The organism is Streptomyces misionensis (assembly GCF_007896895.1).
In the GTDB taxonomy this organism is placed as follows: Bacteria; Actinomycetota; Actinomycetes; order Streptomycetales; family Streptomycetaceae; genus Streptomyces; species Streptomyces misionensis_A.
The window spans coordinates 8,386-66,056 of sequence record NZ_VOGW01000160.1 but is presented as its reverse complement, the minus strand read 5'-3'; the positions used below and the strand labels follow the sequence as shown (position 1 = coordinate 66,056).

Genomic DNA, 57,671 nt, shown 5'->3' with positions numbered 1-57,671 from the left:
GGAGCTGTGCCGCTACTTCGAGATCCCGCACCGGCGCCTGGACCAGGCCGCGAAGGACCCGGCCTCGGCCGACCCGGCACTGCTCTACGCGCAGGCCGACTTCGGCGCCCTGGTCGGCAACCACGGCGAACGCTTCGCGCGGTTCACCGGGTTCATGGAGCGCAACGGGCTGCGGAACACCTTCGCCCACGGCGACGGCGGCGCGGCCTTCGAGAAGCGGATGCGCTCGTTGTCGTTCCCCCCGGGCGTGCGCCCCTGGAACGACACCGACCCGGCCTCGCTCAGCGGCCGTTTCTCCTGGCTGCACAGCCAGGTCAGCGAACTGAGCCAGGACAACGCCGAGTTGCGCAAGGAGCTGGCGCGGGCGAAGAAGGCGCAGAGCGCGGCGCCCGCCCCGTCGGTCTACCGGCGCGCCCGCCGGGCGGTGGGCCGGCCCCTGAAGCGCGCGCTCCAGTCGGGCCGGCAGCAGTAGGAGCGGGGGCGGGCGGCCCTCAGGCCGCCGCCTTGAAGTTCCGCGCGCGCAGGGTGCGGCGGACCTTGCGGACCGCCCGGCGCAGGAAGGTGTTGGCGGCGGCCGCGCGGTAGCCGGGGACGGCGCGGGCCTCGCGGGGCTCGGCGAGGTAGATGTCGTCGGGGATGCCGGCCGCCTTGGACCTGAAGTGCGGGTAGGCCAGGTAGACCTGGGTGCCGCGCTTCTCCAGCCGCGCCTCGGGCTCCTTCTTCGCCTTCATGAACTCCAGGACGTCCAGCAGGAGTTCGGGCCGCTGCCGGGCCACCAGGTGCAGCCGCAGCCGTTCGTGGACCCGCAGCCGCCGGGCCACTCCGGCCGTCCAGTGGGCGTCCATCAGCGGCTTGGCCAGCTCCAGCTTGTGGCGCCGCACCTCCTCGCTGTCCTTGAGGAACCTCGGCCCGAACTGCGGCAGCAGGGTGATCAGGAAGGGCCGGACCATGAGGACGTCGCGCTTGTCGCCGGCCGGCACCATCTCCTCGATCAGCGCCATCAGGGCGCGCGCGGAGTCGAAGCGCAGGGTGTAGCTGCCGGTCTTGGTGACGTGCTTGCCGTCGTCGCGGCCGACCAGGTAGTAGCAGGTGTAGTCGGCGAGCACCGAGACGCCGTCCGCGCGCAGGTACGCCTCCAGCGTGAACAGGGCGTCCTCGCCGGTGAACAGCGACTCGTCGAACCGCATGCCGTGCCGCTCCAGCAGCGAGCGGCGGAACAGCTTCTGCGCGCTGAGCGTGAACTTGATGTTGGAGGAGAAGACGTCGGTCCGCGGCAGCGTCTTGCCCCACATGGACTTCGGCGGGGTGCGGTTGATGCCCTCCACCCGGCCGAGCACGACGTCGGTGCCGTTCTCGTCGGCCATGGCGACCATGCGCTCCAGGGCCTCGGGGCCGAGCCGGTCGTCGGCGTCGAGGAAGAAGACGTAGCGCCCGGCCGCCTTGCCGAGGCCGACGTTGCGCGGGCCGCTGGGGCCGCCGGAGTTCTCCTGGCGGATCACGGTGACCGGCATGGGCACGCGGGCGGCGAACTCCTCCAGGCAGTCCCCGGTGCCGTCGGTGGAGCCGTCGTCGACGGCGATGACCTCCAGGCGCGCCGGGTCGATGGTCTGCGCCTCGACGGATGCCAGGCACTCGACCAGATACGGCATCGCTTCGTACGCCCCGATGATCACCGTCACATCAGGCTGCGTCCCGACGGTCACACTTCCCCCTTGCAAAAGGAACATACCCCCGCGTTTCGCCGCAATGGCACCTTGTTAGACGATCACCCGGGGGACGCGGTTGCCCTCTGCCCGACCATGAGTGGCGCACGTCACACCGGGCCCGGCGGGCGGGGCCGCCTCGGGGTGGCACGGCCCGAGAGTACGGAGGATCGGTAAGAGCCGTTCACCGTCGGCCGGCCGACCGGGTAAGAGACGGCGCGAGAAACCCGAACGGCGGGCAAGAGCCGGGGAAACCCGCGGCAAGGGCACGGAAAAGGGCCGGCCCCGGGATCGTCGTCCCGGGGCCGGCCCTTCGGTCGGCGGGCGTCAGCCGGCGTTCACGCCGTCGGTGTCGTCGGCGGCCGCGGTGCGCGGTCCGGGCACCGCCCCGGCCAGTGCGCCGTCCTCGCCGCTCAGCCGCGCCTGCTGACCGACGTTGCGGGCCTCCGCCTTGACCGCGAGATCGGTCACCGCGGTGTTGAACTGGACGATGGACGCGGGCTCGTCCGGGCCCAGCAGGTAGCGCTTGAGCTCCACCCGGTCCCCGGCCAGCGGGTCGCTCGCCGGGTCGCGCACGGCGGCCAGCAGCTCGCCCAGCTCGGCCGCGCTGTTGGTCAGGATGGTCGCCGCGCGCACCGCGGTGTTCTGCCGCTTGAACTCCTCGGCGCCCAGCTCGCCGGAGTCGGTGACCGCGTACGGCTTGCCGCTCGCGATGAAGTCGGAGACCACCGAGGAGATGTCGGAGACCATCGCGTCGGAGACGTTGAAGCAGTCGTACAGGCGCGGCTCGGCGCCGGTGATCACCCGGTGCTCGTACGACGGGAAGGAGCGCCAGTAGGCGTCGTTCCACTCGGCGCGCAGCCGGGCGACCTCCTGGTGCCTGGCCACGTCCACGACGCCGTCCCGGGTGGCCTCGGCCTCGTCACCGCGCTCGCCGGCCGGCCCGGCCAGCTCGGCGAGCCGGGCCTCGATACGGGCCAGCTCGGCCTTGGCCTGCGCCATCGCCTTGGCGTCGGCGGTGAAGCGGGAGTCCCCGGCCCGCTGGGCCGCGGCCTTCTCCACCAGCGCGGTGATCCGCTGGTGGGCGGCGCCGGCCTGCTTGGAGACCGTGCCGGTGAACGGGTGCGGCTTGTACAGCACGCGGACCGGCGGGTCGGCCGCGATCAGCTTCCGCACGATGTTCTCGCCGGCCAGCACGATCGAGGTGTTGCCCGGGTTGCCGTCCCAGCCCTCCCAGGTGGGCGCGTACAGCACGGTCGGGATGCGGCCCGCGGGCACGCCCTGCCGGCTCTGGATGGGGGCGAGCTGCGGACGGCCCACCTCCACGATGTCGTCGTCGCGGACCCCGACGTCGGCCAGGGCGTAGCGGTCGCGGCCCGCCCGGCCCGCGGTCCACACCTCGTCGTAGACCTTGCTGAACGGGTTGACGCTGGCGAGCTTGTCGCTGTCGCCGTGGCCGATGAAGACGTGCTTCATGGTGGGCACGCGCAGCAGGTGGATGTTCTTGCCGACGTTGGCGGCGTACAGGGCGACGCGCACGGTCGACAGGTCCATGTTCATCAGGTGCACCCCTCCGGGCACGCAGATGACGGGGACCGTGGTGGGCGCCAGGTTGTTCAGGATGGCCCGCTCGCGCAGCAGGATCAGCGGCCGGGACTCCAGCTGCTCCATCGTCTCCAGCCACATGTTGACCTGGTACGCGGAGTCCTTGGAGCCGGAGAAGTACAGCACGGTCTCCGGCTTGTAGCCCGCGAGCCAGTCGTCGACGGCGGCGAGGACGACCTCGGCCTTCGGCGGGATCTTGCGGCCGCGGACGTACGGCGTGAGCACCAGGACGTACAGCAGGCCCAGGCCGATGGTCAGGCACATGCCGGCGAAGCCCGCGGCGGAGGCGCCCAGATGGGCGGAGACGAGGATGCCGACGACCGCGAACAGGTCGAGGTGCAGCATCTTCTCCGCGCTGCGGTGCAGCAGGAACTGGGGCGGGGCGTCCGGGATGCGGATGCGGGACTTCAGGTCCACGTTGCGGGTCGCGACCGGCATCTTGCGGCGGTTGCGGATGAGGGTGACCAGCGCTCCGTGCGGGGCCTGGAGGCCGTAGAAGGCGATGAAGCAGGCGACCGCGCGGTAGAAGATCAGGTCGTCCGCGTGGGACAGCCGGGCCAGCAGGAGGATCAGCAGCAGCTGCCGGATCAGGAAGCGGATCGACAGACCGGCGCGGACCTTGCTGAGGCGGTTGATCAGATAACTGCCCTTGCGGTGCAGATAGTGGTCCGCCAGGTACGTCACGGCGGCCGCGGCCCCGAAGGCGGGGAGGCTCGGGACGAGCGCGGCCAGCATGAGCGCCGGGTAGCCCAGGATCATGAGCGCCGCCGCGGCCAGCTCGGCCGCGCTGCCCACCCGGGCGACGCGAATAGCGGTGGATATCACGGAGAAACCTGCTCTGGGAGGGGGAGTGCCGGTTTTGTCGGTACTGCCGCAAATGCCGGTGATACACAGGGTGTAGGGGTATTCGCGGTGTACGGATTCAGGCCCCTGTGAACGCCCGGTGAATAAGCGATCGCAGAGGCCTGAATTCCTAAAATCTATTGTCGAATTATTACATGCCGTCCTGACGGTCCAACACGGAGGCCAGCGCCTGCTCGAAACCGGAGGCCGTGGCGGCACCCGCGGTCGGGTCCTGCTGACGGACGTCGATGACATGACCGGTCAGCTCGGAGAGCAGCACGTCCAGCGAGGTACGGGCCACCGCCTCGGAGGACAGCAGGGAGCCGGCCGGCTCCTGACCGAAGGCCTTGGTGCGCATCGGGGTGGCCGTGCGCTCCGGGTTGACGCAGTTGACACGGATGCCGTCGCCCGCCCACTCGTCGGACAGCGCCTGGGTGAGGTTCACCATGGCGGCCTTGGTGGACGAGTAGAGGCTGTACTCGGCGCGGCCCCGGGTGTAGCTGCTGGAGGTGTACAGCAGCAGCTGGCCCTGGGTCTCCGCCAGGTACTTGTAGGACGAGCGCGCGATCTGCACCGGGGCCAGGTAGTTGACCTTCAGCGCCTCCTCGATGGTGGCGTTGTCGGTCTCGGCGAGCCTGCCGATGCGCAGCACACCCGCGGTGTTGACGACGTAGTCGATCCGGCCGGTCTCCGCGTACGCCTTGGACAGCGCGTCGTCGACCTCCTCCGGATTCTCCACGTGGGTGCCGGTGGTGGAGCGGCCCAGCGCGTAGACCCGCGCGCCGTAGGACTCCGCCAGTTCGGCGATGTCCTTGCCGATGCCGTAGGAGCCGCCGAAGATGACCACCGTCTTGCCGGTGAGCAGCTCGCGGTAGACGTCCTCGCCCTTCTGCTCGGGCGCGGCGGTGGAGGCGAGCTGGAACAGCTTGTCGGCGATGAAGACGTCGACCGGCTGCGTCACCTTCATGTTGTACTCGTCGCCCGCCACCACGTGGATCGGCACGTCCGGCAGATACTTGAGGACCACCGAACAGTCGTCCGTCGCCTGGAAGTTGGGGTCACCGGAGGCGACCTCGTAGGCACGCCGGATGGTGGACAGCTTGAAGGCCTGCGGAGTCTGGCCGCGGCGCAGCCGGGAGCGGTCCGGGATCTCGGTGATGAACTCGCCGTCCTCGCCGTGCGTGCGCGTGACGATGATGGTGTCCGCGGACGGGATGGCGACGTCCACGGCCTGGTAGCGCTCCAGCGCCGCCACGCAGTCGTCGATGACGCGCCGCGAGAGCAGGGGGCGCACGGCGTCGTGGAAGAGGACGTTGAGGTCCTCGCCCTCGGCCAGGCCCTCGCCGAGGGCCTCGATGGCGCGCTCGGTGGTCTCGTTCCGCGTGGAGCCGCCCTCGATGACCTTCTTCACCTTCGTGAATCCGGCCTTGGCCACGATCTTCTCGATGTCCGGCACATAACCCGGCGCCATCAGCACGATGACGTCGTCGATCGAATCCGCCTTCTCGAAGGTGGTCAGCGTGTGCTCGATGACTGCCTTGCCGGCGATCTTCAGCAGCTGCTTGGGGATCGACAGACCCACCCGCTGACCGGTACCCCCGGCCAGGATCACTGCGGTGGTACGGGGCTTGGCTATGTGCTGTGACACAGGTGACCTACCTTGGGGCGACAGGGAACCGTGAAATGGTCCCACTTTAGGTAAGCGCAGTGCAAGGTGAGGGTCATCCCGTGCATAGGAGATCGCAACCTGTCATTTACCTTGCACACCCGGTGATTCCAGCGTGCCCGTTGTGAACTTCCGTGAATTTGCTGTGAGTAAGTCCACAGCTCCGTTTCATCAAGAATCCGCGGCAATTCGGTATCGGCCCGGACACGAGTGCCGGGCGCCCCAAGAGGCGCCCGGCACTCGTGCGTTACCGCGGTCTCACTCGAAGGGGTCGAAGTCGCCGAACTCGCGCAGCGCCTCGTCCCGCTCCGCCTCCTTGTCCCGGCGGCGCTGGGTCGCGGGCCGGGGCGCGTCGAAGCGGTGGTCCTCGCCGCGGCGGCCGAGCATCTCGGCGCCCGCCATGACCGAGGGCTCCCAGTCGAAGACGACCGCGTTCTCCTCGGGACCGATGGCCACGCCGTCGCCGCTGCGGGCGCCCGCCTTCATCAACTGCTCTTCCACACCGAGGCGGTTGAGCCGGTCGGCGAGGTAGCCGACGGCCTCGTCGTTGTTGAAGTCGGTCTGGCGCACCCAGCGTTCGGGCTTCTCGCCGCGCACCCGGAACAGCGGCTCGCCGCCGATCTCCTCGCGGGTGACGGTGAAGCCGGCGTCGTCCACGGCCTTGGGCCGGATGACGATGCGGGTCGCCTCCTCCTTGGGCTTGGCCGCGCGCGCCGTGCCGACCAGGTCACCGAGGGCGAAGGACAGCTCGCGCAGCCCGATGTGGGCGACCGCCGACACCTCGAAGACGCGGTAGCCGCGGGCCTCCAGGTCGGGGCGGACCATCTCGGCCAGGTCCTTGCCGTCGGGCACGTCCACCTTGTTCAGGACGACGATCCGGGGCCGGTTGTCCAGACCGCCGTACTGCCGCAGTTCCTCCTCGATGATGTCGAGGTCGGAGACCGGGTCGCGGTCGGACTCCAGGGTGGCGGTGTCCAGGACGTGCACCAGCACGCTGCACCGCTCCACGTGCCGCAGGAACTCCAGGCCGAGGCCCTTGCCCTGGCTGGCGCCCGGGATCAGACCCGGCACGTCGGCGATGGTGTAGACGGTCGAACCGGCGGTCACCACACCGAGGTTGGGCACCAGGGTGGTGAACGGGTAGTCCGCGATCTTCGGCTTGGCCGCGCTCAGCACCGAGATCAGCGAGGACTTGCCGGCGCTCGGGTAGCCGACCAGCGCCACGTCGGCGACGGTCTTCAGCTCCAGGACCACGTCCTGGACGTCGCCGGGCACGCCGAGCAGCGCGAAGCCGGGCGCCTTGCGGCGGGCCGAGGCCAGCGCCGCGTTGCCGAGGCCGCCCCGGCCGCCCTGCGCGGCGACGTACGACGTGCCGTGCCCGACCAGGTCGGCGAGGACGTTGCCCGCCTTGTCCAGCACGACGGTGCCGTCCGGCACCGGCAGGACCAGGTCCTCGCCGTCCTTGCCGGAGCGGTTGCCGCCCTCGCCGGGCTTGCCGTTGGTGGCCTTGCGGTGCGGGGAGTGGTGGTAGTCGAGCAGCGTGGTGACCGACTGGTCCACCATGAGGATGACGTCACCGCCACGGCCGCCGTTGCCACCGTCCGGGCCGCCCAGCGGCTTGAACTTCTCACGGTGGACGGAGGCACAGCCGTGGCCTCCGTTACCCGCGGCGACGTGCAGTTCGACGCGGTCCACGAAGGTGGTCATGGTTCGGTGCCTCCAGAAAAGTACGGGTGTGTCTAGGTACTAACGCGCAAAGGCGGACCCGCCTTCCCGACCGGGAAGTGAGGTCCGCCTCGCGTGCGTTCGGTGCCGAATCAGCTGATTCAGGCGACCGGAACGATGTTCACGACCTTGCGGCCACGGTGGGTACCGAACTCCACCGCACCGGCCTGCAGGGCGAACAGCGTGTCGTCGCCGCCACGGCCGACGCCGGCGCCGGGGTGGAAGTGGGTGCCGCGCTGGCGGACCAGGATCTCACCAGCGTTCACGACCTGACCGCCGAAGCGCTTCACGCCGAGCCGCTGGGCGTTGGAGTCGCGACCGTTCCGGGTGGACGATGCGCCCTTCTTGTGTGCCATGTCTCCTCAGTCCCTTACTTCGCAGCCGTGGGGATCGACGTGACCTTGATCGCCGTGTACTGCTGGCGGTGGCCCTGCCGACGGCGGTAGCCGGTCTTGTTCTTGTAGCGCAGAATGTCGATCTTCTGGCCCTTGTGGTGGTCCACGACCTCGGCCTGGACCTTGATGCCGGCCAGCACCCACGGGTCGCTGGTCACGGAGTCGCCGTCGACGACGAGCAGGGTCGAGAGCTCGACCGTGTCGCCCACCTTGGCAGTGGAAATCTTGTCAACCTCAACGATGTCGCCGACAGCAACCTTGTGCTGGCGACCACCGCTGCGCACGATGGCGTACACGCGGATCTCTCTTTCGCTCGAAGAAACGGCACCCCCGCAGGCCAGCCGCCCGGGAACAGCACGGGCGACCTCTCCCGGTCGGCCGTGCGTCCGGGAGGAAGAGGTTTACGGGGATGTGGCGTGCTCAGTGACACGCCGACGGTCAAGAGTACGGGGCCACGACCGGCAAAATCAAACCGGGCCCCTCGGGTGTGCGGCCGGTCACGTGGACCGGCCGCACACCCCGGGCGTCAGCCCTCGTCGCCGGCGGAGACCGTGGTGGTCTTCTTCGCCGCCGACTTCTTCGCGGCGGCCGTCTTGGCGGTCTTGGCCGCCTTCTTGGCCGTCGTCTTCTTGGCGGCGGTCTTCTTGGCCGCCGTCTTCTTGGCGGCCGCCTTCTTCGCCGTGGCCTTCTTGGCCGTCTTGCGGGCGGTCTTCTTGGCCGGTGCCGGGGCCTCCTCGGCGGTGGCCTCCTCCGCGGGCGCCTCCGCCGCCTCCGGCGCGGCCGACGGGACGACCACGACGGCCGCCTCCTCGGACGCGGTCGGCGCGGCGGCCTGCCGCACGGCACGGCGGCGCGGACGGGCCGGGGCGGCGCTCTCGGCGGGCGCCGGCGCCTCCTCGGCGGGGGCCACCGGCTCCGGCTCCGGGGCCGCGGACGCGGACTCGGACGCGGACTCGGCGACGGTCACCACGGCGGCCTCGGCACCCGCGGGGGAACCGGCCGGTGCGGACACCTTCCGGGTCGCCCGACGGCGCGTGCGCCCCTTCGGCGCGGCCTCGTCGGCGGCCGGGGCCGCCTCGGCCTGCGGCGCCGGGACCACCTGGTCCTCGGCGGCCACCGGCTCGGCCAGGGCCTGCGTGGCGGGCTCGGGCCGCACCGGGCGCGCCGCCGCCTCCTCGGCGGTGACGTCCTGCGCGGTCGGCACCGCGGCCGGCTCGGCCTCGGCGGCCTTCTCGGCCCGCTCGGCCCTCCGGGGAGCCTTCTCCGCCTTCGGCGCGCCCGCCGGGGCCGACACGCGGCGGCTCGCCCGGCGGCGGCCACGGCCACGGGTGGCCGCCGCCTCCGCCTCGGCGACGCTGCTGTACAGCTCCTCGTCCGGCGCGAACTCGGGCGCGGGCAGGGCGACCGGCTCGGCGGCCTCGGCGGCCACCTCGGCGGCCGTCTCGATCTCCGGCTCGACGGCCTCGCCGCTCTCCACGACGACCGCGGCGGTCTCGTGCACATGCGGCTCGGGCGCCTCGCCGCCCCGGCCGCGCTTCTTGCGCTTGCCGCCGCCACCGCCGCCGGAGCTCGGCTGCTCCAGGTGGACGATGACACCGCGGCCGTTGCAGTGGACACAGGTCTCGGAGAAGGACTCCAGCAGGCCCTGGCCGACCCGCTTGCGGGTCATCTGGACCAGGCCCAGCGAGGTCACCTCGGCCACCTGGTGCTTGGTCCGGTCACGGCCCAGGCACTCCAGCAGGCGGCGCAGCACCAGGTCGCGGTTGGACTCCAGGACCATGTCGATGAAGTCGATCACGATGATGCCGCCGAGGTCGCGCAGCCGCAGCTGGCGCACGATCTCCTCGGCCGCCTCCAGGTTGTTCCTGGTGACCGTCTCCTCCAGGTTGCCGCCCTGGCCGGTGAACTTGCCGGTGTTGACGTCGATGACGACCATCGCCTCGGTCCGGTCGATCACCAGCGAACCGCCGCTGGGCAGCCAGACCTTGCGGTCCAGGGCCTTGGCGAGCTGCTCGTCGATCCGGTAGGTGGCGAAGACGTCGACCTCGGAGGTCCACCTGGACAGCCGGCCCGCCAGGTCCGGCGCGACGTGCGAGACGTACCCGTGGATCGTCTCCCAGGCCTCGTCACCGCTGACGATGACCTTGGAGAAGTCCTCGTTGAAGATGTCGCGCACGACCCGGACGGTCATGTCCGGCTCGCCGTACAGCAGCGTCGGCGCGTTGCCGCTCTTGGCCTTCTTCTGGATCTCCTCCCACTGCGCCTGGAGCCGCTCGACGTCCCGGCGCAGCTCGTCCTCGCTCGCGCCCTCGGCGGCGGTGCGCACGATGACGCCCGCGTCCTCGGGGACGATCTTCTTGAGGATGGACTTCAGCCGGGCCCGCTCGGTGTCGGGCAGCTTGCGGCTGATGCCGGTCATGGAGCCCTCGGGCACGTACACGAGGTAGCGGCCCGGCAGGGAGACCTGGCTGGTCAGACGCGCGCCCTTGTGACCGATCGGGTCCTTGGTGACCTGGACGAGCACGGACTGGCCGGACTTGAGGGCGGACTCGATGCGGCGGGGGCCGCCCGACATGCCCAGCGCCTCGAAGTTGACCTCGCCGGCGTACAGCACCGCGTTACGGCCCTTGCCGATGTCGATGAAGGCGGCCTCCATCGACGGCAGCACGTTCTGCACCTTGCCGAGGTAGACGTTGCCGACGTACGAGGTCGACTGCTCCTTGTTGACGTAGTGCTCCACGAGCACGTTGTCCTCGAGGACGCCGATCTGCGTGCGCTCGCCGTGCTGGCGGACGACCATCACCCGCTCGACGGCCTCGCGGCGGGCCAGGAACTCGGCCTCGGTGATGATCGGGACGCGGCGGCGGCCCTGCTCACGGCCTTCCCGGCGGCGCTGCTTCTTCGCCTCCAGACGGGTCGAGCCCTTGATGGACTGCACCTCGTCGGACGGCTCGCTCTGCTTGCGCGGCTCGCGGACCTTGACGACCGTACGCTCCGGGTCGTCGGCGGACGGCTCGGCGTCGGCGGCGGTGTCACCGGCGCGGCGGCGACGCCGGCGGCGACGGCGGCTGCCGGCGCTGGAGCCGCCGAAGTCCTCGCCGCGCGCCTCCTCGGCGTCCTCTTCCTCCTGCTCGGCGGTGTCCTCGGCGTCCTGCGCGGCCTGCTCGGCGGCCAGTTCCTCGCCCTCGCCCTCGGCGCCCTCGCCGTCGGCGGCGTCCCCGCGGCGGCGGCGACGGCCGCCCCGGCGGCGGCGGCGGCGCGAGGAGGACTCCTCGTAGCCCTCGGCGTCCTCGGCGTCCTCGCCCTCGGCGGCCTCCGCCTCCTCGGCGTCCTCCTCCTCGGCGGCGGCCTCGGCGACGGGGGCCTCCTCGGTGCGCTCGGCACGGCGGCGACGGCGACGGCGCGAACCGGCCTCCGCGCGCTCCTCCGGGTGCTCCTCGACGTGCTCGGCGTGCTCGGCCTGCTCCTCGGGCTCCTCCACCTCGGCGGCCTCGGCGGCGGCCTCGGCGGCGGCGCGCTCCGGGGTCTGGAAGCGCGGCTCGGCGAACACCGGCGGCTGGAAGACGGCGACGGCGGGCCGGGCGGGCCGGCGCGGGCCGTCCGCCTCGTTCTCGGCACCCTCCCGGGCCGGCGCGGAGAAGCCGGACGCGGGGCGCACGGCCCGGCGCCGGGCGCGGCGCGGGGCGGCGCTCTCGGCGGCCTGCGTCGCCTCGGCGGCGGCCGGGACGGCCTCGGTGGCCGCGGCGGGCTCGGTGGTGTGCGTGGTGACGGGGACCTCCGGGGTCTGCGCGGCCTCGGCAGCGGTGGTGCTCTCGGGCGCGGAGACCCGACGGGTGGCGCGGCGCCGGGTACGGCGCGGCGCGGCGTCCTCGGCGGGCACGTCCTCGGCGGGGGCCTCGGCGACGGCGGGAGCCTCGGTCACGGCGGGTGCCTCCGCGGCGGCCGGGGCCTCCACGGCGCCCTCGGCGGCCTTCGGCGCCCCGGTGGGGGCGGAGGCACGGCGGGTGGCACGACGGCGGGCACGGGGGGCGGGAGCCGCCTCCTCCGTCTCCGGGGCGGCCTGCTCCTCGGCGGACGCGTCCTCGACGGCCGGCACGACGGTCTCGACGGCCTCGGCCGCGGCGGGCGCCCCGGCGGGCGCGGAGGCACGGCGCGCGGTACGACGGCGCGGACGGGCGGCGGGCGCCTCGGCCCCCTCCGTCTCCGCAGCGGTCGCCTCGACGACGGCCGGCGCCGCCGTCTCGGCGGTCTCGGCGGTCTCGGTCACGGCGGGCGCCTCGGCGGCGCGGCGCGTGGCCCGGCGACGCGGACGGGCCGCGGGCGCCTCGGTCTCGGCGGGGGCCTCGGTCTCGGCGGGGGCCTCGGTCTCCGCTTCCCCGGCCGCGGCGGTGGGCGTGGCGACGCTGCGCGTGGCCCGGCGGCGGGTGCGGCGCGGTGCGGCCTCCTCGCCGACGACGACCTCGCCGCCCTCGGCGACGGCCGCGGGCGCGGCCGGCGCGACGGTCTCCGCGGCCTCTGCGGCCTCGGCGGACGCGGGCGCTCCGGCGGGCGCGGAGGCACGGCGGGTGGCGCGGCGGCGCGGTCGCGCGGCCGGTGCCTCCGTGGCCGGGGCGGCGGCTGTCTCCTCGGCCTCGGCCGGTTCGTCCGTCTCGGCGGCCTGTATGGCCGGGACGGTGACCTCCGCGGGCGCCTCCGCCGCGACGGGCGGACCCGCCGGGCGGGAGGCGGCACGCCGACGCCTGCGCGGCGGCAGGGTGTCGCTCGGAGTGTTCAGTTCGGAACCCTCGTTGGGTTCGGTCGGTTCGAGCATGCGGGCGTTTCTCCCGTCAGGCTCCCGGGCGCCGCACCCGGTACGGCGACGGCCTCAGTGGCCGTCCGCCGTTGACGTCCGCGGCCCGCGCGATGCGCGATGGCCGCCGTCCGGGGCGCGGGCGCCGCACGGGAGCACTCTGTGTCCTGTCTCGCCGGTTCCGTACGCCTTGTCGGTACGGCCTGGCGAAAGTCTTCTGGTCGGTGCGCTGCCCGACCCAGGTGGCTCCCGAGTACGAGGGCGGCGCTACGACGTCCGTCCTACGCGGGACCTTCCGGCACCGGCGCCGTCGCGGCGGCAGCCGGTGCGGCCGTCAGGGCCGTGGCTGCCTCGCGGTCGGGCGCGAGCGGGTCGGTCACCGTGCCGGTCTCTTCATCGAACAGCCCCTGCGCCAGCCTGGTCACCGCTGCGGGGACCGGCGGCGCCAGGTCGGCCACGGCGCGGAGACCGGACAGGACGTCGTCGGGTCGTACGGCAGGCGTCACGTGCCGAACAACCAGCCGCAGTATCGCACAGGGCTGGTCGGTCGGCCCATCAGCCGGTGCGCCGTGCGCCTGAAGGCTCACCACGGCCGGGCGGGCGTCGAAGGTGCGCACACCGTTCTTGGTCATGCGCTGCACCTCGACGGTCTCGGCTCCGTTGAAGGCCTCGACCGCGCGCTCGGCGTCGGCCGGATCGACTCCGGCCAGCGTGAGCTCCCAGACGGAGGCCGTCAGCCGGTCGGCGAGGCCCGAGGTGTGCGCCTCCACCGCGTCGACGACGTCGAGCCCGGTGGGCAGCGACTCGTCGAGGAGGACGCGCAGTTTCTCGGGATCGCGCGGCGCGGTGAGCGCGATTTCCAGGTACTCCGCCTCACTGCCCGTGCCGGTGGGTGCGGCATTGGCATACGACACCTTCGGGTGCGGCGTGAATCCGGCCGAGTACGCCATGGGCACCTCGGCGCGGCGCAGCGCACGCTCGAAGGCGCGCTGGAAGTCTCGGTGGCTGGTGAACCTCAGGCGGCCGCGCTTGGTGTAGCGCAGTCGGATGCGCTGCACCGCGGGTGCGGGCGGCGGGCCTTCGGGCTGTCGCTTGCCCAGTGTCCTAGTCCTTCGTGAGAGCGGTCGTACTCCTACCAAGAGTACGTGCCGTCGCGCCCGGAGGTTCCCGCGATGTGGACCAGGGGTGGGACGGGACGTCCGGTCACCCTTCGCGGCCACCCTTTTTACGGGCAATTCGCCCCTTGTGGGCGAGGGGGGCGAACGTGTCGGGCGACGCCGCCACGGGTACCGGGGCCGCGAACCTTTCCGCGGCCCCGAAGGAAGTCACATGCTTTCCGACCGGTCGCGCCCAGTCATAGCCGCGACGTTGCCGGTCGTCGCCGAGCACATCGGCGAGATCGCCCAGCGCTTCTACAAGCACCTGTTCACCGAGCACCCCGAGCTGATGGACGGTGTCTTCAACCGCGGCAACCAGGTCCACGGCCGGCAACAGCAGGCACTCGCCGGCTCGGTCGCCGCCTTCGCGACGACCCTGCTGGAGAGTCCCGAGCGGGTGCCGGAGCAGCTGCTGTGCCGGATCGCCCACAAGCACACCTCGCTCGGCATCCGCCCGGACCAGTACCGGATCGTCCACGACCACCTGATGTGGGCGATCGGCGACGTCCTGGGCGACGCGGTCACCCCGGAGGTCGCCGCGGCCTGGGACGAGGTGTACTGGCTCATGGCCAACGCCCTGATCAACCAGGAACGCGGCCTGTACAGCGCGCGCGGGGTCCGGCCGGAGACGGTGTGGCGGGACTGGCAGGTGGTGCGGAAGATCCCGGAGAGCGACGACGTGGTGACCTTCGTCGTCCGGCGCACCGACGACCGCCTGGTGAAGACCTCGCTGCCCGGCCAGTACGTCACCGTGCGGATGCGGATGCCCGACGGCACGCTCCAGCCCCGCCAGTACAGCCTGACCCGCGCCGACGACGGGGAACACCGCCAGTTCTCCGTCAAGCGGGTGCGCGGCGAGGGCGGCGACCCGGACGGCGAGATGTCGACGCTGCTGCACGACTCGGTGGGAGTGGGCGACACGGTGTCGCTGTCCCTGCCGTACGGCGACGTGGTGCTCGACGACGCCGGGCGCCCGGTGGTCTTCGCCGGCGCGGGCATCGGCGTCTCCCCCATGGCGGGCATGCTGTCCCACCTGGCGGCGGCCGAGTCCGGGCTGTCGATCACCGTGCTGCACGCCGATCTCGACGAGAGCCGGTTCCCGCTGCGCCGCCAGGTCGTCAACGACGTGCTGGCACTGCGCAACGCCCGGATGTACGTCTGGTACGAGAAGGGCGCCCACAGCATGGAACCGGTGGACGGGGTCTTCGAGGCACTGATGGACCCCACCGCCGTCGACCTGGCCGACGACGCCGTGTACCACCTGTGCGGCCCGCTCCCCTTCATGAAGGCGGTACGCGGCAGGCTGATCGAGCACGGGGTGGCCCCGCACGACATCCAGTACGAGGTCTTCGGCCCCGACCTGTGGCAGGCCGACCTGGACTGACCCCGAAGACCGCTGCGGGCGGGACCGAACGGCCCCGCCCGGACCCGCTCACCTCAGTGCGCGTGCCCGCTCGAAGCCGGTGCCGGGCCCGCGTTCTTGACCGTCAGGGGGAGCAGCTTCCTGCCCGTCGGGCCGATCTGGATGTGGGTGTCCATCTGCGGGCAGACGCCGCAGTCGAAGCAGGGGGTCCAGCGGCAGTCCTCGACCTCGGTCTCGTCGAGGGCGTCCTGCCAGTCCTCCCAGAGCCAGTCCTTGTCGAGGCCGGAGTCGAGGTGGTCCCAGGGCAGGACCTCCTCGTAGCCGCGCTCACGGGTGGTGTACCAGTCGACGTCCACACCGTGGCCGGCGAGGGCCTTGTCGGCGCAGGCCATCCAGCGGTCGTAGGAGAAGTGCTCGCGCCAGCCGTCGAAGCGGCCGCCGTCCTCGTAGACGGCGCGGATGACGTCGCCCACCCGGCGGTCGCCGCGGGACAGCAGGCCCTCGACGATGCCCGGCTTGCCGTCGTGGTACCGGAAGCCGATGGAGCGGCCGTACTTCTTGTCGCCGCGGATCTTGTCGCGCAGCTTCTCCAGGCGCGCGTCCGTCTCCTCCGCCGACAGCTGCGGGGCCCACTGGAACGGCGTGTGCGGCTTGGGCACGAAGCCGCCGATGGAGACCGTGCAGCGGATGTCGTTGGAGCCGGAGACCTCGCGGCCCTTCTGGATGACGTGGGTCGCCATGTCGGCGATCTGGAGGACGTCCTCGTCGGTCTCCGTGGGCAGGCCGCACATGAAGTACAGCTTCACCTGGCGCCATCCGTTGCCGTAGGCCGTCGCCACGGTCCGGATGAGGTCGTCCTCCGAGACCATCTTGTTGATGACCTTGCGCATGCGCTCGGAGCCGCCCTCGGGGGCGAAGGTCAGACCGGAGCGGCGGCCGTTGCGGGTCAGCTCGTTGGCCAGGTCGACGTTGAAGGCGTCCACGCGGGTGGAGGGCAGCGACAGGCCGATCTTGTCGTCCGTGTAGCGGTCCGCCAGGCCCTTGGCGATGTCGCCGATCTCCGAGTGGTCCGCGGAGGACAGCGAGAGCAGGCCGACCTCCTCGAAGCCGGTGGCCTTCAGGCCCTTGTCGACCATGTCGCCGATGCCGGTGATGGAGCGCTCGCGCACCGGGCGGGTGATCATGCCCGCCTGGCAGAAGCGGCAGCCGCGGGTGCAGCCGCGGAAGATCTCCACCGACATGCGCTCGTGGACCGTCTCGGCCAGCGGGACGAGCGGCTGCTTCGGGTACGGCCATTCGTCCAGGTCCATGACGGTGTGCTTGGACACCCGCCACGGCACGCCGGACTTGTTCGGCACGACACGGGCGATACGGCCGTCGGGCAGGTACTCGACGTCGTAGAACGCGGGGACGTAGACCCCGCCCGTCCTCGCCAGCCGGAAGAGGACCTCCTCGCGGCCGCCGGGGCGGCCCTCAGCCTTCCACTCGCGGATGATCCGGGTCATGTCCAGGACGGCCTGCTCGCCGTCGCCGATGACCGCCGCGTCGATGAAGTCGGCGATCGGCTCCGGGTTGAACGCGGCGTGGCCGCCGGCCAGGACGATCGGGTCCTCGTCGGTGCGGTCCCTGGACTCCAGCGGGATGCCGGCCAGGTCCAGCGCGGTGAGCATGTTGGTGTAGCCCAGCTCCGTGGAGAAGCTCAGCCCGAACACGTCGAAGGCCTTCACCGGGCGGTGGCTGTCGACCGTGAACTGCGGGACGCGATGCTCGCGCATCAGCGCCTCCAGGTCCGGCCAGACGCTGTAGGTGCGCTCGGCGAGCACGCCCTCCTGCTCGTTGAGGACCTCGTAGAGGATCATGACGCCCTGGTTGGGCAGACCGACCTCGTAGGCGTCCGGGTACATGAGCGCCCAGCGGACGTCGCACTCGTCCCAGTCCTTGACGGTGGAGTTGAGTTCTCCACCCACGTACTGGATGGGCTTCTGCACGTGCGGGAGCAGAGCTTCGAGCTGCGGGAAAACCGACTCGACAGGCATCTCGCGAACCTTCATGAGCTGACAGGGGTGACCATCCAGCGTAACCCGCCCGGAGGACTCCTCCGAACGGTCAGCGAAGGAAGCGGGCACCGGCCTCCCGCCAGCGGCCGGGCAGCTCGGCCTCCGCTGCCGCCGCCCGGGCCTCCTCCCTGCCGTGGAGCACCCCGTAGGGGAACGCGCTCTCCCCTGCCGCGTGGGCCACCGCGGCCAGCTCGCGCAGGGCCTTGCGGGCCATCACGCTGTCCTGGTGGTCGCCGAGCAGGGTGGTCAGGGACTTCATGGCGGCGGTGAGAGCGGCGGCCGGGGCGCCCAGGGCCGGGGTGGCGGCCTCGGCGGCGTAGCGGGCGCGCTTGGCCTTCTTGCGGGCCTCGTGCAGGGCGAGGTCGCGTTCCTCGCCCGGGGGCAGGCGCAGCGCCCGCTCGACGAGCGTGGTGAGTCGCGACAGGTCCTTGCGCACGGCCTTGCCGAGCACCTTGCGGGGTTTGCGCGCGGCGGCCTCGCGCAGCGGCGGGTCCGCGAGGAGGGCGTCGAGGGAGTTCAGCAGGGCGAGGTGGCGGGGGGAGTCGAGGACTCCGGTGAGGTGGCCGTGGGCGCCGCCCCGCCGGGCCCGCGCCCAGGCCGTGAGGCGGTCGGCCAGCACTTCCTGGTCGCGGTCGACGCCCAGTTCGCCCGCGAGCCATTTCAGCTCGGCGGCGACGGGGTCGGTGGCGGCGCGGTCCAGGACGGCGCGGAAGGTGCGCAGGGTGCCTCGGGCGCGGCGGGTGGCGACCCGCATCCGGTGCACGGTGTCGGGGGTGTCCAGGCGTACGGCGGGGTCGAGCGCGACCAAGGCGTCCCGCTGGGCGCGGAGGTAGGCGAGGACGTGGTCGCCCGCGGTGACCGGCTCGGCGGGCGCGGCAGGCCTTCGGCGGGTGCCGGTCGCGGCCAGCGCGCGGGCCAGTTTGGACGGCGCGGCGGAGGGCCGTACGCCCGCCTTGACCAGCCGTTTCTCCACCCGGTCGAGAAATGCCGGGTCTCCCCCGTCGGCCAGTTCCAGCTCGATCTCGGTCCATTTCTCGGTACGGCCCGGGGTGGTGAGCCGTTCGGCGGTCACGGCGTCGACGCTCGCCTCGGCCAGCAGGGCGCCGTCCGCGTCCACCAGGTGGCGGACGGAGCGGGCGGTGCGCAGCCGGACCAGCGGGACCAGTTCGGCGCCGCGGACCCGGGAGCGGACCAGGGCGGCGAGTTCGGTGGGGAGGGTGTCGCTCAGCGGGGCCCGGATCTCGTCGCGGACGTCCCGGGCGACCGGGAGCTTGAGGTGCCAGCCGGCGTCCGCGCCCCCGGTGCGGCGGCGCAGGGTGACCGAGGCGGCGGCGAGGCGCTGGTCGGCGGTGTCGTAGTAGGTGGCGTCCAGCTCCGTCAGGCCCCGGTCGAGGACGGCCGCCACCCCGCCGACACCGGTCAGGTCGGGCAGCCCGCTGTCATCGGCTTCGTACTTGCGCTCGATCTCGCGTTTCGTCTCCGCCATGAACCCGAATCTAGTGCTGCGACCGGAAAGGTTCACCGGCTCGCGACGCCCGGCACGGCACCAGTGGGCGCCGGCCCGGGGCGGCGGTTTTTCCCGGGCCGGTTTTCTCAGGCCGACATGGGCCGCTGCACCTTGATCGACTGGAGCAGCCCCACCGCTATCCAGACAGCGAACATCGAGGACCCGCCGTATGACACGAACGGCAGCGGCAGACCGGTGACCGGCATGATGCCGAGGGTCATGCCGATGTTCTCGAACGCCTGGAAGGCGAACCAGGCCACGATGCCCGCGGCGACGATCGTTCCGTACAGCTCCGTCGAGTCCCGGGCGATCCGGCAGGCCCGCCACAGGATGACGCCGATCAGGAAGATGATGAACCCGGCGCCGAGGAAGCCGAGTTCCTCGCCCGCGACCGTGAACACGAAGTCGGTCTGCTGCTCGGGCACGAACTGGCCGGTGGTCTGCGAGCCGTGGAAGAGCCCGGCTCCGGTCAGCCCGCCGGAGCCGATGGCGATCCGGGCCTGGTTGGTGTTGTAGCCGACACCGGCCGGGTCCAGGTCGGGGTTGGCGAAGGCCGCGAAGCGGTTGATCTGGTACTGGTCCAGGATGTGCAGTTGCCAGATGGCGACGCAGCCGATCACGCCCGTGGCGAGCAGACCGAAGATCCAGCGGTTGGAGGCGCCGGAGGCGAGCAGCACGCCCAGGATGATGGCCACCATCGCCAGCACCGAGCCGAGGTCCGGCATCAGCAGCAGGATCATGCACGGCACGGCCGCGAGGCCGAGGGCCTGTGCCACCGTGCGGTGGTCGGGGTAGGGCTTGTCGCCCGCGTCCACCCGCGCGGCCAGCAGCATCGCCATGCCGAGGATGATCGCGATCTTGAGGAACTCGGCGGGCTGCACGGAGAAGCCGCCGATCACGATCCAGTTGCGCTGGCCGTTGATGGTGGCGCCGAGCGGGGTGAGCACCACCAGGGCGAGCATGACGGAGGCGCCGTAGAGGATCGGCACCGCGTTGCGCAGGGCGCGGTGGCCCAGCCAGAGGGTGCCGATCATCAGGGCGGCCCCGATGCCCAGGTTCATCAGGTGGCGTTCCAGGAAGAAGTACGGGTCTCCCTGGTTGATCTCGGTGCGGTTGCGGGTGGCCGAGAACACCAGCAGCGAGCCCAGCAGCGACAGCGCGAGGGCGGCCAGCATCATGGGCCAGTCCAGGCGGCGGGTCACGGAGTCGCGGGCGAAGAACCTGGTCCAGCCGGCGCGCTCGGGGCCGTACCCGGAGACGGAGAAGCTGTTCACGCCGGTCATGAGGGCATCCTCCGGCTCCCCCGCTTCCGGCGTGGCCGCCTTCGGGTGTTGCGGTTGGTGTTGTCGGTCGGGGCGGTGCCGGCGGGCTGCTGGTCGCTGCCGTTGCTCGGGTTGTTCTTCTGGGCGGCCTCGGTGTCCTTCGCAGCGTCCTTGGGGACCTGTGGCGCGACGATGGTGCCGTCCGTGCGGACCTTCGGCAGGCTCGCCTGCGGCTGGGGCAGCAGCGCCCTCTTGTTGTCGATGGAGCCGTCGCCCTGGACGCCGTAGAGCGCGCTGTAGATGTTGCGCACGGCCTCACCGGAGGCGCCGGAACCGGTACCGGCCTGGGCGATCGTCATGATCACCGTGTAGTCCTTGGAGTAGGTGGCCATCCAGGAGGTGGTCTGCTTGCCGTAGACCTCCGCGGTACCGGTCTTGCCGTGCAGCGGGATCTTGTCCTGGGGCCAGCCGCTGAACTTCCAGGCCGCCGTACCCCGGGTGATGACGCCCGCGAAGGCGTCGTCCATGCCCTTGAGGGTGGCCTGGGTGACCGGCAGCTTGCGCTGCACCTGGGGCTTGATCTCCTGCACGGTCTTGCCGTCGGGGCTGATGATCGCCTTGCCGATGGTCGGGACGTACTCGGTGCCGCCGTTGGCGACGGCGCCGTAGATCATCGCCTCCTGGATCGGCGTGACGAGGGTGTCGCCCTGGCCGATGGAGTAGTTGATCTCGTCACCCTCGCGCATCTTGTTGCCTTCGAGGCAGTTCTCGTAGGCGATCTTCTCGACGTAACTGCCGTCCTTCTTGCCGGTCTTGCACCAGGAGTCCTTGTTGGCCTCCCAGTAGTCCTGCTTCCACTGGCGGTCGGGGACGCGGCCGCCGAGCTCGTTGGGCAGGTCGACGCCGGTCGGCTTGCCGAGACCGAACTGGTGGGCGGTCTTGAAGAAGTAGTCCTTCGGCCGGCCCTTCTTGGGGTTGATGCCGCCGTCCTTCTTCCACTCCCGGTCGGCGAGCCCGTAGAAGACGGTGTCGCAGGAGACCTCCAGGGCGCGGCCCAGCGAGATGTCGCCGAAGTTCTCGCCCTCGAAGTTCTTGAAGACCTGGTTGCCCACCCGGTAGTCGCTGGTGCACGGGTAGCCGCCGTCCCACGGGTAGCCCGCCTGGACCGCGGCGGCCGTGGAGATCACCTTGAAGGTCGAGCCGGGCGCGGCCTGACCCTGTATGGCCCGGTTGAGCAGCGGGTAGTCGGAGTCCTTGCCGGTGAGGGCCTTGTAGTCCTTGGCGGAGATGCCGCCCACCCAGACGTTCGGGTCGTAGGTGGGGGCCGAGGCCATGGCGACGATGCGGCCGGTCTTGGCCTCCATCACCACGACGGCACCGGAGTCGGCCTTGTAGTTCTCGCCGGTGATGGAGTCGTACTGCTGGCGGGCGGCCTTCATCGCCTTGTCCAGTTCGTACTCCGCGACGCGCTGGACGCGGGAGTCGATGCTGGTCACCAGGTTCGAACCGGGCTGGGCCGCGTCCGCCTTGGCCTTGCCGATGACCCGGCCGAGGTTGTCCACCTCGTAGCGCGTCACACCGGCCTTGCCGCGCAGTTCCTTGTCGTACTGCCGCTCCAGGCCGGAGCGGCCGACCATGTCCGAGCGCAGATAGGGCGAGCTGGTGTTCTTGGCCTTCTGGATCTCGTCGTCGGTGACCGGCGAGAGGTAGCCGAGGACCTGGGCGGTGTTGGACTTGCCGGGGGCCGGGTAGCGGCGCACGGCCTCGGGCTCGGCGGTGATGCCGGGGAAGTCCTCGGAGCGCTCGCGGATCTGGAGGGCCTGCCGGGGCGTGGCCTCGTCGGTGATCGGGATCGGCTGGTACGGCGAGCCGTTCCAGCACGGCTGGGGGGTCTTGGCGTCGCAGAGGCGGACCTTCTGCATGACGTCCTCGGTCTTCATGCCGAGGACCCCGGCCAGCTTGGTCAGGACCGCCTTGCCGTCGTCCTTCTGCTTGAGCAGGTCGGTGCGGGAGGCGGAGACCACCAGACGTGTCTCGTTGTCCGCGAGGGGGACGCCGCGGGCGTCCAGGATCTCGCCGCGGACGGCGGGCTGGACGACCTGCTGCACGTGGTTGCCGGAGGCCTCCTTCTGGTACTGGGCGCCCTCCCGGATCTGGAGGTACCACAGCCGGCCGCCGAGCGTGCCGAGGAGGGAGAGGACGAGGATCTGGATCACGACGAGCCGGATCTGGACCCGTGGGGTCCGACCGGTCTCGGGGATGTTGGTCACTGCGGCTGTCTCCCCCTCTCAGTGCGCGGACGTCTGGGTGCGCGGCGCGTGTGTGCGAACGGCCCGCGTGCGTACGAATGATGAACGATCAGCCTGTGAGCCCGCGTTCCGCGGAATCCGACCCGTTCGAGTGAATCGCCCCGGACCGCCGGGGGCCTGTCGTTCCCTCACAGGCGCTTGACCCCCTTGATGCGGCCGACCCGTGCGGAGCGGGTGCGGGCCTTGGCCTTCAGGGCGCCGAGGGCCCCGCGCTGGCTGCCGATGTGCAGGCCGGTGCCGGAGGACAGCCAGCCCGAGGAGATGTCGGCCGCCTTGCCGGTGGCGCCGGTCTCGGCCAGCGGGTCGTTGTCGCAGCGGCGGGCCAGCCACATCACCCCGGGGACCACGAACGGGGCGAGCAGCAGGTCGTACAGGGCGGCGGAGACCAGCAGGCCGGGCAGGCCCACATGGCGGGCGGCGGTGTCGCCGACCAGGGCGCCCACCCCGGCGTACAGCAGGGTGGAGCCGATCGCGGCGGCGACCACCACGGCCATCGGGCCGGTCACCGACCTCAGTTTGCCGCTCTCCGGTTTGATCAGCCCGGCGAAGTAGCCGGTCACACAGAGCACCAGGGCGTAGCGGCCGGCCGCGTGGTCGGCGGGCGGGGCGACGTCGGCCAGCAGGCCGGCGGCGAACCCGACGAGGGCGCCGCCGACATGGCCGTACACCATGGCGAGGCCGAGGACGGTGAGGAGCAGCAGGTCGGGGACGGCGCCCGGCAGATGGAGGCGGGCGAGGACGCTCACCTGGATCACCAGCGCGACCACGACCAGCGGTACGGAGAGCAGGATCCGGTTGACACGCATGGGGATTCAGCTCCTACGGCTGCTGGTCGTTGTGCGAAGTGTCGTTCTGTGACGAGTTCTGCGACGAGTCGTTCTGCGAGCGGTCGCCCGCGTTCGAGCCGGAGTTGCCGCCGTTCCCGTTCGCGTCCGCCGACGGGGTGACGGTGACGGTCACCGTCGGCGTCGGCACCGGCTTGGGCTTGGCCGGCAGTACCTCGTCGCGCGGGTCCTTCTTCGGGCCCTGGACGACCACGCCGACGACGTCCAGCTTGGTGAAGCCGACGTACGGGGTGACGTACAGGGTGCGGGTCAGACCGCCGCCGGAGGGATCGACGCGGGAGACCACGCCGACCGGCACGCCCGGCACGAACGGCTTGTCGGACTCGGAGCCGAAGGTGACCAGCCGGTCGCCCCTCTTCACCTCCGCCTTGCCGTTGAGGAGTTCCACGCGCAGCGGGCGGTCGCCCTGCCCGGAGGCGAAGCCGAGCTCGTCGCTGCCCTCCAGACGGGTGCCGACGGTGAAGTCCGGGTCGTTGGCGAGCAGCACGGTGGAGGTGTCGGGGCCGACCGTGGTGACCCGGCCGACCAGGCCGTCGCCGTTGAGGACGGTCATGTCCCGCTTGATGCCGTCGTTCGCGCCGACGTCGATGGTGATGGTCCAGGAGAAGCCCTGCGCGGACCCTATGGCGATGACCTGGGCGCCCTTGATGCCGTACTGGCCCTCGCCGGCGAGCTTCAGCATCCGGTCGAGCTGGCCGAGCCGGCTGCGGGTCCGGTCGTCGCTGCCGAGCTTCGCCTTGAGGGCCGCGTTCTCCTTCTCCAGCTCGGCGAGCCTGCTGTGCCGGTTGCCCGAGTCTCGGACCGCGGAGATGGCGTTGCCGACCGGGTCGACCGCCGAGGAAAGTCCGTCCTCCACCGGGCCGAAGACGGCGGCCGCGGCCTGCCGGGCGCCGTCGACCGGGGAGTTCCGGCCCCCTCGGATATCCACGGTGATCAACGCGAACGCGATGGCGATCAGCAGGACCAGGAGCAGCCGGCTCTCTTTGGTGTCCCTCACGTGCGGCGGCCGTGCCCTTCCTCAAGTAGGAATTCGTCGGGCCCTCGGAATTGGCGCCAATGCCAAGGCGCAAATCCAAGGGGCCCGTTGGGGGGGAGCTTATGCCTCTATATCAACGATCCGCCGCACGAGAGGAGAACGTCTCGTACGGCGGAATCGAAGTACCGCGTCATCGGCGCGGCTGGGCGTCCAGCACCTGCTGGAGCGCCTCGAACTCCTCGACGCACTTTCCCGATCCGAGCGCGACGCTGTCCAGCGGGTCCTCGGCGATATGGATCGGCATTCCGGTCTCCCGGCGCAGCCGCTCGTCCAGACCGCGCAGCAGGGCGCCGCCACCGGTCAGCACGATGCCCCGGTCCATGATGTCGCCGGACAGCTCCGGCGGGCACTTGTCGAGGGTCGTCTTGACCGCGTCCACGATCGCGTTGACCGGCTCCTCGATCGCCTTGCGGACCTCGGCGGCCGAGATGACGACGGTCTTGGGCAGCCCGGACACCAGGTCCCGGCCGCGGACTTCGGTGTGCTCGTCCTCTTCGAGTTCGTACGCCGAACCGATGGTGATCTTGATCTGTTCGGCGGTGCGCTCGCCCAGCAGAAGGCTGTACTCCTTCTTGATGTACTGGATGATCGCGTTGTCCAGCTCGTCACCCGCGACGCGGATGGACTGGGCGGTGACGATGCCGCCGAGGGAGATGACCGCGACCTCCGTGGTGCCGCCGCCGATGTCCACCACCATGTTGCCCGTGGCCTCGTGGACCGGCAGGCCGGAGCCGATGGCCGCGGCCATGGGCTCCTCGATGATGTGCACCTGGCGGGCGCCCGCCTGGGTGGAGGCCTCGATCACCGCGCGGCGCTCGACGCCGGTGATGCCCGAGGGCACACAGACGACGACCCGGGGACGCGCCAGATACCGCCGCTTGTGGATCTTCAGGATGAAGTAGCGGAGCATCCGCTCGGTGATCTCGAAGTCGGCGATCACGCCGTCCTTCAGCGGCCGGACGGCCACGATGTTCCCCGGCGTCCGGCCGATCATCTTCTTCGCTTCGGCGCCGACCGCCAGGATGCCACCGGTGTTGGTGTTGATCGCGACGACGGACGGCTCGTTCAGTACGATTCCGCGACCCCTGACGTACACCAGCGTGTTGGCGGTCCCGAGGTCGACAGCCATGTCACGGCCGATGAACGACATTGAGTTCCCCATCCGGATTCATCTGGCCTTCCCGAGCTTTTGAGGGCATGTCAGGCAGGCGAGGCGGGTGCTGTGACGTGAAGGCTTCTATCGTAAACGCGCCTGCACGAACACTGCGCGAGGGTCTCCGTCATTGTCACCAGATGGCGGGCCGCCTCGCTTGTGGAGACGGGCGTTCGGGGGCGCTCGTTCCCTCGATCGCCGGTATCAGGCGCGGCCGGGGAAGAAAATCTTCACCTCGCGCTCGGCGGACTCCTCGGAGTCCGAGGCGTGGATCAGGTTCTCGCGGACGATCACACCGAAGTCGCCGCGGATGGAGCCCGGCGCGGCGACGATCGGGTCGGTCGGGCCGGCGAGCGCGCGCACGCCCTCGATGACCCGCTCGCCCTCGACGATCATGGCGACGACCGGACCGGAGGCCATGAACGCCACCAGCGGCTCGTAGAAGGGCTTGCCCTTGTGCTCGCCGTAGTGCTGCTCCAGGGTCTCCTGGTCCAGGGTGCGCAGCTCCAGCGCGGTGATCTGCCAGCCGGCCTTGCGCTCGATACGGCTGATGATCTCGCCGGTCAGGCCGCGACGGACGGCGTCGGGCTTGAGGAGGACGAGGGTGCGCTGGCTCACGAGGGGACTCCTTACGCGTGAAACGTGTGTGCGGTGGGACGAGGTTACAGGGCGTGTCCGCGCCCCTGTCACACAGCGTCAGGCGTGGAGGAGTCGCTCTGCGCGGCGAACCGGGCCTTGGCCTCGTCGATCTTCCGGCCGAAGTGCACCGAGGCCCACCACAGGGCCGCGAACAGCGCGCCCATGAAGTACATGGTGGGCACGAAGACGCCGGAGGCGATCAGGGCGATCTGGAGGGCCCAGCCGAGGGCGACCCCGCCGGGCCGGGTCACCACGCCGCACAGCAGCACGCACAGCACCATGGCGATGCCGCTGACCAGCCAGACGGTCGACACCGACAGGCTCGGGTCCTTCATGGCGACCAGTCCGGCGAAGCCGATGACGAAGAACTCGCCGATCAGAGTGGATGAACACAGCGTACGCACGTCGGACTCCTCAGCCCTTGCCCAGCAGCAGCCGGGCCTCGCCGACCGTGATGACGGAACCGGTGACCAGCACCCCGCCGCCCGCGAACTCGCCCTCCTCCTCGGCCAGCGTGATCGCGGCCTCCAGGGCGTCGGGCAGCCGCGGCTCGACCTGGACCCGCTCGTCGCCGAAGACCTCGACGGCGATGGCGGCCAGTTCGTCCGCGTCCATGGCGCGGTGGCTGGAGTTCTGGGTGACGACGACCTCGGCGAAGATCGGCTCGAAGGCCTCCAGCAGCCCGCGCACGTTCTTGTCGCCGCTCGCGCCGACCACGCCGATCAGCCGGCTGAAGTCGAACGCCTCGCGCACCGCCTCGGCGGTCACCTCGGCGCCGGCCGGATTGTGCGCCGCGTCCAGCACCACGGTGGGGGAACGCCGTACGACCTCCATGCGGCCCGGGGAGGAGACGGCGGCGAACGCCTTGCGGACGGTGTCGATGTCCAGCGGCTCGGCACGCTGGGCGCCGACGCCGAAGAACGCCTCCACCGCCGCGAGCGCCACGGCCGCGTTGTGCGCCTGGTGGGCGCCGTGCAGCGGGAGGTAGACCTCGTGGTACTCGCCGCCGAGGCCGCGCAGGGTGAGCAGCTGTCCGCCGACGGCCACCTGGCGGGCGACGACGCCGAACTCCAGGCCCTCGCGGGCCACGGTGGCGTCGGCCTCCACGGCCTTCTTCAGCAGCACCTGGGCGGCGTCCACCGGCTGCTGGGCCAGGATGACGGTCGCGTCCTGCTTGATGATCCCGGCCTTCTCGCCGGCGATCTCCGCCGGGGTCTCGCCGAGGCGGTCGGTGTGGTCCAGGGAGATCGGGGTGACGACCGCGACATCGGCGTCGATCACGTTCGTCGCGTCCCAGGAGCCGCCCATGCCGACCTCGACGACGGCGACGTCGACCGGGGCGTCCGCGAAGGCCGCGTACGCCATGCCGGTGAGCACCTCGAAGAAGGACAGCCGGAACTCCTGGGCGGAGTCCACCATCTCGATGTACGGCTTGATGTCCTGGTACGTCTCGACGAACCGCTCGGCGCTCATCGGGGCGCCGTCCAGGCTGATCCGCTCGGTGATCGACTGGACGTGAGGGCTGGTGTAGCGGCCGGTGCGCAGTTCGAAGGCGCCGAGCAGGGCCTCGATCATGCGCGCGGTGGAGGTCTTGCCGTTGGTGCCCGTGATGTGGATCGAGGGGTACGAGCGCTGGGGCTCGCCCAGCAGGTCCATCAGCGCGGAGATCCTGCCGACCGAGGGCTCCAGCTTGGTCTCGCCCCAGCGGGTGGCCAGCTCGGCCTCGACCTCGCGCAGCGCCTTGTCGACCTCCGGGTCCTCGGGGCGCGCGGGTACGTCGGCCGTCGGCGCTCCCCCTTGCGTCCGGAGGGTGCGGCTGCCGGCCTCGATCACGGCGAGGTCGGGGTCGCGGGTGGTCTCGGCCTCGATGATCTCCTCGAAGGAGTCGAGGGGGTCGGGCCGGCCGTTGTCGTCGTGCGGGAGGTCGCTCACGGGTCCCAGTCTACGGAGGGCCGGGGACAGGAGTGGGCGAAGGCCCCGGTGCCTTGTCGGTACCGGGGCCTTCGGCGTCGTACGGAGCCGTACGGACGGCTACGCCTGCGGCAGCTTCTCCAGCTGGGCCTGGATGCGGGCGATGTCCTCCTCCGCCTTGGACAGGCGGGTGCGGATCTTGTCCACCACGTTCTCCGGGGCCTTGGCGAGGAAGGCCTCGTTGCCGAGCTTGGCCGTGGCCTGGGACTTCTCCTTCTCGGCGGCGGCGAGGTCCTTGGCCAGGCGCTTGCGCTCGGCGGCGACGTCGATCGTGCCGGAGAGGTCCAGCGCGACCTCCGCCCCGGCGATCGGCAGGGTGGCCGTCGCCGTGAAGGAGTCGCCCTCGGGCTGGAGGCGCAGCAGCTGGCGGATGGCCGCCTCGTGCGGGGCGAGCGCCGTGCCGTCCAGGGAGAGCCGGGCCGGGACCCGCTGGCCCGGCTGGAGGCCCTGGTCGGCGCGGAAGCGGCGGACCTCGGTGATGACCGACTGGAGCGCGGAGATCTCCTGCTCGGCGGCCGGGTCGCGGAAACCGCTGTCGGCCGGCCACTCGGCGATGACGATCGACTCGCCGCCCGTCAGCGTCGTCCACAGCGTCTCCGTGACGAACGGGACCACCGGGTGCAGCAGCTTCAGGGTGACGTCCAGGACCTCGCCCAGGACCCGCTTGGAGACCTCGGCCGGCTCGCCGCCCGCCTGGAAGACGGTCTTGGACAGCTCGACGTACCAGTCGAAGACCTCGTCCCACGCGAAGTGGAAGAGGGTGTCGGAGAGCTTCGCGAACTGGAAGTCCTCGTAGTACGCGTCGACTTCGGCGACCACCGAGTTGAGGCGGGACAGGATCCAGCGGTCGGTCGCCGACATCGCCGACGGCGCCGGCAGCGGGCCCTCGACCGTCGCGCCGTTCATCAGCGCGAAGCGCGTCGCGTTCCAGATCTTGTTGGCGAAGTTGCGCGAGCCCTGGACCCAGTCCTCGCCGATCGGCACGTCCACGCCCGGGTTGGCGCCGCGGGCGAGGGTGAAGCGCAGGGCGTCGCTGCCGTACTTGTCCATCCAGTCCAGCGGGTTGACCGCGTTGCCGAAGGACTTCGACATCTTCTTGCCGAACTGGTCGCGGACCATGCCGTGCAGGGCGATGGTGTGGAACGGCGGGGTGCCGTCCATCGCGTACAGGCCGAACATCATCATCCGGGCGACCCAGAAGAAGAGGATGTCGTAGCCGGTGACCAGCACGGAGTTCGGGTAGAACTTCGCGAGCGACTCGGTCTGCTCGGGCCAGCCCAGGGTGGAGAAGGGCCACAGGCCGGAGGAGAACCAGGTGTCGAGGACGTCGGTGTCCTGGTGCCAGCCCTCGCCGGTGGGCGGCTCCTCGCCGGGACCGACGCAGACGACTTCGCCGTCGGGGCCGTACCACACGGGAATCCGGTGGCCCCACCACAACTGCCGGGAGATGCACCAGTCGTGGAGGTTGTCGACCCAGTCGAAGTACCGCTTCTCCATCTCCTGCGGGTGGATCGTGACCCTGCCGTCGCGGACCGCGTCGCCCGCGGCCTTGGCGAGCGGGCCGACCTTGACCCACCACTGCATGGACAGGCGCGGCTCGATGGTGGTCTTGCAGCGCGAGCAGTGGCCGACGGAGTGGACGTAGGGCCGCTTCTCGGCGACGATCCGGCCCTCGGCGCGCAGCGCGGCGACGATGGCGGAGCGGGCCTCCAGGCGGTCCATGCCCTGGAACGGGCCGTGCACGGTGATGACGGCGTGCTCGTCCATCACGGTGATGGACGGCAGGTCGTGGCGCTGGCCGATCTCGAAGTCGTTCGGGTCGTGCGCCGGGGTCACCTTGACGGCGCCGGTGCCGAACTCGGGGTCGACGTGGGCGTCGGCGACGACCGGGATGGAGCGGTCGGTCAGCGGCAGCTTGATCAGCTTGCCGACCAGGTGCTGGTAGCGCTCGTCCTCGGGGTGGACGGCGACGGCGGTGTCACCGAGCATCGTCTCGGCGCGGGTGGTGGCGACGACGATGGTGTCGTCCCCGTCGCCGTACGTCATGGAGACGAGCTCGCCGTCGTCGTCCTGGTACTCGACCTCGATGTCCGAGATGGCCGTCAGACAGCGCGGGCACCAGTTGATGATGCGCTCGGCGCGGTAGATCAGCTCGTCGTCGTAGAGGCGCTTGAAGATGGTCTGGACGGCCTGGGAGAGGCCCTCGTCCATGGTGAAGCGCTCGCGGGACCAGGCGACGCCGTCGCCGAGGCGGCGCATCTGGCCGGAGATCTGGCCGCCGGACTCGCCCTTCCACTTCCAGACGCGCTCGACGAAGGCCTCGCGGCCCAGGTCGTGGCGGGACTTGCCCTCCTTGGCCAGCTCGCGCTCGACCACGTTCTGGGTGGCGATGCCGGCGTGGTCCATGCCGGGCTGCCACAGCGTCTCGTGACCCTGCATGCGCTTGCGGCGGGTCAGGGCGTCGATGAGGGTGTGCTCGAAGGCGTGGCCCAGGTGGAGCGAGCCGGTGACGTTGGGCGGCGGGATGACGACGGTGTAGGGCGGCTTGTCGCTCTTCGCGTCCGCCTCGAAATAGCCCCGCTCCACCCAGCGCTCGTACAGCGGCCCCTCTACATCGGCCGGCGCGTACTGGGTCGGCAGTTCGGTGTCGGGCGCGGGTGGCTGCTGCTGAGCGTTCTCGGTCACGGGGCTCAGTTTAGAGGGGTCACGGGCCGGTCCCGAAACGCGTTTGTTCTGTAACGGTGCGACCCCCGGTGCCCTGCGCCTTCGGTCGCTGGTCCAGGATGTCAGGAACATATAAACGTCCTAGGGGGATCCCAGAAATGAGCAGCAACCAGCCGGGCCCGTACGGCCAGCCACCCCAGCAGCCGGGCCCGTACGGCCAGCCGGGGCAGCCCGGTCCGTACGGCCAGCCGGGGCAGCCGGGTCCGTACGGCCAGCAGCCGCAGGCCGGCCCGTACGGTCAGCCGCCGGCCCCGCCGCAGCCCGGCTACGGCTACCCCCAGCAGGCCCCGCAGCAGCCGGGGTACGGCTACCCGCAGCAGCCCGGCGTCCCCCCGCAGCAGAACCCGTACGGCCAGCAGCCGAACCCCTATGGCCAGCAGCCCTACGGCATGCCCCAGACCCCCCAGCCGGGGGGCGGCAGGAAGAAGACGGGGCTGATCATCGGCGCGGTCGTGGTCGTGGCGGCGATCGTGGTCGGCGCGGTCGTCCTGCTCGGCGGCGGCAGCAGTGGCATGGCGGACGACGGCCCGCACAAGCTGACGACCCCGGCGACGGTGCTGACGGAGTACAAGCGCGGTTCGAGCAAGAGCGACACGATGACCTCGAGCGACCTCAAGGACGCCGAGAAGTGGGGCGTGCACAACCCGCAGGACGTCAGCGCCGAGTACAAGTCCGGGGACGCTTCCAACCCGCTGGGCCAGAAGATCATCGAGTTCGGCGGCGTCTACGGGACGATCGACGACCCCGAGAAGACCGTCGACGCGATGTTCGCCTACCTGAAGAGCGAGAGCTCCAAGGACAGCAGCACCGACAAGTACACCCTGGTCGGTGAGCCGAAGCAGTACAAGCCGGCCTCGCTCGACGGCGCGGTCCTCAAGTGCCAGCAGGCCAAGGGCGCGAACACCGACAGCACGGGCCCCAAGGAGATGTCGTTCGACTTCTGCATCTGGGGTGACCGCAGCACGCTCGGCATGGTCATGCCGATGGATGTCGCGATGCTCGCGGCGGGCCGGTCCGGCGACCCCGCGGCGGACGCCGAACTGGCGGCCAAGTTCCGCAACGAGGTGCGGGTGAAGGCCTGACCCCGTAAGCCCCAGGGCATGCGAAGGGGCCCCGGTCGGGTGACCGGGGCCCCTTCGGCGTGCGCGGAGCTTACGCCGTCTTCTGCTCCCCCGAGCCCCGGCCGCGCGCGTCGCGCGGGATCAGGGTGGGGTTGACGTTGGAGAGGACCACGTCGGCGGTGATGACGACGCGGGCCACGTCCTTGCGGGAGGGGACCTCGTACATGACGCCCTGGAGGACTTCCTCCATGATGGCGCGCAGGCCCCGGGCGCCGGTCTGGCGCAGGATGGCCTGGTCGGCGATGGCCTCCAGGGCCTCGCGCTCGAAGTCCAGCTCCACGCCGTCGAGTTCGAACAGGCGCTGGTACTGCTTGACGAGGGCGTTGCGCGGCTCCACCAGGATCTTCAGCAGCGCCTCGCGGTCCAGGTTGTGCACCGAGGTGATCACCGGCAGACGGCCGATGAACTCGGGGATCATGCCGAACTTGACCAGGTCCTCCGGCATGACGTCCTCGAAGACGTCCTTGGCCTCCAGCTCGCGCTTGGAGAGGATCGTGGCGCCGAAGCCGATGCCCTTGGCGCCCGCCCGGGCCTCGATGATCTTCTCCAGGCCGGCGAAGGCACCGCCCACGATGAACAGCACGTTCGTCGTGTCGATCTGGATGAACTCCTGGTGCGGGTGCTTGCGGCCGCCCTGCGGCGGCACCGAGGCCGTGGTGCCCTCAAGGATCTTCAGCAGGGCCTGCTGCACGCCCTCGCCGGAGACGTCGCGGGTGATCGACGGGTTCTCGCTCTTGCGGGCCACCTTGTCGATCTCGTCGATGTAGATGATCCCGGTCTCGGCCTTCTTGACGTCGTAGTCGGCGGCCTGGATCAGCTTCAGCAGGATGTTCTCGACGTCCTCGCCGACGTAGCCCGCCTCGGTCAGCGCCGTGGCGTCGGCGATGGCGAACGGGACGTTCAGCATGCGCGCCAGGGTCTGCGCGAGGAGGGTCTTGCCGGAGCCCGTGGGGCCCAGCAGGAGGATGTTGGACTTCGCCAGCTCGATGGCGTCGTCCCGGCCGCTCGCGCCGCCGTTCTCGCCCGCCTGGACCCGCTTGTAGTGGTTGTACACCGCGACCGACAGGGCCTTCTTGGCGGCCTCCTGGCCGACCACGTAGCCCTCGAGGAACTCGTAGATCTCGCGGGGCTTGGGCAGCTCCTCCCAGCGCACCTCGCTGGTCTCCGCGAGCTCTTCCTCGATGATCTCGTTGCAGAGATCGATGCACTCGTCGCAGATGTACACACCGGGCCCTGCGATGAGCTTCTTGACCTGCTTCTGGCTCTTGCCGCAGAACGAGCACTTGAGCAGATCGCCGCCGTCACCGATGCGTGCCACGGTGTGCTTCCCCTTCGCCTGGGAGCCACCTGGACACTGCGGTCCAGCGGCTCCTGGTGCTGCCTTATGTCCGACGGTACCTTGCCGGGCCCGATGTTCGGGCCCCCCTTGGCAGGGTTCACTTTGCCGTGAGCCCTGCCGAGGGGGGCTGAGAGCGTGCCGCTCCGCGTCAGCGGACTTCGGCGTTGTTCAGCTTGCGGGTGGAGATGATCTGGTCGACGAGGCCGTACTCCAGCGCCTCCTCGGCCGTGAGGATCTTGTCGCGCTCGATGTCCTCGCGGATCTTCTCCAGCGGCTGGTTCGAGTGCTTGGCCAGCATGTTCTCCAGCTGCTCGCGCATCCGGGTGAACTCCTTGGCGATGATCTCCAGGTCGGAGAGCTGGCCGCGGCCGGTGGAGCCGGCCGGCTGGTGGATCAGCACCCGGGAGTTGGGCAGCGCCATGCGCTTGCCGGGGGTGCCGGCGGCCAGCAGGACGGCCGCGGCGGAGGCCGCCTGGCCCATGCAGACCGTCTGGATGTCGGGCTTCACGAACTGCATCGTGTCGTAGATCGCCGTCAGGGCGGTCATGTCCCCGCCGGGGCTGTTGATGTAGATCGAGATGTCCCGGTCGGGGTCCATCGACTCCAGGCACAGCAGCTGCGCCATGACGTCGTTGGCGGAGGCGTCGTCGATCTGGACGCCCAGGAAGATCACGCGCTCCTCGAAGAGCTTCGCGTACGGGTCGTACTCGCGGATGCCCTGGGAGGTGCGCTCGACGAAGCGCGGGATGACGTAGCGGGCGTCGGGCCGGGGCCCTTCGTACATGCCGCTGGCGGTGCCGGGGAAGTTGCTCATGGGATGTTCACCGTCCTGGTGGCGTTCTGGGGGCGTGGGTGGTGGCGGTGCGTGGCGCGGCCGGGCCGGTCAGGCACCGGTGCCGCCGCCTCCCGGAACACCCGAGGCGTTCGTGATGATCTCGTCAATGAGACCGTACTCCTTGGCCTCTTCCGGGGTGAACCAACGGTCGCGGTCGGCGTCCCGGGTGATCGTCTCGAAGGTCTGGCCGGAGTGCCGCGCGGTCAGCTCCGCCATGCGGCGCTTGGTGCGCAGCAGGTACTCGGCCTGGATCTTGATGTCCGTGACCGAACCGCCGAGGCCCGCGGAGCCCTGGTGCATCATGATGTCCGCGTGCGGCAGGGCGAAGCGCTTGCCGGCGGCACCGCCGGTGAGCAGGAACTGGCCCATGGAGGCCGCCATGCCCATCGCGATGGTGACCACGTCGTTCGGGATGTACTGCATGGTGTCGTAGATCGCCATGCCGGCCGTCACCGAGCCGCCGGGGCTGTTGATGTAGAGGTAGATGTCCTTGTCCGGCTCGGCGGCAAGGAGCAGCATCTGCGCGGTGATCTTGTTGGCGATGTCATCGTCGACCTGCTGGCCGAGGAAGATGATCCGCTCGCCGAGCAGTCGGTTGTAGACCTGGTCGCCGAGGCCGCCACCGATGGAGGGCTCGCCGGCGGCGGAGGGCATCAGATTCGTCACGTATCCACCTGCTCGTCTCACGACGGCGCCGGGCCGTCTCACGTCGTCCTGCCGGAGGCTTGGGGTTTCAGAAGACTCCCCTGCCCCCGTACTCATGGACCCTAACGCTCGGGCCCGTTCGGGGAATCCCGGAGATAGGAGTGTTCGCCGGGGGCGTAGCGCCATCGGGACGCGGCACGTCCCCGGGTAGGCGAACGGGCCCCGGGGAACACGTCCCCAGGGCCCGTCCTGGCGTCCTTCACGGGCGCCGCGGGGCGGTTCAGCCCTCGGTGGTCTCCTCGGCGGCGGCCTCGGTCTCCCCGGCGCCGGCCTCGGTCTCCTCGTCCTCGTCGCTGAGGTCGACCGTCTCGCCGTTGGTGTCCTTCACCGTGGCGGCCTCGACCACGATGGCCAGGGCCTTGCCGCGGGCGACCTCGCCGACCAGGAGCGGCACCTGGCCACCCTCGACGACGGCCTGGGCGAACTGGTCGGGGGACATGCCGGAGGAGGCCGCACGCCGCATGAGGTGCTCGGTGAGCTCCTCCTGGTTGACGTTCAGGTTCTCCTTCTTCACCAGCTCGTCCAGGACGAACTGGGTCTTGATGCCCTTGACCGCGGCCTCGCGGGTCTCGGTCTCGAACTCCTCGGCGGTCTTGCCCTGGATCTCCAGGTACTTGTCGAGGGTCAGACCCATCTGCGCGAGCTGGTGGTGCTCCAGGTTGTGCTTGCGGGTGTTGATCTCGTCCTCGAGCAGCTTCTCGGGGACCGGGACCTCGACCAGCTCGAGGAGCTTCTCCAGGACGCGCTCCTGGGCCTGGGTGGCCTGGTCGAACTGCTTCATGTTCGCGAGGCGCTTGCGGCTGTCGGCCTTGAGCTCGTCCAGGGTGTCGAACTCGGAGGCGAGCTGCGCGAACTCGTCGTCCAGCTCGGGCAGTTCACGCTTGGCGACCTCGGTGACCTTGACGGTGACCTCGGCCTCCTTGCCCGCGGCGGAGCCGCCCTTCAGCTCGGAGGTGAAGGTGCCCTCCTCGCCGGCGGACAGGCCCTTGACGGCCTCGTCGATGCCGTCGAGCAGCTCACCGGAGCCGATGGTGTAGGAGACGCCGTTGGCGATGCCGTCCTCCAGCACCTCGCCGTCGACCTTGGCCTCCAGGTCGATGGTGACGACGTCGCCGTCCTCGGCCGCCCGCTCCACCGGGGAGGTGGAGGCGAAGCGCTCGCGCAGCTGCTCGACCGACTTCTCGACGTCCTCGTCGGTGACCTCGACGGCGTCGACCTCGACCTCGATGCCGGAGTAGTCCGGGATCTCCAGGGCCGGGCGGACGTCGACCTCGGCGGTGAAGTTCAGCGTCTCGCCGTCCTTCAGCTCGGTGATGTCCACCTCGGGCTGGCCGAGCACGTTCAGCTCGGCCTCGTTGACCGCCTCGGTGTAGAACTTCGGGAGCGCGTCGTTGACCGCCTCCTCCAGGACCGCACCGCGGCCGAACCGCTGGTCGATGACGCGGGCAGGGATCTTGCCCTTGCGGAAGCCCTTCACCGTGACCTGCTGGTTGATCTTCTTGTACGCCGCGTCGAGGCTGTCCTTGAGCTCCTCGAAGGGCACCTCGACAGTGAGCCGAACCCGGGTCGGGTTCAGGGTCTCCACGGCGCTCTTCACGGTTCGGTCTCCTTGTGGCTGACTGCTTGGGTTCTGCCGAGCCAGACAGGTCCGGCGGATTCGCCGCCCGGAGGATTACGTAGGCCGTGGGGGCCGGGGTCACACGGGCGCGCAGCTTGCATAGTAACCGCAGGCGGTCGGCGCCCCAAAAGGCGACCATCACGACGCGCGGGCCGCTGGTCGGCTGGTGGTCGGGGTGGCGGGATTTGAACCCACGGCCTTCCGCTCCCAAAGCGGACGCGCTACCAAGCTGCGCCACACCCCGTCTGGTGCGACACGTAGGGTACATGGCGGAACGGCCCGCGTCGGCCGCATTCTTCGAGGCGGGGCGCGTGGTGTTCGTGATCCGAACCTGTTGGCCCAATGGACGGGCGACCCGCTACGATGCCTTCGTGCCGCGGTCACCGACCTGCGGCGCAGCGCTGCGGGCGTAGCTCAATGGTAGAGCCCTAGTCTTCCAAACTAGCTACGCGGGTTCGATTCCCGTCGCCCGCTCTGGATGCCGAAGGCCCAGGTGAGAGGTTGTTCTCCTCTCCCTGGGCCTTCGTTTGTCCCGGAGGCTGATCAGACCTCCGCATCCCCCACGTGCCCCTTCGGCCGGCGTACTGGCTGACGTGCTCATCACCGCCCAAGCCCAGCAAGGCCGGGACCGCGAGCGAGCGCGAGAGCTGATGGCGATGACGTACCAGGGCGCCGTCATGGTGTTGAACAAGGTCGGCGAAACGGATCTTGCATGGATCGCGGCCGACCGCGGGTTGTCCGCCGCTCAGCAGTCGGACAACATGGCTGTGACCGGTTCGCTCTTCCGTTCCGTGGCTCACTGCCTTCTGTCCAACGGTCGGTTCGAGGCCGCCGTGCAGTTGGTCGGTGACGCTGCCGACTACCTGCGACCAGCGCTCAGGAATGCCGACGCCGAGTTCCTGTCGATCTACGGGACTCTTCCTCGCAGGCTCGCGGCAATGGGCTCCTTGAGAACCAACCTGCCTGTGGCAGTCCAGACTGTATCCATGGCCAAGAGCGAGCATCGTGCAACCTTCAAAGAGATCACGGACTCTCTAGATCCCGGGAGCACACATGAGGTCTGGCTCTCCGCCGTGAATACCGGCGTGATCGACGGTTGGGCTGGGGGCACCTGGCACCTGACCGGAAAGAAGTTGGACGTACGAGTCGCCCGACGACTCGCGATCAGCGCCGACCTGATGGTGTTGGGACGCGGAGGCAGCACTCAGCTGGAGGATGTGCCAGCCGAGCAGCGCGCCGCCGTCTGGGAGAAGGCCAGTCGACGCTATGAGGGTCCTGGCGGCAAGGTCGAAGGTCCCGAATGGCCGGAGGAACCGCTGTACTGCGCCTTCAAGTTCGTCTCGGAGGATGGACGAAATTTGCTGCTGCTTGACGAGTCCTGCTGAAGGCGCAGCGTCGAGAGAAGCCCGGCCACTGGTCAAGACCGCGTGCGGCGGCTGACACCAGCGGCTGACACCAACAAGCGCGAACACCAGCGGTCGGGGCCGGACCTCCGTGGACGATCGGCCGAGACGTGGGACCGGTCGATCGACGTCGGCGTCATCCACACCCGCCCGCTCTGGATGCCGAAGGCCCAGGTGAGAGGTTGTTCTCCTCTCCCTGGGCCTTCGTTCGTACCGGGCCCGCCTCTTGCCGTACGACCATGAGGCTCTTACGATCCGTACCGGTACGGAACATAACTCGGGCGCGGGCCGTGCGGCTCGACCGGTGCAAGGGGGAGACACGATGCGGGTCAAGGACTTCGATCACCTGGTGCTCAACGTCGCGGACGTCGAGCGGGCACTGGGGTTCTACACCGGGCCGCTGGGGCTCGCGGGCGAGCGGGTCGAGCAGTGGCGGGCCGGGAAGGTGCCGTTCCCCTCGGTGCGGGTCAGCGCGACTACCGTCATCGACCTGGTCGAGCGGCCGCGCGGCGAGTCCAATGTCGACCACATCTGCCTGGTGGTGGATCCGCTGGACTGGCAGGAGGTCGTCGCCTCCGGCACCTTCGACGTCGTCGAGGGGCCCGTGCCCCGCTGGGGTGCCCGGGGGGCGGCGGAGTCCGTCTATGTGCGCGACCCGGACGGCAACACCGTGGAGCTGCGCTGGTACCCCCAGGACGCCGCCGCATGAGCCCGGCGGCCGGCGGCCGGCCCCGGGATCCGGCGATCGACGCCGCGGTGCTGGCGGCCACCGTACGGCTGCTGGGAGAGGACGGCTACGGCGGCTTCGCGCTGGAGAAGGTGGCGGCGCTCGCGGGTACCAGCAAGGCCGCCATCCGCCGCCGCTGGCCCCGGCGGCAGCGGCTGGTGATCGACGCGCTCGCCTCGGTCCTCGTCGTGCCGCCCGCCCCGGACAACGGCTGCACCCGCTGCGATCTGCACCAGAGCGTGCGACTCCTCGCCGAGGTGCTGCACGAGCGGCTGCCGGCCGGGGTGCTCGCGCCGCTGATCGCCGACTGCGCCGACGACCCCGAGCTGCACGAGCACCTGCTGCACAGCCTCGTGCGGCCGGGCCGGGCGGCCGCCGCGGTCGCGGTGCGGCGGGCCGTCGAGCGGGGGGACCTGCTGCCGGACGTGGACCCCGAGCTCTTCGTCGACCTGCTCGCCTCGGTGGTGTACCGGCGGGCGCTGTTCGGCGAGGCCCCGGTCGACGCGTCGTCGGCGCGCGCGCTGGTGGACCTGCTGCTGCGCGGGGTGGCCGTCGACTTCGACCGGCTGGTGTTCATCAGCCGGCAGCCGGCCGAGCAGCGGCACCTCTACCACTAGCCACCACTAGCGGCGCACCAGGAGCGGCGCGCCACGAGCGGTGGTGCCGGGGCACCGGCCCCGGCGGGGTCCCGGCCGGTCAGAACTTGATCGCGGAGCCGGTCAGAACTTGATCGCGGAGATCGAGTCCGCTATCGAGTTCAGGAACCGGTTGATGGACGGCGCCATGCCGCTGGAGGCCAGGAAGAAGCCGAAGAGCATCGCCACGACGGCCGGTCCGGGCTTGAGGTTCTTCCCCCTTATGAGCACCACCAGGATGACCGCCAACAGCAGCACCACAGACAGTGAAATGGCCACAACTGATCACACCCTCGGTCGGTCCCTCTCCCGGCCCGGGGGCACGGCCCGCACCCCCGCCAGAACCATCGTGCCACCAACAGGCCTGGTCCATGCGGCTCCTGACATGATGTCGGACACGCCGTCCCGGCCCGGGCGACGCCCCGCACAGCAATTCGACAGGCGCCCGCCCGGGACTCCGGCGGGAATTACGCGACTTCGTTTCCGGCTCCACACAACTTGCGCGCAGGTAATTCAAATTGATCGCACAGAGACGCCGTATGCCCCACTTGATGGGGATGAATCCAGACATCATGGGTGAACGACGGGCTTTTGTGTGGGCACCGTCACGCGGTCGCGGACGGCAAGTCCGTTAAATTCGCGGGCAGTCGCAGGTAATAACCGGAAATGACTGCACGGGGTTTTACGGAATCCCGCAGACGACGCTAGGGTGCCTGAGATGTTTGACGCCGCCTCCTCCCTCGGCCAGACCCCGCAGCCGCTCCCCCCGGCCCAGCCGCCGGCGCCGGGAGTGCCCGGACCGCGCACCCCGGTGGGTACGCAGGAACGGCCGCAGCAGGCGGCGAGACCCGGCGGCAAACAGCGCGACGCGTTCTTCGACAACGCCAAGTACCTGGCGATCGTGCTCGTCGCGATGGGTCACTCGTGGGAGCCGCTGAAGGGCGACAGCCGCATCCTGGAGGGCCTGTACACGGTCGTGTACAGCTTTCACATGCCGGCGTTCATCATCATTTCCGGCTTCTTCTCGCGCAATTTCGACATGCGCCCGGACCGGCTCAAGCGGCTGATCACCGGAGTCCTGGTGCCCTACGTCGTCTTCGAGACGGCGTACCCCCTGTTCAACCGCCTCGTCACGGGCTCCCACGAGCAGATCAGCCTGCTCGATCCCTGGTACCTGACCTGGTTCCTGTGCGCGCTGTTCGTCTGGCGGCTGACCACGCCGATCTGGAAACTGGTGCGCCACCCGCTGCCGGTGGCCCTCGTCATCGCCATGCTGGCCTCGCTCACCCCGAGCATCGGCGACGACCTCGATCTCCAGCGGGTGCTCCAGTTCCTGCCGTACTTCGTGCTCGGCCTGAACATGAAGCCGGAGCACTTCCAGCTGGTGCGCCGCCGCTCGGTGCGGATCGCCGCGGTGCCGGTGTTCGCCGCCGCGCTGCTGGTCGGCTGGTGGGCGGTGCCGCGCATGAACACCGCGTGGTTCTACCACCGCGACTCGGCGCAGGAGCTGGGCGCGCCCTGGTGGTGCGGGCCGGTGATGACGCTCGCGATGATGGCCTGCTCGCTGCTGCTGACGGCCTGCTTCTTCGCCTGGGTGCCCGGCCGCAAGACGTGGTTCACGACGCTGGGCGCGGGCACCATCTGCGGCTATCTGCTGCACGGCTTCCTGGTGAAGTTCGCCGACTACCGGGGCTGGTTCGACCACGCCTGGCTGCACCGCCCGCTCGGCGAGATCCTGGTGACCCTGATCGCGGGCGCCGCCGTCACCCTGCTGTGCACCGCGCCGGTGCGACGGGTCTTCCGGTTCGCGATGGAGCCGAGGATGGAGTGGGCGTTCAAGCAGGACGCCGCCCGGCTGGCCCGGGAGCGTGGGCAGCAAGAGCGCGAGAAGGCCACGGTCTGACCGGCCTCACCCCTGTCCGTTCCGGTTCACATCCGCGTCAGTGCTGATCCAGGCCGAGAAGTGCGCGCATGGTCGCGTACTTCTCGGTCAGCCGTTTCCGGGTCGGTTCGTCCAGGACGGCCAGCCGTGCCGGGTCGGCGTTGTGCGCCAGGTCCGCCTCCTTCACCAGCAGGGCGCCCGGGGTGTCGAGGATGCGCAGGGCGTACGCCGCCGGCTCCTCCCCCGGTCGTTTGGTGACGGCGTCCACGATGGCCTTGGTGCGCGGGGTGAGGGCGGCCCCGGCCAGCCAGTCGCGGCCGAGGGCGGCGTCCTCGACGGAGTCGTGCAGCCAGGCCGCCGCGATCTGCTCGGCGTCGCCCCCGCGGGCGCGCACGCCGTTCGCCACGGCGGCGAGGTGCTCGGCGTACGGCCGTCCCGCCTTGTCTCTCTGCCCCTCGTGCGCGGCCCGGGCCACGGCCTCGACCTCGGCGAGGGTGAGGAGCCCGGGCGTCGCGGGCGGTGTGTCGGTCATGCGCCCAGTGTGTCAGCGGGCGTGGGCCGAGGACTCGCGGCAGATCAGGAGCAGGGCGCGGTCGTCGTTGACGTCCTTGGCGACGGCCTCGATGAGATGCCAGGCGGCGCCGTGGAAGCCGCCGGCGACATAGCGGTCGGCCTCGCCGGTGAGGCGGTCGATGCCCTCCACGATGTCCCGGTCGGAGGTCTCCACCAGGCCGTCGGTGAACAGCATCAGCACGTCGCCGGGGCGCAGCGAGCCCTTCACGGAGTCGAACTGGGCGCCGTCGTACACCCCCAGGAGCGGGCCCTCGGCGGACTTCTCCTCCCAGCGGCCGGTGCCCGCGCTCAGCTGGAGCCCCGGCGGGTGGCCCGCGGAGTACAGCTCGTAGTCCCCGGAGTCGAGGTCCAGGACGAGGTGGATGGAGGTGGCGAAGCCCTCCTCCCAGTCCTGGCGCAGCAGATAGCCGTTGGCGGCCGGGAGGAAGGCGTGCGGGGGCAGGGAGCCCAGCAGGCCGCCGAAGGCGCCGGACAGCAGCAGGGCGCGCGAGCCGGCGTCCATGCCCTTGCCGGAGACGTCGGTGAGGACGACCTCCAGGGTGCGGCCGCCGTTGGTGCGGGCGGCCACCACGAAGTCGCCGGAGAACGACTGGCCGCCGGCCGGGCGCAGCGCCATCTCGTGGTGCCAGCCCTGCGGCAGCTTGGGCAGCTTGCTCTGCACCCGGATCCGTTCGCGCAGGTCGAACAGCATGGTGCCGCCGCGCCGCCAGGGCACGCCGACGCGGCTGCGGAACTGGGCGGTGAGCAGGCCGAAGAAGCCGCAGGCGGCCACCACCAGGACCACGCCCGGGGTGACCCGCGAGGGGCCCTCGGTGTACGGGCCGAGCCGCACCGACTCCACGATCAGCGCGGTGGCCGCCGCCGCGTACAGACCGAGCAGGCTCGCCGGGCGCAGCAGCAGCCCGCCCGCGACGATCGGCAGCACCAGCATGGCCGGGGAGCACCACACGGAGTCGAACAGGGTGAGGGCCGCGAGGACGGGGACGGTGAGCAGCAGTCCGGCGAAGGCGATCCAGTCGGAGCCGTCGCCGCGGAAGTAGTCGACGGCGCTTTTGCGCAGGCCGACGCGGGCCCGGTGCCACTGCATCTTCCACCGGGCCGTGAGCGTGTCGGCCTTCGCGCGCGTCTCTCGTCCTGCTGCCATTAGTTCGGGACCCTATCGATCGCACCGGCCGCTTGGCACGGGAGGTCCCACTTGTCCCCCGTGCGGGCTGCGTTTCACAGGTTCGCTCCTCAGTGAACGCCACCTGGCGCCCGCGTGTCCCCGTCCGGGAGAAATTCGCTGGCCCACCCCGCGCTGTCTTGCTAGGCATGGCGCATGGAGACTGACCGGGGAACCGTGTTGAGGGTGCTGCGCGAGGCCGACTGGGACGAGTGGTACGGCACCCTGTACCGCGCGTTCGGCTGGCCGCCCGCGCAGCCCGAGGACCGCGAACTGCACCGTTCCCTGCTCGACTTCGACCGGGGTCTGGCCACCTGGGACGGGGACCGGATCGTCGGCACGACGGGGTCGTTCGCCTTCCGGATGACCGTGCCGGGCGGGGCGGCGGTCCCGGCGGCGGGCGTCACCATGGTGAGCGTGGCGGCCACGCACCGGCGGCGCGGGGTGCTGACGTCGATGATGCGCCGGCAGCTGGACGACACCCGCGCGCTGGGCGAACCGCTGGCGGTGCTGACCGCGTCCGAGCCGGCGATCTACGGCCGCTTCGGCTACGGCGCCGCGACCTACCGGCTGTCCGCGCAGATCGACACCAGCCGGGTCACCCTCGACCTGCCGCCCGGCACCGACGACGTACGGCTGCGGTACGCGGCGCCGGCCGACGTCCTGGACGCGTGCGAGGCGGTGTACGCGGCGCTGGTGCCGCGCCGGCCCGGCATGCTGGTCCGCCGGCCCGGCTGGGAGCGGGCCGGGCTGCTGGACACCGAGATCGCGCGCGGCGGGGCGTCGGCGCTCCAGTGCGTGGTCGCGGAGCGGGACGGGGAGGTCACCGGGTACGCGCGGTTCCGCACCGAGGCCGGCTGGACCGAGGGCGGCGCCGACGGCACGGTGCGGGTGGCGGACCTCGCCGCGCTCGATCCCGCGACGGAGGCGGCGCTGTGGCGCTTCCTGTGCGGCATCGACCTGATGACGACCGTGGCGGTGGAGGCGCGGCCGGTGGACGACAGCTGGCAGCACCTGGTCTCCGACATCCGCCGTTGCCGGCCGCGGGTGCGGGACGAGTGCTTCGTGCGGCTGGTCGACGTCGGTACGGCGCTGGCCTCGCGGACGTACCAGACGCCGGTGGACGTCGTCCTGGAGGTGGAGGACGCCTTCTGCCCCTGGAACGCGGGGCGCTGGCGGCTGACCGGGGACGCCAAGGGGGCGACCTGCGAGCGTACGACGCAGGCCGCGGAACTGTCCCTTTCGGTACGGGAGTTGGGGGCGGCGTACCTGGGCGGGGTGTCGCTGGCCTCGCTGGCGGCGGCCGGGCGGGTGCGGGAGCTGCGCGGCGGTGCGCTGGCGGAGGCGTCGGTGGGGTTCGGGTCGGCGGTGGCGCCGTGGCTGCCGCACGGCTTCTAGCTAGCTCTTCTTCCGGCGCTTCTCCCGGCTTTTCTTCCGGCGCCTTGCCCGGGTCAGCGTTTCTGGCAGGTGGGGCACCAGAAGAGGTTGCGGGCGGCGAGGCCGGCGGTGCGGATCTCGTCGCCGCAGACGTGGCAGGGCTGGGTGGCGCGGCGGTAGACGTACACCTCGCCGCCGTGGTCGTCGACGCGGGGCGGGCGGCCCATGGCCTCCGGGGTGTGCTCGGGCCGTACGGTGTCGATCCGGTTGTCGCGCACGCCCTCGCGCATCAGCGCGACGAGGTCGGACCAGATCGCGTCCCACTCGGCCGGGGTGATGTCGCGGCCGGCGCGGTAGGGGTCGATGCCGTGCCGGAACAGGACCTCAGCGCGGTAGACGTTGCCGACGCCGGCCACGGTCTTCTGGTCCATCAGCAGGGCGGCGACCGTCGTACGGCTGCGCGAGATCTTCCGGTACGCCGCCCCGGGCTCGGCGTCCTCGCGCAGCGGGTCGGGGCCGAGGCGGTCGTGGACGGCCCGCTTCTCCGCGTCGGTGATCAGGGCGCAGGTGGTGGGGCCGCGGAGGTCGGCGTACGCCGTGTCGGTGGCGAGGCGGAGGCGGACGGTGTCGGTGGGCGGGGGCGCCGGGGCGTCTCCGAAGCCGACCTTGCCGAAGAGGCCGAGGTGGATGTGGACCCAGTCGGTGTCGCGGAAGCGGAGGAACAGGTGCTTGCCGTGGGCCTCGGTGGCGGTCAGCTCGGCGCGGTCCAGGAGGGCGGCGGCGTCGGAGAACTTGCCCTGGGGGCTGGTGACGCGGGGGGCCGTGTGCAGGAAGCGCTCGGCGTAGTCCCGGGCCAGCCGGTGAATGGTGTGCCCTTCGGGCAAGGCGGGGCCGTCCTTTCCTCTTCGTCGCCGGGGGCGGGCCCCACGGTCCACTCGTCCAGCCTACGGAAACGGCCGCCGTGACGACGCCCGCCCTCCGGCCCGTCGAGGCGGGCCGGAGGGCGGGCGGGAGGAGCGGGGCCGGATACCAGGCCGGCCGGGGCTCAGGACTGGGGGTGGTGCGCCGGGATCGGGGGCAGGTCGCCCGTGGTCTCGTAGTCGGAGAGCATGTCGATGCGGCGGATGTGGCGCTCGTCACCCGAGAACGGGGTGGCGAGGAACACCTCGACGAACTTCGTGGCCTCCTCCGTGCTGTGCATGCGCGCACCCACGGCCACCACGTTGGCGTTGTTGTGCTGACGGCCGAGCGACGCCGTCTCCTCGCTCCAGGCCAGCGCCGCGCGCACGCCCTTCACCTTGTTCGCGGCGATCTGCTCGCCGTTGCCGGAGCCGCCGATCACGATGCCGAGGGCGTCGGGGTCCGCGGCCGTACGCTCGGCCGCCCGCAGGCAGAAGGGCGGGTAGTCGTCCTGGGCGTCGTAGATGTGCGGCCCGCAGTCGACGGGCTCGTGGCCCGCCTCCTTGAGCCACTCGACGAGGTGGTTCTTGAGTTCGTAGCCGGCATGGTCCGAGCCGAGGTACACGCGCATGCCACGAGTGTGACACGCCGGAAACGGGGCAGCAGCCCCGGGTCGGCGGCGCCCGGGCGGCGGACGAAAGGTGATCACGCCGCTACGAAATCCGTAGCTCGAATGTGAGCGGGACCATAGAACCTCAAGGGAACCTCAAGTAACAATCCGGATTCAGAGGTTCCCGAATTCGTTCGCCTCGGATTCACTGGACCGACTCGTACACCGCTCGTACGAATCCCGTACCGGACCCCACAACGGCACCTCCGTTCCCGTACGAGAACCCCCGCTCAACAGGCGCAAAGGAATCCGTCCATGACCCCTCCTGGTTCCGGACTTCAAGCAGGCCTCAAGAACCGCCATCTGACGATGATCGCGATCGGCGGCGTGATCGGGGCCGGCCTCTTCGTCGGCTCCAGCTCCGGCATCGCCGCGGCGGGCCCCGGCATCCTGCTGTCCTACGCCCTCGTCGGCACCCTCGTCGTCCTCGTGATGCGAATGCTGGGCGAGATGTCCGCCGCCAACCCGACCTCGGGCTCCTTCTCCGAGCACGCCGACCGCGCGCTCGGCCGCTGGGCCGGTTTCTCCATCGGCTGGCTCTACTGGTTCTTCTGGGTCGTCGTGCTCGCCGTGGAGGGGACCGCGGGTGCCAAGATCCTGTCGGGCTGGGTCCCGGCGGTGCCGCAGTGGGGCTGGGCCCTCATCGTGATGCTGGTGCTGACCGCCTCGAACCTCTTCTCGGTCGGTTCCTACGGCGAGTTCGAGTTCTGGTTCGCCGGCATCAAGGTCGTGGCGATCGCCGCGTTCATCGTCGTCGGTCTGCTCGCGATCTTCGGTGTGCTGCCGGGGGCCCACACGGACCAAGCGTCCTTCGCCAACCTCACCAACCACGGCGGATTCCTGCCGCACGGTCCGGGCGCGATCCTCACGGGTGTCCTGCTGGTCGTCTTCTCCTTCATGGGCAGCGAGATCGCCACCCTGGCGGCCGGTGAGTCCGAGGACCCGCAGCGGGCGGTCACCAAGGCCACCAACAGCATCATCTGGCGCATCGGCGTCTTCTACCTGGGCTCGATCCTCGTGGTGGTCGCGCTGCTGCCGTGGAACTCCCCGTCGCTGGAGAAGGACGGCTCGTACGTCGCCGCGCTGAACTCCCTCGGCATCGCGCACGCCGGCCAGATCATGAACGTCATCGTGCTGACGGCCGTGCTGTCCTGTCTCAACTCCGGTCTGTACACGGCCTCCCGGATGGCCTTCTCGCTCGGCCAGCGCGGTGACGCCCCGAAGGCGTTCGCCCGCACCAACGCGCGCGGTGTGCCGATGGCGGCGATCCTGGCGTCGGTCGTCTTCGGCTTCGTCGCGGTCTTCTTCAACTACGAGTTCCCGGACACCGTCTTCCTCTTCCTGGTCAACTCCAGCGGTGCGGTCGCCCTGTTCGTGTGGCTGGTCATCTGCTTCTCGCAGCTGCGGATGCGCCGCATCATCCAGCGCGAGGCGCCGGAGAAGCTGGTCGTGCGGATGTGGCTGTACCCGTACCTGACCTGGGCGGCGGCCGCGGTGATCGTGGCGGTCCTGGTGTACATGCTGTTCGACACCGAACACGACGGCCGGGAGACGGTGCTGCTGTCGCTGCTGGTCGCGGCGATCGTGGTGGCCATCTCCTTCGTCAAGCAGAAGGTCGCGGGCGACCGGCCGGCTCCGGCCGCCGACGCCTCGGCCGACAAGGTCACCATCGGCTGACCCTTCCTGACGCGCCAACGGCCGCGGGGCCCGACGAAGTTCGTCGGGCCCCGCGGCCGTTGTGCCGTGCCGGCGGGTCAGCGCTTGCCGGCGAGCTTCCACGTGGTGGGCAGCAGACCCATCGCGAGCGCGGCCTTGAGGGCGTCGCCGATCAGGAACGGGACGAGGCCGACCGCCGCCGCCCGGGCGAGGGAGAGGTGGGCGGCCAGGGCCAGGTACGGGACGCCGATCGCGTAGATGACGGCCGAGCCGAGGACCATCGTGCCCGCCATGCGCAGCGGGGAGCGGTCGGCGCCGCGGCGGGCCAGGGCGCCGACGACGGCGGAGGCCAGCAGCATGCCGAGGACGTAGCCGAAGGAGACGGAGCCGGCACCGGAGTCGCCGCCCGCGAACCACGGCACACCGGCCACGCCGGCCAGCGCGTACAGGGCGAGGGAGAGGAAGCCGCGGCGGGCGCCGAGCGCGGTGCCGACCAGCAGCGCGGCGAAGGTCTGGCCGGTCACCGGCACCGGGGAGCCGGGCACGGGCACCGACAGCTGGGCCGCGAGGCCGGTGAGCGCGGCGCCGCCGAGCACGAGGGCGGTGTCGCGGACGCGGGAGGCGGGCAGCAGATCGGCGAGGACGGCACCCGGGCGGGTGGCGACGGTGGCGGTGCTCATGGGGACTCCGCGGGATGAAGGGGGCAGCTGGGAACACCGCGACGCTATACCGGCGGCCCGAATCGGATCACCGTCAGCGCCCGACAAAGGCGTGATCGCCGACTTGGTGGGCTCCGCACAAAGAGTGGGGCTTACACCGGGAACGGCGTGATTACGGTCACTGAGGTGGCGTGGTCCGGCAGACTCCGCCCCGCGTCGGCACGTCTGTAGGGTTCCCCCAAAGCTCCGCGCAGGCCCGCGCGACGGCCCCTGGGCGGCGCGGGGGCCGTTTGCTAGCTTCGGGCACATGGTTGCCCAGGCCCGCTACTTCACCTCGCGTCGCTATGTCGACCTGCGGCGCCAGGGTACGGCCACCTGTCGCCGTCCGGGATAGGGGCGGGCCCGCCCGGTCCGCCTCGTCCCTTCCGGTTCCCGATGTGTCGGCTCCGGTCCCCGAGGACGGTTCCCCATGCCCCGCAGTGCGGCCTCCACCCTTGCCTCCCCCGTTCCGCGCGCCGCCGACCCTGACCGGCGGCGCACCAGTGCCAGCGTCGTGCTGCGGTCCGTGCTGGAGCACGGGCCGGTGGCGCGCAGCACCGTGGCCCGGCTGACCGGGCTGTCGCCCGCGTCGGTGACCGAGCACTGCGCCCGGCTCGCCGCCCTCGGACTGATCCGGGAGTCGGCCGCCCCGCGCCGCTCGCGCGGGGTGGGCCGGCCGCATGTGCCGGTGGAGCTGGACGACGCGCGGTTCGTGGTGGGCGGGGTGCACGTGGCGGTGCCGTACACCACGGTGGCGCTGCTGGACCTGCGCGGCCGGGTGCTGGCCCGGCGGGAGCTGAAGCACCGGCGGACCGATCCGGAAGGGGTGGTGGCGCGGGCCGCGGACGGGCTCGCGGCGCTGTTCGCGCGGATGCCTGACCGGCGGCCCCTGGGGATCGGGGTGGCCGTCGGCGGCTGGGTGGACCGGGCGGCCGGCACCGTGGTCGAGCACGAGCTGCTGGGCTGGCGGGAGGTGCCGGTGCGGGAGCTGCTCGCCGCCCGCACCGGACTGCCCGTGCACGTCGACGGGCACGCGCGGGCGCTGGTGAACGGGGAGCGGCTGTTCGGGCGGGCCCGGGGCGGCGGGAGCGTGCTGCACCTGTTCGTGGGCAATGTGGTGGACGCCGCGTTCGCCACCGGCGACGAGGTGCACCACGGGCCCCGGTCCGCGGCCGGCGCCATCGCCCATCTGCCGGTGCCGGGCGGCAGCGAGCCGTGCCCCTGCGGGCGTACCGGCTGCCTCCAGGCGGAGCTGGGCGAGCGGACGTTGTGCCGCAGGGCCCGGGAGGCCGGGGTCGTGGAGGCGGGCGCCCATCCGATGCGGGTGGTGGCCGCGGCGGCGGCCGGGGACGCGGTGGCCCGGCGGCTGCTGGTGGAGCGGGCGCGGGCGACGGGGCGGGCGGCCGGACTGCTGCTCGATGTGCTCAATCCGGAGACGGTCGTGGTCACCGAGGTGGGGATCATCCACTTCTCCCAGTGCCTGGACGCGCTCCGGGAGGCGGTCGGCAATTCCCGTTCCGCGTCCGTGCTGCCGACGAGTTTCCCCGATTCCGTACTTGCCGTGGCGGGGGGTTCGGTGGTGCTCGACGAGTTGTTCCGAGATCCGTTGAGCGCCTCACCTGAGCGTATTTAATTCAGAAACTCGGAATGTTGACACCGGCCGCCCGGCACCGGGAACATGCTGGTCATGAGCCCTCTCACGAGCTACCGGACCGGCTGTCGCGCCCTCTGTTGCTGACATGTTGCCGCGCGTGAAGCGCGTGTTTCCGTGAATTTCGCAGGGTTTCTCAGCGCTTCCCCGGGTTTCTCTGTGTTCTCTCCATGTTTCCGTTGACCGGGTTTCCGTAGACCGGCTCTTTTCCGGGAGACCTTCCATGCGCCGCCGTCTCTTTCTCACCTCCGCGCTGGGCGCGTCCGCCGCCGCCCTGGGCGTCGCGGGCTGCGCCAAGGGCGTGGCCGCCGCCGATACCGGGGGCGCCGCCACCCGGCCGCCGGCGGACCGGGTGCCGCCCGGCACCAGCCTGAAGATCACCTCGTACCAGGGGGTGGAGCAACTCCAGTTCCGGCTGGGGAAGTTCCCGCCGCTGCCGTTCACCGTGTCCGAGTGGGTGAACCTCGCCGCCGGCCCCGATGTCATCAACGCCTTCCGCGCCCAGGTCCCTGGATCTCGCCAACAACGCGGGCATCCCGCCGATCCAGGCGCAGTTCCAGGGCCTCGCCGCGAAGATCGTGGCGATCGGGCTGACCCGCAGGCCGAACTACCTCTTCGCGACCCGGCCCGGCAGCGACATCCGCACCGTCGCCGACTTCAAGGGCAGGCGGCTCGCCTTCTCGCAGGGGCAGGCGCAGGGCGTGGTGCTGCTGCGGGCCCTGAAGCAGGCGGGCCTGGCGTACGGCGAGGTCACGCTGGTGCCGCTGACCAGCAACCAGTTCCTGACCGCCCTGCAGTCCGGCCAGGTCGACGTGGCACCGCTCGCCAACAGCCAGGCGCCCGCCTACCTCCAGCAGTACGCGGCGAAGGGCGCCCGCACCGTCACCACCGACGTGGTCGACCTGCTCAACCTGCTGTGGGCGCCGCAGTCCGTGCTGAACGACCCCGCCAAGGCCGCCGCCATCGCCGCCTACATCCCGCGGTGGGCCAGGGGCCAGGTGTGGCAGTACGAGCATCCGGCCGAGTGGAACGAGGAGTTCTACGTCAAGACGCAGAACCTGAGCCCCGCCCAGGCCCGGTCCATCACCGCGCTCGCCAACAAACCGCTGTTCCCGCCCAGTTGGGACGAGGCCGTCCGGTGGGAGCAGGAGACCGCGGATCTGCTCGCGGAGGGCGGCTTCGTGCGGCACACGGACGTGACCGCGCTGTTCGACCACCGCTTCGAGACGATCGCCGCGCGGGCCGTACCCGAGGAGTACCGGAGGTGACCGCCGTGACCACGACGACCGCCGCGCCCACCGAGGCGGGCGCCCTGCCCCCGGTCCGCCGGCGGCGCCGGCTCGCCCCCGGCCGCCGGTGGCCCGCCGCCCGGCTGGCCGGCCCCTTGCTGGTGCTCGCCGCCTGGGCCGCCGCCTCGGCCGCCGGGCAGCTCGATCCGGCCGCGATACCGGCGCCCTGGACGGTGCTGCGCACCCTCGGCCGGCTGTGGACCGACGGCACGCTGGCCACCGATGTGCTGACCTCGCTGCGGCGGGCCGGGTACGGCTTCGCGATCGGGCTGGCCGCCGGGGTGCTGCTCGCGCTGGTCGCCGGGCTCAGCCGGACCGGCGAGGCGCTGGTCGACGGCACGGTGCAGCTCAACCGGGCGATCCCCACCCTCGGGCTGATCCCGCTGTTCATCCTCTGGCTGGGCATCGGGGAGACGTTCAAGGTCGCCATCATCGCGATCGTCGTCTACATCCCGGTCTATCTGAACACGCACGCCGCGCTGGCCGGCATCGACAGCCGGTACGTCGAACTCGCCGAGGTGCAGGGCCTGTCGAAGCCGGCGTTCGTGCGCCGGGTGGTGATCCCGGGGGCGCTGCCCGGGTTCTTCGTGGGGCTGCGGCTCGGGGTGACCGGCTCCTGGCTGGGCCTGGTGGTGCTGGAGCAGATCAACGCCACCAGTGGCCTCGGCTATCTGATGTTCCAGGCGCAGAACTACGGCCGTACCGACATCATCCTCGTCGGCCTGCTGATCTACGGCGTGCTCGGCCTGGTCTCCGACAGCGCGGTCCGTCTCGTCGAACGGAGGGTGCTGTCATGGCGCCGCACACTGAGCAGCTGACCCGGCCCGCCGTCCGGCTGCGGGACCTGAAGCGGTCGTTCGGGGGCCGTACGGTCCTCGACGGCCTCGATCTGGAGCTGCCCGCCGGGCAGTTCACGGCCCTGCTGGGGCGCTCCGGCTCGGGCAAGTCCACGCTGCTGCGGGCGATCGCCGGACTCGACCACGGGGTGGCCGGGACCGGGCACGTCGCGGCGCCGCGGCGGGTGTCGGTGGCGTTCCAGGACTCCCGTCTGCTGCCCTGGCGCCGGGTGCTGGACAACGTCGTGCTGGGCCTGGACGGCAAGGGCGCGGTGGAGCGCGGCCGGGCCGCCCTCGCCGAGGTCGGGCTGGCGGGCCGGGAGCGGGCCTGGCCGGGCGAGCTGTCCGGTGGCGAGGCACAGCGGGCCGCGCTGGCCCGCGCCCTGGTCCGGGAGCCCGAACTGCTGCTGGCGGACGAGCCGTTCGGCGCGCTGGACGCGCTGACCCGCATCCGGATGCACCATCTGCTGCGCGAGCTGTGGGAGCGCCACCGACCCTCCGTGCTGCTCGTCACCCATGACGTGGACGAGGCGATCGTGCTCGCCGACCGGGTCCTCGTGCTGGAGCGGGGCCGCATCGGACTCGATCTGGCCATCGACCGTCCCCACCCGCGCTCCTACCGGGAGCCGCTGCTGGGCGAGTACCGGGAGCGGCTGCTGGCCGCCCTCGGCGTCACGGAGGACGACCGGTGAGCGAGGGACGGCGACTGCACCTGAACGCGTTCCTGATGAACACCGGCCACCACGAGGCCTCGTGGCGGCTGCCGGAGAGCGACCCGTACGTGCACGTCGATCCGGGGCACTACGTACGGCTCGCGCGGATCGCCGAGCGGGGCGCCTTCGACAGCCTGTTCCTGGCCGACAGCCCGCAGCTGTGGGGCGGCATCGGGCAGCGTCCGGCGGGCGCCCTGGACCCGCTGACCCTGCTGACCGCGCTGGCGACGGCCACCGAGCACATCGGTCTGATCGCCACCGCCTCCACCTCCTACAACTCCCCCTACGACCTGGCCCGCAGGCTCGCCTCGCTGGACATCGTCAGCGACGGCCGGGCGGGCTGGAACATCGTCACCACCGCCGGTGCGGAGGCGGCGCGCAACTTCGGTCTGGAGCGGGAGCCCCCGCACGCCGAGCGGTACGCGCGCGCCGCCGACTTCCTGGACGTGGCGCTGAAGCTGTGGGACAGCTGGGAGGACGACGCGATCGTCGCCGACAAGGCGGCCGGCGTCTGGGGCGACGACCGCAAGGTCCACCCCGCCCGGCACGAGGGACCGTACTTCCGGGTCGCGGGCGCCCTTGACGTGCCGCGCTCCCCGCAGGCCCGTCCGCTGCTGGTGCAGGCGGGTTCCTCGGCGGACGGCAAGGCGTTCGCGGCGCGGTACGCGGAGGCGGTATTCACCGCGCAGCAGACCCTCGCCGACGCGCAGGTCTTCTACGCGGACCTCAAGTACCGCACGGAGCGGGCCGGGCGGAACCCCGAGCATCTCAAGGTGCTGCCCGGGATCGTGCCGGTCATCGGGTCGACGGAGGCCGAGGCGCGGGCGGCCGAGCGGGTCCTGGCGGAGCACATCGTGCCCGAGCACGGGCTCAAGCGCCTGGAACGGCTGCTCCAGCTGGCGCCCGACTCGCTGGAGCTGGACCGGCGGCTGCCCGAGGACCTGCCGCCCGAGTCCGCCGTCGAGGGCGCCAGGAGCCGCTACACCCTCGTGGTGTCGCTGGCCCGGCGCGAGCAGCTCACCGTGCGGCAGCTGATCGGCCGGCTCGGCGGCGGGCGCGGGCACCAGACCTTCGCCGGGACGCCCGAGCAGATCGCGGACCGGATCGAGACCTGGTTCACGCAAGGGGCGGCCGACGGCTTCAACGTCATGCCGCCCGTGCTGCCCTCGGGCCTGGACGCCTTCGTGGACCACGTCGTCCCGGTCCTGCGCGCCCGAGGCCTGTTCCGCACGGAGTACGGGCCCCGCCGGACCCTGCGCGAGCGCTACGGGCTTCCCCGCCCCGCCAACCGGTACCCGACCCCTTCCCACGGCTGACCCCGCCGTCTTCCGCGCCCCTTCCCGAAAGGAACCCCTCATGTCCCTGGAGATCACCAAGGTCACCGCGCGCATCGGCGCCCGCGTGTCCGGCCTCGACCTCACCCGGCCGCTCACCGAGGCGGAGGTGACCGGCATTCGCGAGGCCCTGAACGTCCACAAGGCGCTGGTCTTCGCCGCCGACGGCCTGGACGACGCGGGCCAGCAGGCCTTCGCCCGGCACTTCGGCGAGCTGACCACCGCCCATCCGACCGTCGAGGCCGTCGAGGGCGCCCCGAACGTGCTCCCGGTGGACAGCGAGCGGGGCATCGCCAACCACTGGCACACGGACGTGACCTTCGTCCTCAACCCGCCGCAGGCCAGCACCCTGCGCTCGCTCACCGTCCCGCCGTACGGCGGCGAGACCCTGATCGCGAACGCGGCGGCCGCCTACCGGGACCTGCCCGAGCCGCTGCGCCGCTTCGCGGACACCCTGTGGGCCGAGCACACCAACGACTACGACTACGCCGTACCGGACGAGGAGATCGACGAGGAACTGGCCGAACGCCGCGCCCGGTTCGTCTCGATCAGGTACCGCACCGCCCACCCGGTGGTCCGCGTGCACCCGCTGACCGGGGAGCGGGGGCTGTTCATCGGCGGGTTCGCGCAGCGGATCGTGGGCCTGTCGGCGGGCGAGTCGCGCAAGGTGCTCGACCTGCTCCAGTCCTACGTCACCCGCCCGGAGAACATCCTGCGCCACCGCTGGGCGGAGCGGGAGCTGGTGCTGTTCGACAACCGGATCACCCAGCACTACGCCATCGACAACTACGACGGGCTGCCGCGCCGGCTGCACCGGGTGACCGTCGCCGGTGACGTCCCGGTCGGCATCGAGGGCAAGGAGAGCTACTCCATCGAGGGCGACGCCTCGCACTACACGCCGGCGGGGACCCCCGTGGCGGCGTAACCGGAATCTCACTCTCCGCGCGCCGGGTGTCCGGATAGTGGGCGGCCCCTTCGCACAAGCGGACGGGCCGCCCAGACTTGGGGAGTTTTTACCCCCACACCGCACCCACACCGCACGGGAGAGCCGCGCCCATGCCCAGCCCCACCCGCACCGAGACACCACCGCAGACGGAGGGTGCCTCGCTCGCCCACGGTCTCAAGCAGCGCCATCTGTCGATGATCGCCCTCGGCGGCGTGATCGGCGCCGGCCTGTTCGTGGGGTCGGGCGCGGGCATCGCCGCGGCCGGCCCGTCCATCGTGATCGCCTACGCCCTGTCCGGGCTGCTGGTGATGCTGGTGATGCGGATGCTCGGCGAGATGTCGGCCGCCTACCCGTCGTCCGGCTCCTTCTCGGCGCACGCCGAGCGGGCGATCGGCCCCTGGGCCGGATTCGCGGCCGGCTGGTCCTTCTGGGTGCTGCTGTGCACCGCCGTGGGCCTGGAGGGCATCGGCGCGGCCAAGATCGTCCAGGGCTGGGTGCCGGGCAGCCCGCAGTGGATCTGGGTCGCGCTGTTCATGCTGGTCTTCCTCGGCACGAACCTGGCCGCCGTGAAGAACTTCGGCGAGTTCGAGTTCTGGTTCGCCGCGCTCAAGGTCGGCGCGATCTCGCTGTTCCTGGTGCTGGGCGTGCTGGCCATCGCGGGCGTGCTGCCGGGCACCGACGCGCCCGGCACCTCCCATCTGGCCCACTTCCTGCCGCACGGCGGCCAGGGCCTGGTCATCGGCCTGCTCGCCTCGGTCTTCGCCTACGGCGGCCTGGAGACGGTCACCATCGCGGCGGCGGAGTCGGAGGACCCGGTGCGGGGCGTGGCGCGCGCGGTGCGCACCGCGATGTGGCGCATCGCCGTCTTCTACATCGGCTCCATGGCCGTCGTCGTCACCCTGGTGCCCTGGGACTCCCCGGAGGTCGTGGCGCGCGGCCCCTACGTGGCGACCCTGGACCACCTCGGCATCCCGGGCGCGGCCCGGCTGATGGACGTGGTGGTGTTCGTGGCGCTGCTGTCCGCGATGAACGCCAACATCTACGGCTCCTCGCGCATCGCCTTCTCCCTGGTCGAGCGCGGCCAGGGCCCGAAGGCGCTGGCGAAGCTGTCCGGCGGGGTGCCCCGGATCGGCGTGCTCACCTCCTGTGTCGTCGGCTTCTTCTGCGTGCTGCTGAGCTACTGGCGGCCCGACGACGTCTTCCCGTGGCTGCTGAACATGATCGGCGCGGTGATCCTGGTCGTCTGGATCTTCATCGCGGTCTCCCAGCTGCTGCTGCGCCGCCGGATCGAGCGGGAGGCGCCGGAGAAGCTGGTGGTGCGGATGTGGGCGTTCCCGTACCTCACCTGGGTGGCGCTGGCCGGGATGGCCGCGGTCTTCGTGCTGATGGCGCGGCAGCCGGACACCCGGGTCCAGCTGTACTCGTCGGGCGCGATGACGGTGGTGCTCGCGGCGGTGGGATACGCCTGGCAGCGGGCGCGCGCCAAGCGCTGATCCCCGCGCCGCGCGGACCGGGCCCCCACGTGCGACACGTGGGGGCCTTTCTGTTGCTCTGCCGCTGTTGTTGCTAGCGTGTAGTTGCAAGAGACTTGCAATAAGGTTCCGGAGGGGATCACCCATGCCCGTCTACACGCTGCCCGACCTGCCGTACGACTACTCGGCGCTGGCCCCCGTGATCAGCCCCGAGATCATCGAGCTGCACCACGACAAGCACCACGCGGCCTATGTGAAGGGCGCCAACGACACGCTGGAACAGCTGGCGGAGGCGCGGGACAAGGAGTCGTGGGGCTCCGTCAACGGGCTGGAGAAGAACCTCGCCTTCCATCTGTCCGGGCACATCCTGCACAGCATCTACTGGCAGAACATGACCGGTCCGAAGGACGGCGGCGGCGAGCCGCTGGCGGCGGACGGCGTGGGCGAACTCGCCGACGCGATCAAGGAGTCCTTCGGCAGCTTCGCCGCGTTCCGGACCCAGCTGTCCAAGGCGGCGGCCACCACCCAGGGCTCCGGCTGGGGCGTGCTCGCGTACGAGCCGCTGAGCGGGCGGCTGATCGTGGAGCAGGTCTACGACCACCAGGGCAACGTCGGCCAGGGCTCGACCCCGATCCTGGTCTTCGACGCCTGGGAGCACGCCTTCTACCTCCAGTACAAGAACCAGAAGGTCGACTTCATCGAGGCCATGTGGCAGGTGGTCAACTGGCAGGACGTGGCCCGGCGCTACGAGGCCGCCGCCTCCCGCGCGAACGCGCTGCTGCTCGCGCCGTGAGCGCGCGCTCCTGAAGCGTCCCGCCTCGTGATCGTCTTCTCACCCTTCACGGCGGCGGGCGGATGAAGGGAGGCCCTCCGTGAGGACGTGACTCACGGAGGGCCTTCTACCGTGTGCCGCCCCCTTCACGCGCAGGGCACGTTGAGCGACAGCAGCGCCGTGCGGTCGCCATCGACGCGGATCTCGGTGACGGCCGCGTTCAGCAGGCGCGGCAGCACGCGGCGGTATTCGGCCAGCGGAATCCCCAGCAGGGAGCAGAGCACCAGCCGCAGCAGCGTGTTGTGCGCGACGACCAGGACCCGGCCGCCGCGGTGCGCCCCGGCGATCCGGCGCAGCGCGGCGGCGCCCCGGTCGGCGGCGGCGCGGGGGTCCTCCGCGCCGGGGAACGGATGGGCCACGGGGTCACCGCGGTAGGCCTCCGCGGCAGCCGGGTCCTCGGCCGCGAACTCCGCGAGGGTACGGCCCTCCACCACGCCGAAGCCGCACTCCCTGAGGTCGTCCTCGCGGCGCGCCTCGAGACCGAGGGCCCGGCAGGCCGGCTCGGCGGTGGCCACGGCCCGGGTCAGCGGCGAGCACCACACGGCGTC

46 protein-coding genes, 2 tRNA genes and 1 pseudogene (1 of these 49 running past the window's edge) are annotated in these 57,671 nt (G+C 71.1%); 18 read left to right on the top strand and 31 right to left on the bottom strand.

What is annotated here, in order from left to right; translation table 11 throughout:
* Nucleotides 1-472: the final stretch of a polysaccharide pyruvyl transferase family protein gene (locus FRZ03_RS26395; RefSeq protein ID WP_146467627.1), read on the top strand. It extends 944 nt beyond the left edge of the window; 472 of the gene's 1,416 nt are visible here — the last part of the coding sequence; its start codon lies beyond the left edge, outside the window; it ends in the stop codon at nt 470-472.
* 19 nt (nt 473-491) lie between these two features.
* Here the strand turns inward: FRZ03_RS26395 and FRZ03_RS26390 are convergent, their stop codons facing one another.
* The 8 genes from FRZ03_RS26390 to FRZ03_RS26355 all read right to left on the bottom strand — a co-directional run bounded on the left by FRZ03_RS26390 (nt 492) and on the right by FRZ03_RS26355 (nt 13,784).
* Nucleotides 492-1,703 carry a glycosyltransferase family 2 protein gene (locus tag FRZ03_RS26390; RefSeq protein ID WP_146467626.1) on the bottom strand — a complete coding sequence of 404 codons (1,212 nt, stop codon included), beginning with the start codon at nt 1,701-1,703 and terminating at the stop codon, nt 492-494.
* Between the two features lie 327 nt (nt 1,704-2,030).
* Entirely contained in the window at nt 2,031-4,133 is a 2,103-nt protein-coding gene (locus FRZ03_RS26385) for a CDP-glycerol glycerophosphotransferase family protein (protein WP_261399344.1), read from the bottom strand.
* A gap of 169 nt (nt 4,134-4,302) precedes the next feature.
* On the bottom strand, nt 4,303-5,799 hold the full coding sequence (locus tag FRZ03_RS26380) for a bifunctional cytidylyltransferase/SDR family oxidoreductase (RefSeq protein WP_146467625.1): 1,497 nt from the start codon (nt 5,797-5,799) through the stop codon (nt 4,303-4,305).
* A gap of 276 nt (nt 5,800-6,075) precedes the next feature.
* Nucleotides 6,076-7,524 carry a GTPase ObgE gene (obgE, locus tag FRZ03_RS26375; protein ID WP_146467624.1) on the bottom strand — a complete coding sequence of 483 codons (1,449 nt, stop codon included), beginning with the start codon at nt 7,522-7,524 and terminating at the stop codon, nt 6,076-6,078.
* Between the two features lie 119 nt (nt 7,525-7,643).
* On the bottom strand, nt 7,644-7,898 hold the full coding sequence (gene rpmA / locus FRZ03_RS26370; RefSeq protein ID WP_023550764.1) for a 50S ribosomal protein L27: 255 nt from the start codon (nt 7,896-7,898) through the stop codon (nt 7,644-7,646).
* A 14-nt stretch (nt 7,899-7,912) separates the two neighbouring features.
* Nucleotides 7,913-8,233 carry a 50S ribosomal protein L21 gene (gene rplU / locus FRZ03_RS26365; protein ID WP_028422127.1) on the bottom strand — a complete coding sequence of 107 codons (321 nt, stop codon included), beginning with the start codon at nt 8,231-8,233 and terminating at the stop codon, nt 7,913-7,915.
* Nucleotides 8,234-8,463: 230 nt separating this feature from the next.
* Nucleotides 8,464-12,747 carry an Rne/Rng family ribonuclease gene (locus FRZ03_RS26360; protein WP_186785619.1) on the bottom strand — a complete coding sequence of 1,428 codons (4,284 nt, stop codon included), beginning with the start codon at nt 12,745-12,747 and terminating at the stop codon, nt 8,464-8,466.
* Nucleotides 12,748-13,007: 260 nt separating this feature from the next.
* A complete protein-coding gene (locus tag FRZ03_RS26355; protein WP_146467623.1) occupies nt 13,008-13,784 on the bottom strand; it encodes a TIGR03936 family radical SAM-associated protein in 777 nt (258 codons plus the stop codon).
* 271 nt (nt 13,785-14,055) lie between these two features.
* On the opposite strand from FRZ03_RS26355, the gene FRZ03_RS26350 reads away from it, so the two are divergent.
* Nucleotides 14,056-15,267, top strand: coding sequence for a globin domain-containing protein (locus tag FRZ03_RS26350; RefSeq protein ID WP_146467622.1), 1,212 nt, complete (start codon nt 14,056-14,058; stop codon nt 15,265-15,267).
* A gap of 53 nt (nt 15,268-15,320) precedes the next feature.
* Here the strand turns inward: FRZ03_RS26350 and FRZ03_RS26345 are convergent, their stop codons facing one another.
* The 11 genes from FRZ03_RS26345 to FRZ03_RS26295 form a co-directional block, all read right to left on the bottom strand.
* On the bottom strand, nt 15,321-17,282 hold the full coding sequence (locus FRZ03_RS26345; RefSeq protein ID WP_146467621.1) for a TIGR03960 family B12-binding radical SAM protein: 1,962 nt from the start codon (nt 17,280-17,282) through the stop codon (nt 15,321-15,323).
* Between the two features lie 70 nt (nt 17,283-17,352).
* The gene (locus FRZ03_RS26340) at nt 17,353-18,789 is read right to left on the bottom strand and encodes a CYTH and CHAD domain-containing protein (RefSeq protein ID WP_146467620.1); all 1,437 of its coding nucleotides are present in this window, start codon (nt 18,787-18,789) and stop codon (nt 17,353-17,355) included.
* Between the two features lie 107 nt (nt 18,790-18,896).
* On the bottom strand, nt 18,897-20,093 hold the full coding sequence (gene rodA, locus FRZ03_RS26335; RefSeq protein ID WP_146467619.1) for a rod shape-determining protein RodA: 1,197 nt from the start codon (nt 20,091-20,093) through the stop codon (nt 18,897-18,899).
* Nucleotides 20,090-22,342 (bottom strand): penicillin-binding protein 2, encoded by a 2,253-nt coding sequence (mrdA, locus tag FRZ03_RS26330; RefSeq protein WP_146467618.1) that lies wholly within the window; start codon nt 22,340-22,342, stop codon nt 20,090-20,092. The genes rodA and mrdA overlap by 4 nt, the downstream gene beginning before the upstream one ends.
* Before the next feature lie 167 nt (nt 22,343-22,509).
* Nucleotides 22,510-23,187: a rod shape-determining protein MreD gene (gene mreD / locus FRZ03_RS26325; RefSeq protein ID WP_146467617.1), complete on the bottom strand. Its 678-nt coding sequence runs from the start codon at nt 23,185-23,187 to the stop codon at nt 22,510-22,512.
* Nucleotides 23,188-23,200: 13 nt separating this feature from the next.
* On the bottom strand, nt 23,201-24,223 hold the full coding sequence (gene mreC, locus FRZ03_RS26320; protein WP_146467616.1) for a rod shape-determining protein MreC: 1,023 nt from the start codon (nt 24,221-24,223) through the stop codon (nt 23,201-23,203).
* A gap of 169 nt (nt 24,224-24,392) precedes the next feature.
* Complete coding sequence (locus tag FRZ03_RS26315; RefSeq protein WP_070027093.1) at nt 24,393-25,412, bottom strand: rod shape-determining protein; 1,020 nt, start codon at nt 25,410-25,412, stop codon at nt 24,393-24,395.
* A 207-nt stretch (nt 25,413-25,619) separates the two neighbouring features.
* A complete protein-coding gene (gene ndk / locus FRZ03_RS26310) occupies nt 25,620-26,033 on the bottom strand; it encodes a nucleoside-diphosphate kinase (protein WP_146467615.1) in 414 nt (137 codons plus the stop codon).
* Between the two features lie 68 nt (nt 26,034-26,101).
* Entirely contained in the window at nt 26,102-26,458 is a 357-nt protein-coding gene (locus FRZ03_RS26305; protein ID WP_146467614.1) for a DUF4233 domain-containing protein, read from the bottom strand.
* 10 nt (nt 26,459-26,468) lie between these two features.
* Nucleotides 26,469-27,986 (bottom strand): bifunctional tetrahydrofolate synthase/dihydrofolate synthase, encoded by a 1,518-nt coding sequence (folC, locus tag FRZ03_RS26300; protein WP_146467613.1) that lies wholly within the window; start codon nt 27,984-27,986, stop codon nt 26,469-26,471.
* A 99-nt stretch (nt 27,987-28,085) separates the two neighbouring features.
* Nucleotides 28,086-30,710 (bottom strand): valine--tRNA ligase, encoded by a 2,625-nt coding sequence (locus FRZ03_RS26295; RefSeq protein WP_146467612.1) that lies wholly within the window; start codon nt 30,708-30,710, stop codon nt 28,086-28,088.
* A 137-nt stretch (nt 30,711-30,847) separates the two neighbouring features.
* Here FRZ03_RS26295 and FRZ03_RS26290 point away from each other — a divergent pair, with 137 nt between their 5' ends.
* Complete coding sequence (locus tag FRZ03_RS26290) at nt 30,848-31,831, top strand: hypothetical protein (RefSeq protein ID WP_146467611.1); 984 nt, start codon at nt 30,848-30,850, stop codon at nt 31,829-31,831.
* Between the two features lie 70 nt (nt 31,832-31,901).
* Here FRZ03_RS26290 and clpX read toward each other — a convergent pair whose 3' ends face one another.
* The 5 genes from clpX to FRZ03_RS26265 all read right to left on the bottom strand — a co-directional run bounded on the left by clpX (nt 31,902) and on the right by FRZ03_RS26265 (nt 36,611).
* Entirely contained in the window at nt 31,902-33,188 is a 1,287-nt protein-coding gene (clpX, locus tag FRZ03_RS26285) for an ATP-dependent Clp protease ATP-binding subunit ClpX (protein WP_014672712.1), read from the bottom strand.
* 169 nt (nt 33,189-33,357) lie between these two features.
* A complete protein-coding gene (locus tag FRZ03_RS26280; RefSeq protein ID WP_146467610.1) occupies nt 33,358-34,023 on the bottom strand; it encodes an ATP-dependent Clp protease proteolytic subunit in 666 nt (221 codons plus the stop codon).
* A gap of 69 nt (nt 34,024-34,092) precedes the next feature.
* A complete protein-coding gene (locus FRZ03_RS26275) occupies nt 34,093-34,698 on the bottom strand; it encodes an ATP-dependent Clp protease proteolytic subunit (RefSeq protein WP_186785621.1) in 606 nt (201 codons plus the stop codon).
* A gap of 271 nt (nt 34,699-34,969) precedes the next feature.
* Entirely contained in the window at nt 34,970-36,346 is a 1,377-nt protein-coding gene (gene tig / locus FRZ03_RS26270) for a trigger factor (RefSeq protein WP_146467608.1), read from the bottom strand.
* Between the two features lie 188 nt (nt 36,347-36,534).
* Nucleotides 36,535-36,611 (bottom strand) — tRNA-Pro (locus tag FRZ03_RS26265).
* 159 nt (nt 36,612-36,770) lie between these two features.
* Between FRZ03_RS26265 and FRZ03_RS26260 the strand changes: the two genes are divergently transcribed.
* The 4 genes from FRZ03_RS26260 (at nt 36,771) to FRZ03_RS26245 (ending at nt 39,114) form a co-directional block, all read left to right on the top strand.
* Nucleotides 36,771-36,841: transfer RNA gene (locus tag FRZ03_RS26260), tRNA-Gly, on the top strand.
* A 119-nt stretch (nt 36,842-36,960) separates the two neighbouring features.
* Nucleotides 36,961-37,752, top strand: coding sequence for a hypothetical protein (locus FRZ03_RS26255; RefSeq protein ID WP_146467607.1), 792 nt, complete (start codon nt 36,961-36,963; stop codon nt 37,750-37,752).
* A gap of 340 nt (nt 37,753-38,092) precedes the next feature.
* Nucleotides 38,093-38,479: a VOC family protein gene (locus tag FRZ03_RS26250; protein WP_146467606.1), complete on the top strand. Its 387-nt coding sequence runs from the start codon at nt 38,093-38,095 to the stop codon at nt 38,477-38,479.
* On the top strand, nt 38,476-39,114 hold the full coding sequence (locus FRZ03_RS26245) for a TetR/AcrR family transcriptional regulator (protein ID WP_146467605.1): 639 nt from the start codon (nt 38,476-38,478) through the stop codon (nt 39,112-39,114). The genes FRZ03_RS26250 and FRZ03_RS26245 overlap by 4 nt, the downstream gene beginning before the upstream one ends.
* Nucleotides 39,115-39,216: 102 nt before the next feature.
* Here FRZ03_RS26245 and FRZ03_RS26240 read toward each other — a convergent pair whose 3' ends face one another.
* Nucleotides 39,217-39,411: a hypothetical protein gene (locus tag FRZ03_RS26240; RefSeq protein WP_146467604.1), complete on the bottom strand. Its 195-nt coding sequence runs from the start codon at nt 39,409-39,411 to the stop codon at nt 39,217-39,219.
* Between the two features lie 439 nt (nt 39,412-39,850).
* On the opposite strand from FRZ03_RS26240, the gene FRZ03_RS26235 reads away from it, so the two are divergent.
* Entirely contained in the window at nt 39,851-41,035 is a 1,185-nt protein-coding gene (locus FRZ03_RS26235) for an acyltransferase family protein (RefSeq protein ID WP_146467603.1), read from the top strand.
* A gap of 37 nt (nt 41,036-41,072) precedes the next feature.
* Here FRZ03_RS26235 and FRZ03_RS26230 read toward each other — a convergent pair whose 3' ends face one another.
* Together FRZ03_RS26230 and FRZ03_RS26225 are read right to left on the bottom strand one after the other, a co-directional pair.
* Complete coding sequence (locus tag FRZ03_RS26230) at nt 41,073-41,546, bottom strand: HD domain-containing protein (RefSeq protein WP_146467602.1); 474 nt, start codon at nt 41,544-41,546, stop codon at nt 41,073-41,075.
* Nucleotides 41,547-41,558: 12 nt separating this feature from the next.
* Nucleotides 41,559-42,731 carry a PP2C family protein-serine/threonine phosphatase gene (locus FRZ03_RS26225; protein WP_146467601.1) on the bottom strand — a complete coding sequence of 391 codons (1,173 nt, stop codon included), beginning with the start codon at nt 42,729-42,731 and terminating at the stop codon, nt 41,559-41,561.
* Between the two features lie 174 nt (nt 42,732-42,905).
* On the opposite strand from FRZ03_RS26225, the gene FRZ03_RS26220 reads away from it, so the two are divergent.
* The gene (locus FRZ03_RS26220; RefSeq protein WP_146467600.1) at nt 42,906-44,147 is read left to right on the top strand and encodes a GNAT family N-acetyltransferase; all 1,242 of its coding nucleotides are present in this window, start codon (nt 42,906-42,908) and stop codon (nt 44,145-44,147) included.
* A 53-nt stretch (nt 44,148-44,200) separates the two neighbouring features.
* Here the strand turns inward: FRZ03_RS26220 and FRZ03_RS26215 are convergent, their stop codons facing one another.
* Complete coding sequence (locus tag FRZ03_RS26215) at nt 44,201-45,010, bottom strand: Fpg/Nei family DNA glycosylase (protein ID WP_146467599.1); 810 nt, start codon at nt 45,008-45,010, stop codon at nt 44,201-44,203.
* Between the two features lie 161 nt (nt 45,011-45,171).
* Entirely contained in the window at nt 45,172-45,657 is a 486-nt protein-coding gene (locus tag FRZ03_RS26210) for a ribose-5-phosphate isomerase (protein WP_146467598.1), read from the bottom strand.
* A 294-nt stretch (nt 45,658-45,951) separates the two neighbouring features.
* Between FRZ03_RS26210 and FRZ03_RS26205 the strand changes: the two genes are divergently transcribed.
* Entirely contained in the window at nt 45,952-47,373 is a 1,422-nt protein-coding gene (locus FRZ03_RS26205; protein WP_146467597.1) for an amino acid permease, read from the top strand.
* A gap of 77 nt (nt 47,374-47,450) precedes the next feature.
* Here the strand turns inward: FRZ03_RS26205 and FRZ03_RS26200 are convergent, their stop codons facing one another.
* The gene (locus FRZ03_RS26200; RefSeq protein WP_146467596.1) at nt 47,451-48,032 is read right to left on the bottom strand and encodes a biotin transporter BioY; all 582 of its coding nucleotides are present in this window, start codon (nt 48,030-48,032) and stop codon (nt 47,451-47,453) included.
* A 448-nt stretch (nt 48,033-48,480) separates the two neighbouring features.
* Here FRZ03_RS26200 and FRZ03_RS26195 point away from each other — a divergent pair, with 448 nt between their 5' ends.
* The 8 genes and pseudogenes from FRZ03_RS26195 (at nt 48,481) to FRZ03_RS26160 (ending at nt 57,084) form a co-directional block, all read left to right on the top strand.
* Entirely contained in the window at nt 48,481-49,683 is a 1,203-nt protein-coding gene (locus FRZ03_RS26195; RefSeq protein ID WP_146467595.1) for an ROK family transcriptional regulator, read from the top strand.
* 241 nt (nt 49,684-49,924) lie between these two features.
* Nucleotides 49,925-50,969: pseudogene (locus FRZ03_RS26190) on the top strand (ABC transporter substrate-binding protein).
* Nucleotides 50,966-51,808 carry an ABC transporter permease gene (locus FRZ03_RS26185; protein WP_146467594.1) on the top strand — a complete coding sequence of 281 codons (843 nt, stop codon included), beginning with the start codon at nt 50,966-50,968 and terminating at the stop codon, nt 51,806-51,808. Before FRZ03_RS26190 ends, FRZ03_RS26185 begins: the two are co-directional and overlap by 4 nt.
* Nucleotides 51,784-52,518: an ABC transporter ATP-binding protein gene (locus FRZ03_RS26180; protein WP_146467593.1), complete on the top strand. Its 735-nt coding sequence runs from the start codon at nt 51,784-51,786 to the stop codon at nt 52,516-52,518. The genes FRZ03_RS26185 and FRZ03_RS26180 overlap by 25 nt, the downstream gene beginning before the upstream one ends.
* The gene (locus tag FRZ03_RS26175) at nt 52,515-53,855 is read left to right on the top strand and encodes an LLM class flavin-dependent oxidoreductase (RefSeq protein WP_261399343.1); all 1,341 of its coding nucleotides are present in this window, start codon (nt 52,515-52,517) and stop codon (nt 53,853-53,855) included. Before FRZ03_RS26180 ends, FRZ03_RS26175 begins: the two co-directional genes overlap by 4 nt.
* A 40-nt stretch (nt 53,856-53,895) precedes the next feature.
* Nucleotides 53,896-54,798, top strand: coding sequence for a TauD/TfdA dioxygenase family protein (locus FRZ03_RS26170; RefSeq protein WP_146467592.1), 903 nt, complete (start codon nt 53,896-53,898; stop codon nt 54,796-54,798).
* A gap of 131 nt (nt 54,799-54,929) precedes the next feature.
* The gene (locus tag FRZ03_RS26165; RefSeq protein ID WP_146467591.1) at nt 54,930-56,312 is read left to right on the top strand and encodes an amino acid permease; all 1,383 of its coding nucleotides are present in this window, start codon (nt 54,930-54,932) and stop codon (nt 56,310-56,312) included.
* A gap of 124 nt (nt 56,313-56,436) precedes the next feature.
* Complete coding sequence (locus tag FRZ03_RS26160; protein ID WP_146467590.1) at nt 56,437-57,084, top strand: superoxide dismutase; 648 nt, start codon at nt 56,437-56,439, stop codon at nt 57,082-57,084.
* A gap of 125 nt (nt 57,085-57,209) precedes the next feature.
* On the opposite strand, the gene FRZ03_RS26155 is transcribed toward FRZ03_RS26160, so the two are convergent.
* Nucleotides 57,210-57,671, bottom strand: a 462-nt coding sequence (locus FRZ03_RS26155) for a histidine phosphatase family protein (RefSeq protein WP_146467648.1), incomplete at its 5' end; no start/stop codon positions are given.

Coding starts and splice junctions, on each gene's coding strand:
- obgE (WP_146467624.1), bottom strand. CDS start 7,524: ATGACCACCTTCGTGGACCGCGTCGAACTGCACGTCGCCGCGGGTAAC.
- rpmA (WP_023550764.1), bottom strand. CDS start 7,898: ATGGCACACAAGAAGGGCGCATCGTCCACCCGGAACGGTCGCGACTCC.
- FRZ03_RS26360 (WP_186785619.1), bottom strand. CDS start 12,747: ATGCTCGAACCGACCGAACCCAACGAGGGTTCCGAACTGAACACTCCG.
- FRZ03_RS26350 (WP_146467622.1), top strand. CDS start 14,056: ATGCTTTCCGACCGGTCGCGCCCAGTCATAGCCGCGACGTTGCCGGTC.
- FRZ03_RS26345 (WP_146467621.1), bottom strand. CDS start 17,282: ATGCCTGTCGAGTCGGTTTTCCCGCAGCTCGAAGCTCTGCTCCCGCAC.
- FRZ03_RS26340 (WP_146467620.1), bottom strand. CDS start 18,789: ATGGCGGAGACGAAACGCGAGATCGAGCGCAAGTACGAAGCCGATGAC.
- rodA (WP_146467619.1), bottom strand. CDS start 20,093: ATGACCGGCGTGAACAGCTTCTCCGTCTCCGGGTACGGCCCCGAGCGC.
- mreD (WP_146467617.1), bottom strand. CDS start 23,187: ATGCGTGTCAACCGGATCCTGCTCTCCGTACCGCTGGTCGTGGTCGCG.
- FRZ03_RS26315 (WP_070027093.1), bottom strand. CDS start 25,412: ATGTCGTTCATCGGCCGTGACATGGCTGTCGACCTCGGGACCGCCAAC.
- FRZ03_RS26290 (WP_146467611.1), top strand. CDS start 30,848: ATGAGCAGCAACCAGCCGGGCCCGTACGGCCAGCCACCCCAGCAGCCG.
- FRZ03_RS26280 (WP_146467610.1), bottom strand. CDS start 34,023: ATGAGCAACTTCCCCGGCACCGCCAGCGGCATGTACGAAGGGCCCCGG.
- FRZ03_RS26275 (WP_186785621.1), bottom strand. CDS start 34,698: ATGCCCTCCGCCGCCGGCGAGCCCTCCATCGGTGGCGGCCTCGGCGAC.
- FRZ03_RS26250 (WP_146467606.1), top strand. CDS start 38,093: ATGCGGGTCAAGGACTTCGATCACCTGGTGCTCAACGTCGCGGACGTC.
- FRZ03_RS26245 (WP_146467605.1), top strand. CDS start 38,476: ATGAGCCCGGCGGCCGGCGGCCGGCCCCGGGATCCGGCGATCGACGCC.
- FRZ03_RS26235 (WP_146467603.1), top strand. CDS start 39,851: ATGTTTGACGCCGCCTCCTCCCTCGGCCAGACCCCGCAGCCGCTCCCC.
- FRZ03_RS26230 (WP_146467602.1), bottom strand. CDS start 41,546: ATGACCGACACACCGCCCGCGACGCCCGGGCTCCTCACCCTCGCCGAG.
- FRZ03_RS26225 (WP_146467601.1), bottom strand. CDS start 42,731: ATGGCAGCAGGACGAGAGACGCGCGCGAAGGCCGACACGCTCACGGCC.
- FRZ03_RS26220 (WP_146467600.1), top strand. CDS start 42,906: ATGGAGACTGACCGGGGAACCGTGTTGAGGGTGCTGCGCGAGGCCGAC.
- FRZ03_RS26210 (WP_146467598.1), bottom strand. CDS start 45,657: ATGCGCGTGTACCTCGGCTCGGACCATGCCGGCTACGAACTCAAGAAC.
- FRZ03_RS26205 (WP_146467597.1), top strand. CDS start 45,952: ATGACCCCTCCTGGTTCCGGACTTCAAGCAGGCCTCAAGAACCGCCAT.
- FRZ03_RS26200 (WP_146467596.1), bottom strand. CDS start 48,032: ATGAGCACCGCCACCGTCGCCACCCGCCCGGGTGCCGTCCTCGCCGAT.
- FRZ03_RS26195 (WP_146467595.1), top strand. CDS start 48,481: ATGCCCCGCAGTGCGGCCTCCACCCTTGCCTCCCCCGTTCCGCGCGCC.
- FRZ03_RS26180 (WP_146467593.1), top strand. CDS start 51,784: ATGGCGCCGCACACTGAGCAGCTGACCCGGCCCGCCGTCCGGCTGCGG.
- FRZ03_RS26170 (WP_146467592.1), top strand. CDS start 53,896: ATGTCCCTGGAGATCACCAAGGTCACCGCGCGCATCGGCGCCCGCGTG.
- FRZ03_RS26165 (WP_146467591.1), top strand. CDS start 54,930: ATGCCCAGCCCCACCCGCACCGAGACACCACCGCAGACGGAGGGTGCC.
- FRZ03_RS26160 (WP_146467590.1), top strand. CDS start 56,437: ATGCCCGTCTACACGCTGCCCGACCTGCCGTACGACTACTCGGCGCTG.